The organism is Nigerium sp. (genome assembly GCF_039811905.1).
Lineage (GTDB): Bacteria > Actinomycetota > Actinomycetes > Propionibacteriales > Propionibacteriaceae > Propioniciclava.
The window spans coordinates 114,256-171,238 of the sequence record NZ_JBDHZL010000001.1 but is presented as its reverse complement, the minus strand read 5'-3'; the positions used below and the strand labels follow the sequence as shown (position 1 = coordinate 171,238).

The window sequence follows — 56,983 nt, the reverse complement described above, 5'->3', positions numbered from 1 at the left end:
CGCGTCGAAGCCGCGGCCGTCGTCCACCACGTCGACGAGCAGTTCGCCGGCCGGGTCGTAGGTGAGCGACACGACGACCCGGGACGCCTCCGCGTGCGCCCGCACGTTCGCGAGCGCCCCCTGCACGAGGCGGAGCGCGGCGACCTCGACGGCCGTGGGCGTCCCGGCCGGGTCGCCGCTCACGGCGAGGTCGGCGTCCAGGCCGGTCTGGTCGGCGAGCGTGTCGAGCAGCCGCCGGATCGCGGCGGGCAGCGGGGCACCCTCCAGCTCGGAGGGCGCGAGCGCCCGCACGACTCCGCGCGCCTGCAGCAGGTTCGCGGACGCCGTCTCCTCGATCTGGGCGAGGAGGTCGTCCTCGGACGTCCCGCGGGCGCGGGCGGCCCGCGCGAGGAGCACGATCGACGAGTAGCCCTGCGCCAGCGTGTCATGAATGTCGCGGGCGAGCCGCTGGCGCTCCGCGGCCGCGCCGGCCTCGTGCTGGAGGACGGCCAGTTCGGCCTGGGCGGCCTCGAGCTCGGCGAGCAGGCGCCCGCGCTCGCGGGACTCGGCCAGCACGTCCTGGAAGCCGCGCACCACCCCGATCGCCACGAGGGCTCCGATGACCGGGCCGACGACCGCCCCCTCGGGGCTGGACGCCTCCGGCAGCAGCCGGAGGATCGCCGCCGCCGTCAGCGCGGCCACCGCCGCGATCCCCGCCCACCCCCTGACCAGGTGCACCGTCAGCAGGGCCAGCGGGAAGACGAGCCAGGCGAAGGTCGGCGACCCGGCCAGCAGCACGACCCACAGCGCGGCGAGACCCGCCAGCCAGGCGAGCCCGCGGGGGCGCGACCAGCGGCGTCCGCGGACCGCGCCGAGGACGTACCAGGCGGCCAGCGCGACGGCCGCGGCGGCGGCCCACGGCGTCCAGCGCGCTTGCTCGGTCGCCTGAGCGGCCCCGATCGCCAGCAGGACCACGAACAGGGCATGCTGCGCCGCAGCGAGGGCGATCGCGGACCGGTCGTGCGCCATGATGCGTCCAACCTAGCCGTGCGCGGGTCGGGACGCCTCCATCGAACGATGGAGGGCGGCTCCATCCGGCGGGCGATGGGCGCGGAGGGCCGGTTTCGTAGCGTCGAAGCCATGTTGATTCCTGCCATCGTCCTCATCACCGGAGCCCTCCTCGCCTACACCACCGGGGTGTGGGCCGAGCGCCGCTCCGGCGTCCTCAAGCCCTGGCACGCGGGGTTCTTCGCGCTGGGGCTCGCCCTCGACGTCGCCGGAACCGCCACGATGAGCGCGATCGCCCGCTCGGGGCGGGCGGCCGCGACCGGCGCGGCCGGCGTCCTGACCGGCATCATGCAGGTGACCGGCGCGGCCGCGCTCGTGCTGATGGCCGCCCACCTCGCGTGGGCGCTGGTCGTCCTGATCCGCGGGTCCGAGCGGGCGCGCGGCCGGTTCCACCGGTTCTCGACCACGGTGTGGGCGATCTGGCTCGTCCCCTACTTCACCGGGATGGTGGGTTCGATGGCCTCCTGAGAGACGCCCCGCGTGCTACCTCGACTGGACGCGGTTCACGTCGTAGACGCCGCTCACGCGCTTGACCGCGTTGATGACCCCGGTGAGGTGCCGCGGGTCGGGCGTCTCGAACGTGAGGCGGATCGAGAAGACCCGGTCTTTCGACGCCTGCGCGTTCGCCGAGATGATGCTCATGTGCATGTCGGACAGCACGCGCGTGACGTCGGACAGCAGCCCGGCCCGGTCGATGCCCTCGACCTGGATCGCGACGAGGAACGCCGACTCGCCGTCGGGCGCCCAGGCGACGTTCACGAACCGCTCGGGCATCTTGCGCAGGGCGGCGACGTTGGAGCAGTCGCTGCGGTGCACCGACACGCCGTCCTCGCGCGTCACGAACCCGACGATGTCGTCGCCCGGCACCGGCATGCAGCAGCGGGCCAGCTTGACCCACATGTTCGGGTCGCCGTCGACGACGATGCTGTTGCTGCCGGCGCGCCGGCGCGGCGTGACGCCGAACAGCGACTGCTCGGCCGCGGACGCCTCGGCCACCGCCTCCTCGCCGCCCAGCGTCGTCACAAGCTGCTGGACGACCGCCTGCGCACCGATCGTGCCCTCGCCGATCTGGGCGAGGAGCGTGTTGGCGTCCGGCACGTGGAAGTGCTGGGCGACGCCGGCGAGCGACTCGGGGCTGGTCGTGCGCTGCACCGACAACCCGTGGCGCTGGAGTTGCTTCGCGAGCGCCTCCTTGCCCTGCTCGATCGACTCGTCGCGCCGCTCGCGGGTGAAGTGCTGGCGGATCTTGCTGCGCGCCCGCGGCGTCTTGACGAACCCCAACCAGTCGCGGCTGGGGCCGGCGTTGGGCGACTTCGACGTGATGATGTCGACGACCATGCCCATCGCGAGCGGCGAGTCGAGGGGGACGAGGCGTCCGTTCGCGCGAGCGCCGATGCAGCGGTGCCCGACCTCGGTGTGGATCGCGTAGGCGAAGTCGACCGGCGTCGACCCTTGCGGGAGCGAGATCACGTCGCCCTTCGGGCTGAAGACGAAGACCTCGTTCTTCGCGATCTCGTCGCGGAAGGTGTCGAGGAACTCCCCGGAATCTTCCGTCTCCTTCTGCCACTCGGAGATCGACTGCACCCAGTTGATCTCGTCGCCGGCGCCCTTGCCCTCCTTGTAGCGCCAGTGGGCTGCGACGCCGTACTCGGCCTGCCGGTGCATCTCGTGCGTGCGGATCTGCAGCTCGACCGGCTTCCCGCCGGGCCCGAGCACCGTCGTGTGCAGCGACTGGTAGAGGTTGAACTTGGGCATCGCGATGTAGTCCTTGAACCGCCCCGGCAGCGGACGCCAGCGGGCGTGGACGACGCCGAGGACGTCGTAGCAGTCGCGCTTGTCGTCGACCAGGACGCGCAGCGCCACGAGGTCGTAGATCTCGTAGAAGTCGCGGCCGCGGACCATCATCTTTTGATAGATCGAGTAGTAGTGCTTCGGCCGCCCGTAGACGGTCGCGGTGATGTTCGCCTCGGCGAGGTCGGCCTTGACCTGGTCGATGACGGCGCGCAGGTACTCCTCGCGCATCGGCGCGCGCTGGGCGACGAGCTTCACGATCTCGTTGTAGATCTTCGGCTCGAGCACCGAGAAGGATAGGTCTTCCAGTTCCCACTTGATGGCGTTCATGCCGAGCCGGTGGGCCAGCGGGGCGTAGATCTCCAGCGTGTCTTTCGCGATGCGGCTCTGCTTGTCGGGCCGCAGGAAGTGGATCGTGCGCATGTTGTGCAGCCGGTCGGCGAGCTTGATCACCAGGACGCGGATGTCGCGGCTCATCGCCACGACCATCTTGCGGATCGTCTCGGCCTTCGCCGACTCGCCGTACGTCATCTTGTCGAGCTTCGTGACGCCGTCCACCATCGTGGCGACCTCGTCGCCGAAGTCGGCACGCAATTGCTCCAGCGTGTAGGAGGTGTCTTCGACCGTGTCGTGCAGCAGGGCCGCGCACAGCGTCGGCTCGGTCATGCCCAGGCCCGCCAGAATCGTCGCGACCGCCAGCGGATGCGTGATGTACGGGTCGCCGCTCTTGCGCGTCTGACCGGAGTGGTAGTGCTCGGCGGTGCGATAGGCGCGCTCGATGAGCGCCGTGTCGAGCTTCGCGTGATGGGTGCGCATCGCGTTGAACAGCGGCTCGAGCTGGCTCGGCTGCTGGCTGCGCGGGGAGCCCAGGCGCGCGAGCACCTGCCGCATCCGCATGCGAGGCTGGTCGGTGCCCAGACGGTCGGGGCCGGCCGGCGACGTCGGGGACCCGGGCGTGACAGCGGCGCCCGCGCCGAATCGCTGCGGTGCTTCGGGCACGCCTACCCCCTTGCCTCGTGGTGAACCGAGTCTAGGACGCCCCCGCCCTGGGGGCCACCAATGACCCCGACCTGGGCGTTCCGGCTTCGGCCATCGCCTGCTGAATGTAGGAGATCGAGTCGGCCAGGTGGTCGCGCTCCCAGGCGTCCAGGGCGACGGGGATCCGTCGCTCGATGCCGCGGCGCCCGATGAGGGTGGGCAGCGACAGGGCCACGTCGCCGTCGTGGCCGTACTCGCCGCGCAACGTCGAGCTCACCGGGTAGATGCCCTGCTCGTCGAGCAGCACGGCCCGCGCGAGCTGGACGGCCGCCTGGGCGACGCCGGCGTTCGTCCAGCCCTTGCCGTTCAGCACGTCGAACGCGGCCTTCACGACCTGGCGCCGGACGTGCTCGGGGTCGAGCCGAACACCGTCGCCGAACACGGCCGGCAGTTCGTCCCACGCGAGCCCCGCGACGGACAGCCGGCTCAGCACGGGGAACGCCGTGTGGCCGTGCTCGCCCATCATGTAGCCGCTGACGGCCGTCGGGCTCACCCCGCAGGCCGCCGCCACGAACTGCCGCAGCCGCGCGGAGTCGAGCATCGTCCCGGTGCCGAAGACGCGGCCCGCCGGGTAGCCGAACTCGTTCTCCGCGATGTACACGATCGTGTCGAGCGGGTTGGTGATGAAGATGACGACGGCGTCGGACGTGTTGGCCGCGATCTCCCCCATCACCTGCCGGACGACCGCCGCGTTCACCGTGGTCAGCAGGGTCCGGTCGGGCTCGCCGGTCGGGTCGTCCGGGTCCGGGAGGATGCTCGGGCCGGCCGCGACCACGACGACGTCGGCGTCCGCGTAGTCGGCGGGCGAGCCCGCGTGGATGCGCGTCCCGCCGAGCGTGCCGACCCCGGTGGCCTGCCATTGGTCGAGCGCCTCGCCGCGGGCCACGTTCTCGAGCACGTCGATGACCGCGATCTCCGCGAACAACCCCGCCTTCATGGCGTCCGCGAGCACGTACGAGCCGACGTGGCCCACGCCCGTCACGACCAGCTTGAACGCTTTCATCCCCCACCCCACGTGGTCTGACCATCTGTCCAGGGGCCAATCTAGCCCGGCGGGGCCGTCGAGGGGCGGGGTTCAGCCACCCCAAAGCCGGGCGATGACGCTCTGCCCGGACGCCTGCAGGAACCCGAGCCACCCGACCCCCGCGTTCAGGCTGTGCGGGACGCCCCACGCCATCACGTAGACGCAGGCGGCCACGGCCGTCCACTGCTTCGACTCCCCCGCCCCGCGCACCGACGACGCCACGCAGATCGCGAGCGCCATGACCAGCATGTGCGTCCAGCGGCCGTAGTCGAGGGCGATGACGAACAGGGGCAGCACCGCGATCGTGGTCGCGGCGGCCCAGCCGGCGTTGCGGCGCAGCCAGGGCGTCGTCCAGAGGGCGACGGTCCCGAGCACCAGCAGCGGGACGACCGCGAGCAGCCGCGGCCAGTACGTGGCGACCGACCGCAGGGAGGCGTCCGTGGAGAGGCCGAGCCAGCGGACGGCGCCGTTGCACAGCCCCGGCGCCTCGAAGCCGTGGGCGCGGATCGCCTCACAGGACGCCGCGGCCGCCGCGGCGTCCCCGTGCGCCAGCGCGCTCGCGACGACCCCGACGACCGAGATCGCCAGAAACGCGACCCCGACCCCCGGACGCCCCGGCACGTCCGTCCGGCCGCGCTCGCCGACCAGGACGAGCCACAGCACCGCCGGAAGCAGCACCGCGCTCGCCTCCCACGAGAACACCGCGAGCGCGTAGAAGAGCAGCGCGAGGCCGGTGAGGAGGGCGTCCCGCAGCCGGCGCCCGGGGCCGAGGCGCACCCACCCGAGCAGGCAGAGCGCGACGAAGACGAGGATCTCCTTGCGAAACCCGCCCGCCGGGTCCCACCCGGGGAAACACCAGGCTGCCGGCCCGCAGACGAGCGCGACGGACGCCCACGAGAACTTCTCGCGCACCAGGTACTGCACGCCGAACGCGACGACGACCGCCCAGCACGCCACCTGGAACCAGTACAGCGCCCACAGCCCCGCCTGGCCCGTCGGGGCGACCGCCCAGAACGCCTCCCCGAACAGCCCCCGCCGGACGAACCCACCCGCGTAGCTGATCAGCCAGTCCGCGGTCTGGTGGTCGCCGCCGCCGCGGGCGATGACGGACGCGTAGGCGTCCGCGGCACGCCAGAACGAGAAGCCGAGGACGCCGAGCGCGACGACGACGCGCGTCACTCGGGCGGCAGTTCCGGCCCGGGGCGCGTCGCCTGCCGGACGACGACGACCTCGTCGCCCGCCTTCAACTCGGCGCAGGTCGGGTCGTAGTACTTGCGCAGGGACTTGTTGCGGACGACGGCGATGACGCGGTCGTCCAGGTCGGCCGGGTTGCGGCCCACCTCGTCCTTCTCGACGATGCGCTGGGCGACCTCGAGACCCTCGCCGGCCGACAGCAGATCGTCCATCACCGAGCCCAGCTCGGGGCTGACCGTGGACAGCCCGACGAGGCGTCCGACCGAATCGGACGACGTGACCACCGCGTTCGCGCCGCCCTGCTTCACCAGCGCGACGTTCGCGGCCTCCCGGACGGCGACGACCACGTGCGCCCGCGGGTTCAACTGGCGCACGGTGAGGGTGGCGAGGATCGCCGTGTCGTCGCGGTTCACCGTGATGATGACCTCGCGCGCCTTCGGCACCTCGGCCCGGTTCAGCAGGTCGCGCGACGTGGCGTGCCCTTCGAACGCGGCCAGCCCGTCGCGGTTGGCCGCGGCGACGGCCGCCGAGCCCTGGTCGACGACGACGATCTTCTCCTTGTCAACGCCCTGGCGCAGCAGCGTGCTGACGGCGCTGCGCCCCATCGTCCCGTACCCCAGGACGACCGTGTGGTTGCGCATCCTCTTCCTCCACTTGCTGTCCGACAGGGCCCGGCGCCCCTCGTTGGCCAGCACCTCGAGCGTCGTGCCGACCAACAACACCAGGAACGCCACGCGCAGCGGCGTCACCAGGATCGCGTTGAGCAGGCGCGCGTGATCGGAGACGGGCGTGATGTCGCCGTAGCCGGTCGTCGTCACGGTCACCGTCGCGTAGTAGAACGCGTCGACGAGGCTGACCCCGTCGTGGTTCACGTTGTCGCTGTAGCTGCCGCGATCGAGGTACACGATGAGCGTGTTCACCACGACCAGGCCGAACGCCATGAGCGCGCGCCGGATGAGCTCCCGCAGCGGGGACGGTGCCCGCGCCGGGAGCTTCACCATCGAGCGGTACCCCCACAGGGACCCGCTCTCGCGCCCCTCGCCGCCCATGCTCAGACGGTGACCACGGTGGAGAACGAGTCGACGCCGGCGGTCTCCAGGACCGAGCGGCCGGGCAGGAACCCGAGCTCCATCAGCACCGACACGTGCACCAGCGTGGCCCCGAGCCGCTTGATGAGCGCGGCGGTCGCCGCGATCGTGCCACCGGTGGCCAGGATGTCGTCGATCACCATGACCCGTGCGCCGGGCCACAGGGCGTCCTTCTGCACGGTGAGGGTCGCGTCGCCGTACTCGAGCGCGAACGTCTCGCTGTAGACGTCACCCGGCAGCTTGCCGGGCTTGCGGACGGGCACGAACCCCGCGTTGAGCGCCAGCGCGACGGGTGCCGCGAAGATGAACCCCCGCGCCTCCATGCCGACGACCACGTCGATAGCCTCGGGCGCGGTCGCCGTCAGCTCGTCGACCGCGGTGCGCAGCCCCTCGGGGCGCTCGAGCAGCGGCGTGATGTCTTTGAACGTGACGCCCGGCTTGGGCCAGTCCGGCACGTCCCTGATCAGGTCGACGATCAGCCGCTGATTCTCGGTGAGCTCGCTCACGGCCTTCTCCTTTCACTCCGCGTGGTCCGACGCGGCTGATGCCGCTCGCGAAGCTCTTCGGCCGTGAGGACGCCGAACCCCTCGGTCTCTACCGCTTCCGCCCCGTCGACGGTCGCGATGACCGACCGCCCGGGCCGGGACGCCTCCGCGCCCTCGCCGCTCCCGGCGCGCTCCGCGCGCTCGGCCCGGCGGGCGTCCCGCCGCGCGAGGCGAGCATCGTGCTCGACGAGCTCGGGCTCGTGCTGCTTCATCTGCACGAGCAGCGGGGTCGCGATGAAGATGGAGCTGTAGGCGCCGGCGATCATGCCGACGAACAGGGCCAGGCCGAGATCCTTCAGGGGGCCGGTGCCCAGGATGAACACGCCGGCGAACAGCAGCGCCGCCACGGGGAGGACGCCGATGATCGTCGTGTTGATCGACCGGACCAGCACCTGGTTGACGGCCGCGTTCGCGGCCTGCGCGTACGTCCGGGTCTGGTTGCCGATGTCGCGCGTGTTCTCGCGGACCTTGTCGAACACCACGACCGTGTCGTACAGCGAGTACCCGAGGATCGTCAGCATGCCGATGAGGCTGGCGGGGCTGAACGTGAACTGCAGCAGCGCGTAGACGCCGACCGTGACCCACAGGTCGTGGATCAAGGCGACCAGCCCCGCCACCGACATCTTCCAGTTGCGGAAGTACGCCCAGATCATCAGGCTCACCAGCACGAGGAAGACGCCGAGCCCGATCAGGCCGCGCTCGGTGATCTGCTGGCCCCACGAGGCGCCGATCAGGCTGTTCGTCACCTGATTGCTCGGGACGCCGGCGTGCTCGGCCAGGATGTTGCGGACCTCGGTCTCCTCCTGCGCGGTCAGCGCCCGCGTCTGGACGCGGACCTGGTTGTCGCCGACCGTGTTCGCCCGGACGTTCTCGTTGTCGGGCAGGTTGATCTGCTGGACGACCTCGCGATACTCGTCGACCGTCTGCGCGTTCACCTGCGTCGGGACGGCGAACTCCGTGCCGCCGCGGAACTCGATCGACAGGTTCAGGCCGCGGATCAGGACGCCCAGCAGGCAGATCAGCAGGATCGCCCCGGAGATCGCGTACCAGAGCTTGCGGCGCCCGACGAAGTCGTAGGAGAGGTCGCCGGTGTAGAGCCGGTGGGCGAATCCGCCCTTGTGCTTGGTCGCCACCTCAGGCCTCCTTCGCGACGGGGACGCGGCGGGTGCGGCGCCTGCGCCGCTCGACGCCGAGGTGTTCGGGCTCGAAGCCCGAGAACCGGCGCCCCTCCCCGAAGAACTTCGTGTGGCCCAACAGCGTCACCAGGGGCTTGGTGAAGAAGAACACGATCAACACGTCGATGATCGTCGTCAGGCCCAGCGTGAACGCGAAGCCCTTCACCGCGCCGATCGCGAGGATGAACAGCACGATCGCGCTCAGCATGGAGACGGCGTCCGCGATCAGGATCGTCTTCTTGGACCCGTGCCAGCCGGTCTCGATCGCGCTGCGCAGCGATCTGCCCTCGCGGACCTCGTCGCGTATTCGCTCGAAGAAGATGATGAACGAGTCGGCCGTGACGCCGATCGCCATGATCGCGCCGGCGATGCCGGGCAGGTTGAGCGCGAGGCCCATCGCCTGCCCGAGCAGCACGAGCAGCGCGTAGGTGATCGCCGCCGCGAGCACGAGGCTGGCCACGACCACGACGGCCAGGCCGCGGTAGTAGAGCACCGAGTACGCCACGACCAGCGCGAGGCCGATGAGGCCCGCGATGACGCCCGCCCGCAACTGCTCACCGCCGAGCGTCGGCGACACGTTCGCCGACTCCGACAGCTCGAAGCTCAGCGGCAGAGCGCCGTACTTGAGCACGTTCGCCAGGTCGGTCGCGGACTTCTGCGTGAAGTTGCCCGTGATCTGCGCCTTGCCGCCGGCGATCGCCGTGGTGACCCGCGGGTAGGTGATGACCTCCGAGTCGAGCACGACCGCGAAGGTGTTCTGCGGCTCCTGCTTCTGAGCGAGCAGCCGCGTCGCCTCCTCGAACAGCCGCCCGCCGCGATCGTTGAACTGCAGGTTGACCTGCCACGACACGCCGTTGCTCGGAATACCGGCCTCGGCCCCGGTGAGCAGGTCGCCCGGCACGACGACCGGCCCGAGCAGGAACTTGGCCTGCTTCTCGCGATCGCAGGCGATCAGGGGCTGGTCGGTGACGTCGGGGAACTCTTCCCCGCACTTGTAGGCCGCGAAGTCGGCCTGGTCGCGTTCGGACGGCTTCCAGTTCATCGCCTCGGCGACCGTCGGCTGCTTGGCCGCCGGGGTCGTCGGACGCGGCTGCGGGACCGGGGTCGGCAGGCCGCTCGGCGTCTGGGACGACTGCTGCACCTGCTCGACCGCGTACACCGGCCGGAAGTAGAGCTGGGCGGTCTGCCCCACCATCTCGCGGAGCTGATCGGGCGCCACGTTCGGCACCGCGACGATGATCTGGTTGTCGCCGGACGTCGTGACCTCCGACTCGCCGACGCCCATCGCGTCCACGCGCTGCTGGATGATCGTGCGCGCGAGCTGGAGGCTGTTCGGGTCGACGGCGCCCTGGCCGGTGGTGTTGCGGGCGGTCAGCGTGATCGTCGTGCCGCCGCGCAGGTCGAGGCCGAGCTTCGGCGTCCACGCGTTGTTGACCGCCATGATCACGTAGAGCGCCGCCGCGCAGAGGAGGAAGACCAGCAGCGACCGGAGCGGACGCTGCCGATGCGAGCTGGATGTCGCCACGCGAGCCCTTTCTCAGTTCGCCTTCGGGTCGGTGGTCCCCGGCCGCGGAAGATCGTCGTTCGGCCGGGCGAAGCCCGGGCCGGGCTCCGTGCCCTGGCCGGCGCTCGTCGCGCCGGTGCCGGACGCCTCGGGTGCGGCGGGAGCGTCGCGGGCCGGCGTGTCGAACGCCTGGGCGTCGGACGGCTGCACATCGGAGGGCCGCGCGTCGGACGACTGCCCCTCGACGGCGCCCTCGACCGCGAGGGCCTCGCCGGCGGGAACCTCGGCCGCGTTCTCGTCCTCGTACTCGAAGTCTTCCTCCGCCGAGGCGACCACGCGGGAGATCGCCTGCCGCGCGACCGTCATCTCGACGCCGGGCGAGATCTCGATGATCGCCTGCCGCTGCCCCATGTGGACGAGCGTCGCGTAGACGCCGGCCGTGGTCATGATGCGGGCGCCCGGCTCGAGCCGGTTGACCGTCTCTTGCTGCGCGCGCAGCTTCTTCTGCTGCGGCCGAATGAACAGCAGGTACATGGCGAGGATCGGAACGCCGAAGATCAGGACGGTCGACCAGATGCTGGAGTCACCCATGAGGAAATTTCCCTTGTAATGCGGACAGGACAGGCGAGGCGGCAAGGCCACCGGCCAGCAAGACTACCGTCTACTCGTCCTGGTCACTGAAAAGGTCTGCGCCGCCCGTGTCGCGCGGCACGGCGAGCCCCAGATGCGCCCAGGCGCGGGGGGTCGCGACGCGGCCCCGCGGCGTCCGCATGAGGAAGCCCTGCCTGATGAGGAAGGGTTCCGCGACCTCCTCCACCGTCTCGGTCTCCTCCCCCACGCTCATGGCGAGCGTGGACAGGCCGACCGGGCCGCCGGCGAACCGGACGCACACCGACTCCAGCACCGCGCGGTCGAGCCGGTCGAGGCCCAAGGCGTCCACCTCGTACAGTTCGAGGGCCGCCGCGGCGACCGCCGGCGTGATCGTGCCGGACGCCTTCACGAGCGCGTAATCGCGCACGCGCCGCAGCAGGCGGTTCGCGATGCGCGGCGTCCCGCGGCTGCGGGAGGCGATCACCTCCGCGCTCGCCCGGTCCAAGCCGATCCCCAGCAGGGACGCCGAGCGCAGCACGATGCCGACGAGCGCGTCGGTCGCGTAGAAGTCCAACTGGCCGGTGAACCCGAAGCGGTCGCGCAGCGGCCCGGGCAGCAGCCCGGCGCGCGTCGTGGCCCCCACCAGCACGAACGGGGGGATCTCCAGCGGGATCGCGGTCGCGCCGGGGCCCTTCCCGACGACGACGTCGACCCGGAAATCCTCCATCGCCAGGTAGAGCATCTCCTCGGCGGGGCGGCTCATGCGATGGATCTCGTCGAGGAAGAACACCTCGCCCTCCGACAGCCCGGACAGGATCGCGGCCAGGTCGCCCGCGTGCTGGATCGCCGGGCCCGAACTGATGCGCAGCGGCGAGCCGAGCTCGTGCGCGATGATCATCGCCAGCGTCGTCTTGCCCAGCCCGGGCGGGCCCGACAGCAGGACGTGGTCGGGCACCTGCCCGCGGTGCTGCGCCGCGGCGAGCACGAGGCCGAGCTGCTCGGCCACGCGGGCCTGCCCCCGGAACTCGGCGAGCGTCTCGGGACGCAACGCCGACTCGGCCAGCGTGTCGTCGGCGCTGGCGTGGGGGTCGAGCGGGTCCAGCGGGTCGCGCGCGTCGTCGGGCCGGGTCACTTCGCCAGGCTCCTCAGCGCGGCCTTCATCAGCTCACCGACGCCCCATTCGGGGTTCTCGGACGCCAGCGGCTCGACGCGTTCGCACGCGGCCTCGGCGTCCCGGGACGACCACCCCAGCGACTCCAGCCCGCCGCGCACCTGGTCTCGCCAGTCGGACGCCGCCGTCCGCGGGGCGCCCGGAGCGGCCGGCCCGGCGGCGGGCAGCCCCAGCGCGGCCGCCTTCTCCTTCAGCTCGATGACCATCTTCTTGGCGCCCTTCGGCCCGATGCCCGGCACCTTGGTGAGCGCGACGACGTTCTCGGCGGCGATCGCCGCGGCGAACTCGGCCGGCGGCAGCACCGACACGACCGCCTGCGCGATCTTCGGCCCCACCCCGGACGCCGACTGCACCAGCTCGAACAGGTCGCGCTCGTCGGCGTCCGCGAACGCGTAGAGGGTCAGCGAATCCTGCCGGACGACCAGGCTCGTCGCGACCGTCGCCGGCTCGCCGAGCCGCACGGACGCCGCGACCGCCGGCGTGCACAGGGCCCGGAAGCCGACGCCCCCGACGTCCAGCACCACCCACGTGGCGCCGGCCGCCGTGACGGTGCCGGTCAACTGGGCGATCATGCGCGTCTCCTCTCCGCGGCCCGGGCGCGCGCCCGAGCCTGCCCCTCGGCCAGCTCGCGGCGCACCTGCGCCTGCGCGAGGCGTGCCTGGGCGGGGGCGCGCCACAGGTGGCAGACGGCCAGCGCGACCGCGTCGGCCGCGTCGGCGGGCCGGGGGGCGGCGTCCAGCTTCAGGATGCGCATCACCATGTGCCCGACCTGCGCCTTGTCGGCCCGGCCCGACCCCGTGATGGCCGCCTTTACCTCGCTCGGCGTGTGCTGCGCGACGGGCAGCCCGGCGCGCGTGCCCACGAGCAGCGCCACCCCGGACGCCTGCGCCGTGCCGATGATCGTCGTCACGTCGCGGCGCGCGAACACACGCTCGATCGCCATCGCGTCCGGACGGTACTCGGCCAGGAATTGCACGAGCGCGCGCTCCAGGTCGGCGAGCCGCTGGCCGGTGTCGCAGTCGGACGCCGTGCGCACCACGTCGGCGAACAACAGCCGCGGCGTCCGGCCCGGGTCGCCCTCGACGATGCCCACACCACAGCGGGTCAGGCCCGGGTCGATCCCCAGCACGCGCACGCTCTCACCTCCGAACAGACGTTCGGATCGTAACGTCAGCCCTCCAGGTCGGCCAGGATTTCGTCCGGCACGTCTTCGTTGGAGTAGACGTTCTGGACGTCGTCGACCTCCTCGATGGCGTCCAGCAGGCGGAAGAGCTTCTCCGCCGCGTCCTTGGCGTCGATCGCCTGGTCGTACTGCGGGCGGAACTCGAGCTCGGCCGACTCGTAGTCGTAGCCCGCCGCCTGCACCGCCTTGCGCACCTCGACGAAGCTGTTCGGGTCGGCGATGATCTTGAAGGTCTCGCCCTCGTCGGAGATGTCCTCCGGCTCCGCCTCCAGCGTCGCCTCGAGCAGATCGTCCTCGGAGATCTCGCGATCGCCCTGCTTCTTCGCGACCTCCACGACGCCCTGCCGGTCGTAGATGCGGCTCACCGAGCCGACGTCGGCCATCGTGCCGCCGTTGCGGGTGACCGCCACCTTCACGTCGGACGCCGTGCGGTTGCGGTTGTCGGTGAGGCAGTCGATCAGGATGGCGACGCCCGCCGGGCCGTAGGCCTCGTACGTGATCTCGATGTAGTCGACGGCGTCGGCCCCCGCGCCCGACCCGCGCTTGACGGCGCGGTCGATGTTGTCGTTCGGGACCGAGTTCTTCTTCGCCTTCTGGATCGCGTCGTAGAGGGTCGGGTTGCCCGCCGGGTCACCACCGCCGGTCCGCGCCGCGACCTCGATCTTCTTGATCAGGTTCGCGAACAGCTTGCCGCGCTTGGCGTCGATCGCCGCCTTCTTGTGCTTCGTGGTGGCCCACTTGGAGTGACCGCTCATCCAGCGTTCCCCTTCGTCTCGTGATGTAACCGGCGAAAGTTTACCCTCCGCGAGCCGGAGCGCTCGGACGCGGCGTCCTCCCCGGCGCTGTCGGCGCTGTGGCTTGCTCACACCCCGTGGGCAAACCACAGCGGCCGGCGCGCTGCGTTCGGGGGTGCGGCGGGGGTCGCGGGGACCCGGGCGGGTCGGGTCCGGCGCCAGGTCCGGGTCCGGGTTCGGGTTCGGGCCGAGGCCGGGACGCGCGCCCGGATCGACGAAACCGCGGACACGCCCGTCTCGGTCACCGAAACAGGGACTGGCCCGCTGCTAGCGTCGCGGCCAATCTCATAGTCACCCTATGGGAAATGGCGGAAACCCGCCCTCAGCGCGAAAGGAGCGCGTCATCCTCATGAACAGCCGCATCGGTTCCGTGGAGCGACCCAACATCATCCTGGTGCAGGCGGATCAGCTTGCCGCCCGGGCGCTGGGAGCCTACGGGAACGGCTGTTCGCAGACCCCGACGATGGACGCCCTCGCCGACGACGGGGTCGTCTTCGAGCGGGACTACTGCAACTCGCCGCTCTGCGCCCCGTCGCGGGCGTCCATGCTGACGGGGCAACTGCCGTCGGCGATCGGGGCGTACGACAACGCGTCCGACTTCGGGACGTCCGTGCCGACGTTCGCCCATCACCTCCGCCGCGAGGGCTACCGGACGGCCCTCATCGGCCGCATGCACCTCATCGGCCCCGACCAGCAGCACGGCTTCGACGAGCGCCTCACCACCGACGTCTACCCGGCGACGTTCGACATGGTCCCCGACTGGAGCCTGGACGCCGGCGATCGCCTGCCCTGGTACCACAACGCCGAGAGCGTGCTGAATGCGGGCGTGGCGACGGCGACCGTCCAGCGGGACTTCGACGAGGAGGTGACCTTCCGGTCCCTGCGCTACCTCGCCGACCGCGCGCGCGACCCGTCGGGGCAGCCGTTCTGCATGGTGACCTCGTTCATCCACCCGCACGACCCCTACGAACCGCCCGCCGAGCAGTGGCACCGCTACGACGGGGTCGAGCTCGACGCGCCGAGGGTGCCGACGATTCCGTGGGGCGAGCAGGATCCCCACAGCCGCCGACTCCTCGCCATGTGCGGACTCGACCGGCAGACCCCGACCGACGAGCAGATCGCGCGGGCGCGCCGGGCGTACTACGCGTCCGTCACGTTCGTCGACGACCAGATCGGACGCCTCGTCCGCCGGCTGGACGAGCTCGGGCTGCGCGACAACACGGTCGTCGTGGTCACGTCGGACCACGGCGACATGCTCGGCGAGCGAGGGCTCTGGTACAAGATGTCGCCCTTCGAGGGGTCGGCGCGTGTCCCGCTGATCGTGCACGCCCCCGGACGCCTGCGGCCCGGCCGCGTCGGCCAGGTGGTCTCGCTGGTCGACCTGGCGCCCAGCCTCGTCGACATCGCGGGAGGCGCTCCCCCGGCTGGTGACGGGCGGAGCTGGTGGCCTCTCGCCCGCCAGGAGGCGTCCGAGGCGCCGGGAGAGGCGGTCATCGAGTACCTGGCCGAGGGCGTCAGCGCCCCCCACCTCACGCTCGTACGGGGTGCCCTCAAGCTCACCGTCTGCCCCGGCGACCCCGACCAGCTCTTCAACCTGGCCGACGACCCCGACGAACTGCGCAACCTGGCCGGCGAGCCGGGGTGGGCGTCCGTGCGCGAGGAACTGCGGGCGGCCCTGCTGGCCGGCCGGGACGTCGACGGGCTGCGCGACCGGGTCCGCTCCAGCCAGGATCGGCGCCGGCTCATCGCGGGGGCGCTGTCCGTGGGGCTGCCCACGGCGTGGGATCACGAGCACGCCGAGCTGTCGAGCGCCCGCTACGTGCGGGGCGACTTCTGGGGTGCCCTCGAACGCGGACGCCTCACGCCCGCCGACCTCGGCGCGACCGGGGCGGACGCCGCCTGCTCGGCGACGCCGACGGCGTCCCGGGCGGCGGCGCGGGTCGAGCCGACCGCGGACGGGGAGGTGGTCCCGCTGGCCGCGGGCGGCGTGGGCGAGGCGTCGCCGGCGTCCGCGCAGGGCGGGCGTCCGCGGAGCAGGGTCGCCTGAGCGCGCCCTGCCCCGACCGGCCCGGTCGGCCGTCGTTCCCCTCGCGGCCCGGACGCCTGGTCAGCGGTTCTGCCAGGCGTCCGGCTCGCGGGTGAGGGACTCGACGTGCTCGGGGAGGCGTCCGCTGAGCAGGTCGGCGATGCTGACCTGGTCGAGCACGTCGCGCAGCGCCACCCGGACGGCGACCCACACCTTCGGCAGGTGCTCGGCGACCCCCGCGTAGGCCGTCTCGTGCGGACGCAGGCCCCGCACCTCGGCCAGCGGCCCGTCCACCGCGCGCAGGACGGCCCCGACCGCGATGTCCTCCGGCGGTTTCGCCAGGCGGTAGCCGCCGACGGGCCCCCGTTGGCTCGCCAGCAGCCCGGCCCGCTTCAGCTCGACCAGGATCGCCTCCAGGAACTTGCGGGGCAGGTGCTGCCCTTTCGCGAGCGCGCCCGCGGAGAGCGGCGCGCCGTCGTTGGCGGCCAGCTCCAGCAGGGCACGCACCGCGTACTCCGATTTCGCAGAGATGTTCACAGGGTCATGCTCGCACGACCGCCGAGCTTCTCGCACGGCAGCCCCGCACGGCGCCCCCACGCGGGGGCCGCCGCCGAGCCGGTCACCGGACGGCGTCGAGATACCCGGACGCCGCCGCGAGGATCGCGGCCTCGGCGTCCGCCCTGCTCACGGTCGGGACGCCGTCGCCCGCCTGCGGGCCGTAGCGCCCGAAGAACGCGTGGACGGCGCCCGGGATCACGACGAGGCGCGACCCGGCGGGCAGCCGGCCCACCCCCGCGCGGACGGCCGCGGCGTCCGCCACCTCGTCGCGCTCGGCCAGCAGGCTGAGCGCGGGCCAGTGCGCCCGGACGGTGACGTCCTGGGCCGGGTAGGACGCCATCAGGATCAGCCCGTGCACGCGGTCGGCGTGGCGCGAGGCGTAGTCGGCGGCCATCGCGCCGCCCAGCGAATGCCCGGCCAGGACGACCGGCGTCCCGGGGCCGATGCGCTCGACGAGGGCGTCCGCGCGGCCCTTGCCGAGCACGGCCAGGTCGGCGGGCATCTCCGGGATCCACGTCTCGACGCCGCGCGCCGCGAGCGCCCGCCCCAGCCACTCGTACGCCTGCGGGCGGACCAGCCCGCCGGGGTAGAGGATCAGCGCGACCCGGCGCTCCCCCGTCGGCAGGATGTGCAGCACAGTGCCGCCCACGTTCTCGGTGCGCACCACGACGGACGCCGACGCGGCGTCCGTCACGGCGTCCTGACCGACGACGAGCGGCGGGCGATCGACGATCGGGCGCAGCGTCCCGAGCCCGAACCCGAGGGCCAGCGCCAGCACGGCGATCAGGGCGACCTTCCACCGGCGCACGGGATCAGCCCTCGGCGACCTCGAGGGCCTCCTCGAGGGTGAAGTTGCCGACGTAGAGGGCCGTGCCGATGATCGCGCCGGCCACACCGAGCGGGACGAGGTCGCGCAGCGCCCGCAGGTCGTCGAGCTGGGCGATGCCGCCGGAGGCGATGACGTCGGCGTCCGTGCGGCCGCAGACGGCGGCCAAGAGCTCCAGGTTCGGGCCGGTCAGCATGCCGTCGGACTTCACGTCGGTGACCACGAACGTCCGGCAGCCGGCGGCCGAGAGCCGGTCGATCGCCTCGCCCCAGTCGCCGCCCTCGCGGACCCACCCGCGCGCGGCGAGCTTCGTGCCGCGGACGTCGATGGCGATGCCGATGCGGTCGCCGTGCTCGGCGATGATCCGCTCGCACCACGCGGGGTTCTCGAGCGCGGCGGTCCCGATGTTCACCCGGCGGCAGCCGGTCGCGAGGGCCCGCGCCAGCGACTCGTCGTCGCGGATTCCGCCGGACAGCTCCACATTCAGGGAGAGTTCCCGCGCGATGGGGCCGATCACGTCGGCGTTCGAGCCACGCCCGAACGCGGCGTCCAGGTCGACCAGGTGCAGCCAGGACGCCCCCGCCTCCTGCCAGCGCAACGCGGCGGCGCGCGGGTCGCCGAAGGTCTTCTCCGAGCCGGCCACCCCCTGCACCAGCTGGACGGCTTGGCCGCCCTGCACATCGACGGCGGGCAGCAGTGTCAACGAGTCAGTCACCCGGTGCAGGTTACCCTCCTCGGGCGCAACCCGCGCGGCGGTCGGCCTGCCCGATCAGAGCGTCGCGATCCAGTTGCGGAGCAACGCGGCGCCCGCTCCCCCGGACTTCTCCGGATGGAACTGCGTCGAACTCAGCGCCCCGTACTCGACGGCGGCGACGAACCGGTCCCCGCCGTGCTCGGCCCACGTGACGCGCGCCCCGTCGGGCCACGTCCCCTGCTCGTGGACGCCGTAGCTGTGCACGAAGTAGAAGCGCTCTGTCTCGACTCCGGCGAACAGCCGGGACGCCTCCGGCGGCTGAACCGTGTTCCAGCCCATGTGCGGTAGCCGGTCGGCGCGCAATTGCTCGACGACGCCCGGCAGGACGCCGAGCCCCGGCTCCTCGGCGCCATGCTCGACGCCGCGCGAGAACATCACCTGGTGCCCGACGCAGATGCCGAGCACGGGGCGTCCGGCCGCGAGGCGTCCCTCGACGATGGCCGGCCCGCCGACCGCCCGCAACTGGGCCATGCACGCCGCGAACGCGCCGACGCCCGGAACGACGAGGCCGTCGGCGTCCGCCGCGATCGCCGGGTCGGCCGTGAGCTGCACCGCGCACCCCGCCGCCGCGAGCGCGCGCGTGGCGGAGTGTAGGTTGCCCGACCCGTAGTCGAGCACGGCCACGGTCGGCGCCGCAGCGCTCACAGCGCGCCCTTCGTCGACGGGACGATGCCCGCGATCCGCGGGTCGGGCTCCACCGCGGCCCGCAGGGCCCGCGCCAGCGCCTTGAACTCAGCCTCCACGATGTGGTGCGGGTCACGCCCGCCCAGCAGCGTCAGGTGCAGGCAGATGCCCGCGTTCGTCGCGAACGACTCCATGACGTGGTACGTCATCGAGCCCGCGTACGGGACGCCGGATCCGCCGATGAGCGCGTACACCTGGGCGTCCGGCTCGCCGGAGCACACCACGTACGGACGCCCCGCGAGGTCGACCACGCAGCGCGCGACCGCCTCGTCGAGCGGGACGGTGGCGTCCCCGTAGCGGCGGATGCCCTTCTTGTCGCCGAGCGCCTGTGCGAACGCCTTGCCCAGGACGATCGCCGTGTCCTCCACCACGTGGTGCCCGTCGATGTGGACGTCGCCGACGGCGTCCACCGTCATGTCGATCAGCGAGTGCTTCGCGAGCGCGGTCAGCATGTGGTCGTAGAAGCCGACGCCGGTGCTGATCGTGGACTGCCCCGTGCCGTCCAGGTCGATCTCGACCGTGATCGTCGACTCGGACGTCGCGCGTTCCACGCGCGCGGTGCGGTTGGTCATCGTGCCACCTCGATCTCCGCCAGGGCGGTGTAGAAGGCTTCCATCTCGGCGGGCGTCCCGGCGGACACCCGGAGGAACCCGGCCGGGCCGGTCTCGCGCACGAGGACGCCGCGGCACAGCAGTTGCTGCCAGGCGTCGTGCCGGTCGGCGAAGCGGCCGACCAGGACGAAGTTCGCGTCGCTCGGGATGACCTCGAACCCCATCGTCGGCAACCGGACGAGCATCTCGTCGCGCGCCTCCCGCAGCAGGTCGACCTTCGCGAGCATGTCGTCGGCGTGCGTCAGGGCGACCTCGGCCATGGCCTGCGTCTGCGCCGAGAGGTGGTACGGCAGCCGGACGATGCGGCAGGCGTCCACGATCGCGGGCGTCGCGGCGAAGTACCCGATGCGCCCCCCGGCCAGCGCGAACGCCTTGCTCATCGTGCGGCTGACCACGAGGTTGCCGTAGGAGGGCAGCAGCGTCAGCGCCGTGTTCTCGGGGTGGGCGGCGAACTCCTGGTAGGCCTCGTCGGCGACCACGATCGCGTCCGTCCGCTCCAGGATCTCCACGAACGTCTCCAGCGACGTCGTCGTGCCGGTGGGGTTGTTCGGCGTCGTGATCAGCACGACGTCGGGCCGGTGCTGGTCGATCGCCTCGAGCGCCAGCGAGGCGTCCACCGTGAAGTCGGGACGCCGCGGCACGGTCACGAACTCGGTGTGCGTGTTCCGCGCATACTCGGGGTACATCGAGTACGTGGGCGTGAACGTCAGGACGCGGCGCCCGGGCCCCCCGAACGCGCCCAGCAGGTGGCTCATCACCTCGTTGGAGCCGTTCGCGGCCCAGATCTGGTCGATCGTGAGCCCGTGGCCCAGGTAGCGGGCCAGCGCCCAGCGCAGGTTCGTCGCGTCCCGGTCGGGGTAGCGGTTCACCCGGGTCGTGACCTCCATGATCGCGTCGGCCATGTCGCGACGGATCGCAGACGTCGGCGGGTACGGATTCTCGTTGACGTTGAGGCAGACGGGCACGTCGAGCTGCGGCGCGCCGTACGGCTCCTCCCCCACCAACTCCGGACGCAGCGGCAGTTCCGCCAGGCTGACCTCCGGCCTCATCGGGCGTTCCCCCTTCTGATCGCGATGGCCGCGCCGTGGCCCGGCAGGTCTTCGGCCGCCGCGAACGTTTCGATCGTGTCGGCCAGCTCGGCCAGCCCTTCGGCCGAGTAGTCGATGATGTGGACGGCCTTGGTGAAGCTCTTCACGTTCAGCCCCGAGCTGTGGCGCGCGGCGCCGGCGGTCGGCAGCACGTGGGTCGACCCGGCCGAGTAGTCGCCGAGCGGCACCGGCGAGTACGGGCCGACGAAGATGGCCCCGGCGTTGCGGACGCGCTGGGCCACCGAGTAGGCGTCCCGGGTCTGGATCTCCAGGTGCTCGGCGGCGTAGGCGTCCACCACCGCGAGGCCCTGCGCGATGTCGTCGACCAGGATCACCGCCGACTGCCGCCCGCTCAGCGCCGTGTGGACGCGCTCGGCGTGCTTGGTGAGGGACGCCTGCCGCGTCAGCTCGGCGTCCACCGCGCGCGCGAGTTGCGGGGAGTCGGTGACCAGCACCGAGCCCGCCAGCGGGTCGTGCTCGGCCTGGCTCAGCAGGTCGGCGGCGACGAACGCCGGGTCGGCCGAGTCGTCGGCCAGCACCGCGATCTCGGTCGGGCCGGCCTCGGAGTCGATGCCGATGACGCCGCGCAGCAGCCGCTTCGCCGCGACGACGTAGATGTTGCCGGGGCCGGTCACCATGTCGACCGGCGCGCACAGCCCCTCGACGCCGTGGGCGAACATCGCGATCGCCTGCGCGCCGCCGACCGCGTACACCTCGTCGACGCCCAGCAGGTGGCACATGCCCAGGATGCTCGGGTGCGGCAGCCCGCCGAACTCGGCCTGCGGCGGGGACGCCACGGCCAGCGAGCCGACGCCCGCGACCTGGGCGGGGACCACGTTCATGAGCACCGAGCTGGCCAGCGGCGCGAGCCCGCCCGGCACGTACAGCCCGACGCGGCCCACGGCGATGCACTTCTGCTCCACGACGGCGCCTGGCGCGATCTCCACCCGGACGACGCCGGGCTCCCTCTCCGCCTCCGCGACCGCGCGACGGCGGCGGATCGACTCCTCGAACGCCGCCCGCACCGCCGGGTCGAGCTCGTCGGCGCACCGGGCCAGCTGCTCGGGCGGCACCCGGAAACTCGGCGGCACGACGTGATCGAACCGCTCGGCGAACTCGGCCAGCGCGTCCTCGCCCCGCTCGGCGACCGCGCGGCAGATCGGCGCGACGACCTCGACGGCGTGCTCGACGTCGAACTCGGCGCGCGGTATCACGCGCCGATAGTCGAGCTGTTGGCCACGGACGTCGATCGTTTGAAGCACAAGGGTGATTGTATGGGGTGGTGTTCATCGGGTTCGGGACGGTCGTCAATGTGGTCACGGTCGCGGTCGGCGCGGGCGTCGGGCTCGGGCTGGGCAACCGGATCCCCGTCCGGGCGCGCGACGTCATCACCGACGTGCTCGGCCTGATGACCCTCGTGCTGGGCGGGCTGTCGGCGGTGAGCATCACGTCGGCCGAGTTCGCCCGCGCGGTCGGCGGCGGGGCGTCCACCTTGATCGTGCTGGGGTCGCTGCTCGTCGGCGCGCTCGTCGGCACCGCGCTCCGCCTGGAGGAGCGCCTGGAGGGCGCGGCCGACTGGCTGCGCGTTCGCCTGCCGGGCACCGGCGAGTCGGGCACGTTCGTGGACGCCGTCGTCACGCCGACCCTGCTGTTCTGCGTCGGGCCGCTGACCATCCTGGGCGCGATCTCCGACGGGTTGGGCCGCGGCTCCGGCCAGCTCGTCGTCAAGGCCGTCATGGACGGCTTCGCGGCGATCGCGTTCGCGTCCACCCTCGGGGCGGGCGTGCTGGTGGCGGCGGTCCTGCTCGGGGTCATCCAGGGCGCCCTGACGCTCACGGCCGCCCTGCTCGGCAGCTTTCTGAGCCTCGCGCAGATCGACGCCCTGTCGGCGACGGGCGGCGTCCTGCTGCTGGCGCTCGGGCTGCGGCTGCTGAAGATCCGGGCGATCCCCGTGGCCAACCTGCTGCCCGCGTTGCTGCTCGCGCCCCTGGCCGTCGCCGCGGTGGGGGCGTTCGTCCACTGACCCGCGGTAGCCCGCCCATCCGAGAAGGAGACCATGGCCAAGAAGAAGAAAGACAAGCAGGCCCACTCCGCCGGGACGCCGGCGACGGACGCGCTGACGGCCGCCGGCGTCCCGTTCGAGGTGGGCTTCTACACCCATCACGACGACGAGACGCACTTCGGCGCGGAGGCCGCCGCGCAACTCGGCATCGACCCCGCGCGCCTCTTCAAGACGCTCGTCGTGGACGCCGGCGGCGGGCTCGCGGTCGCGGTCGTCCCGGTTGCGGGCATGCTCGACCTCAAGGCGATGGCCCACGCCCTCGGCGTCAAGAAGGCCGAGATGGCCGACCCGAAGGCCGCCGAGCGCTCGTCGGGCTACGTGGTCGGGGGCATCTCGCCCATCGGCCAGCGGACGCCACTGCCGACGGTCATCGACGCGAGCGCCCAGGATTTCTCGACGATCTACGTCTCGGCCGGCAAGCGCGGCGCTCAGGTCGAGCTGGCCCCCGCCGACCTGGCCGCCGTCACGTCGGGCAGCTTCGCGCCCATCTCCAGGGCGTAGTCGAGCGCCTCGACGCCGCGCCGCAGCGCGACCAGCCGGCGGTCGAGTTCGCCCTCCACGAGCAGCGTGTACGGGCGCACCGGCTCCCCGGCGAGTTCGGCCGCCCAGGCGTGCCTGCCCAGCACCTCGGCGGAGACCACCGTGTCCTGCACCTCACCGAACGCCTCGGTGACGGCCTCCCACGCGGACGCGATCTCGGCGGCGGGCTCGCCGAAGGCGTCCACGAGCGCCTCGGCGCAATAGCGGACGGCCTTCGCCGCCTTCCGCACGTCGTGCCACCCCTCGAGGTGCTCCGGCGCCTCCTCCGCGTGAGCGCGAAGCCCGTCGACGCGTGCGATGGCGTCCGCCAGCAGCCCGGGCAGCAGGACGCCCGCCGCCGCCTCGCCCTCGGGCGAGGCCGGCCGCGCGGCCGTCACGTCGGCCAGCTCGGTCATGAGGGCGTCGTGCCGCTTCGTGTTCATCGCCTCGACGAGCCGCGCGTGCGCCCGGGCGTGCTCTGCGTTGAGCGAGGCGGTCAGTCGGTCGACGACGGGCCCCTCCAGGTCGCCCTCGTCGAGGTCGGCGATCCGCTCGAGCAGGTAGTCGCGCAGCACTTCGGCGTCGCGCGGCGCGCCGAGCGCCTCTCCGTACCACCGGAGCTCGCGCGCGACCCCGCGAGCCGCACCCGCGTCGACGGCCGCGCGGTACACCTTGAGCGCGCTGCGCGTACGTCGCGCCGCGACGCGCGACTTGTGCACCGAGTCGGGCCCGTCGACGCGCACCTCGGGTTCGTAGGCGAAAAGGACGCCCGCCTGCTTCGCCACATAGCCCCAGACCACCTCGGCGGCGGTCGGGCCGCTGGAGACCAGCGGCGCTGCCGGCTCAGTCGGACGGCCGGGGTGTCGATCGGTCGGATGATCGGACTGGTTCGGTCCCTCCATGGTCAGCCATGCTACCGGGGACGGCCGGCGCGGGCCCGCGCCGCTTGTCGACCTCGGGGCCGAGCGACGAGGCGAACAGGGTCGGCGCGACCGCCGCGAACGCCCACACGGCCAGGGCGGACGGGGCGTGCAATTGCAGTGAGATGGGCACGACGTCGCCCGGCCGGGCTGCCGCGAGACGCTGATCGAACGGGCCCGGACCCAGCAGCTGGCCCACACCCCAGCACACGAGGCCGGCGCCCAAGCCAGCGCAGGTCGCGATGATCGCCGCCGGCCACCCGACCCACTTGAACCAACTCCACGCCAAGGCCCCGAGCAGCAGCCCGGCGAACAACCCGATGACCGCGAAGAGCGCGTCGGCGGCCACGATGAGCTGCTGACCGCCCTCGGCCATCACCGCGCTGCTGTCGACTTCGATGTGGTAGGTCGGCAGCGGCGTCCACCGCCACCAGACGAGCGCGCCCAGGCCGCCGACGGCGGCGGCGACGCCGGCGAGCACGCCGATCCAGGTCGCGATCCGGGGAGTCTCCACGGCGACGATGCTAGGCGCTGACACAGGCAGGCCCCAAGAGCGCCTTGAGGTCGGCCATCAGCGACGGCGACTGCTGGACGCGCAGCTTGTCGTCGAGCCGCCACACTTTCGCGCCGGCCGGGCTCGTCAGCCGCATCCGCACCTCTGACATGCCGGGATGGTTGCCGAGGACGTAGCGCAACTGATCGACGACCGCCGGCGTGCACCGCCCGACGGGGAGTTGCAGCGTGAGCGGCCCGCCGGGGCCCTCGGTCGTGTCGGGGAACGACACGTCCTGCCCCGTGATCTCGACCCCCTCGTCCTTCTCCCGGACGCGGCCGCGGATCTTCACGATCGTGTCGGTGGCCAGCGACATCGCGACGGGCGCGTAGGCGTTCGCGAAGACCAGCACCTCGATGGACGCCTCCAGGTCTTCGACCGTCAGGATCGCCCAGATCCGGCCGTCCTTGCTCTGCTTGCGCTGGACCGCCGTGATCATGCCGCAGATGGTGACCGAGCCCTCGCGGGGGCCGTCGTCGCCCATCAACTGCGCGATGCTGAGGTCGCGGTTCGCCAGCAGGATGTGTTCCAGCCCCTGCAGCGGGTGGTCGGACACGTACAGGCCGAGCATTTCGCGCTCGAAGGCGAGCCGCGTCCGCTTGTCCCACTCCTCCAGCTCGGGGATCGGGGACGCGGCCAGCCCGCCGCCCGGATCGTCGCCGTCGGCGAAGAGGTCGGCGAACAAGTCGTCTTGCCCGTTGGCCTGATTGCGCTTGAGGTCGATCACCTCGTCGACCTTGTTCTCGAAGCACTCCATGAGGCTGCGGCGGCCGTGGCCCATCGCGTCGAACGCGCCCGCCTTGATGAGTGACTCGATCACGCGCTTGTTGCAGACGACGGCCGGCACGTGGTCGAGGAACTCGTTGAAGTCGGACGCCTCCCCGTGCTCTTGGCGCCCCGCCACGATGCCCGCGACGACGTTGTTGCCGACGTTGCGGATCGCGCCGAGCCCGAACCGGATGTCCTCCCCGACCGGCGTGAACCGCCCCTCCGACGTGTTCACGTCGGGCGGCAGCACCTTGATGCCCATCCGCCGGCACTCGCCGAGGTAGACGGCCATCTTGTCCTTGTCGTCGTGCACCGACTCCAGCAGGGCCGCCATGTACTCGGCCGGGTAGTTGGCCTTGAGGTAGGCCGTCCAATACGACACGACGCCGTAGGCGGCGGTGTGGGCCTTGTTGAAGGCGTAGTCGGAGAAGGGGACCAGGATGTCCCACAGCGCCTTGACCGCCGCCTCGGAGAACCCGTTGGCCTTCATGCCCTCGCTGAACGGGACGAACTCCGCGTCCAGCACTTCCTTCTTCTTCTTGCCCATCGCGCGGCGCAGCAGGTCGGCCTTGCCGAGGGAGTACCCGGCGACCTTCTGCGCGATCTGCTGCACCTGCTCCTGGTAGACGATCAGGCCATAGGTCGTGTCGAGGATCTCCTTGAGCGGCTCCTCCAGCTCGGGGTGGATCGGCTCGATCTTCTGCCGACCGTTCTTGCGCAGCGCGTAGTTGGTGTGCGAGTCGGCGCCCATCGGGCCGGGCCGGTAGAGCGCGAGGGCGGCCGAGATGTCCTCGAAGTGGTCGGGCTGCATGAGGCGCAGCAGCCCGCGCATGCCCCCGCCGTCGAGCTGGAAGATGCCGAGCGTCTCGCCGCTGGCCAGCAGCTCGTAGGACGCCTTGTCGGTCATGTCGCGCCGGAGCTCGTCGAGGTCGAGGTCGAAGTCGCGGTTGATCTTCACGTTCTTGACCGCGTCGTCGAGGATCGTCAGGTTGCGCAGCCCCAGAAAGTCCATCTTGACCAGGCCGAGGCTCTCGCAGCTCGGGTAGTCGAACTGGGTGATGATCTGCCCGTCCTGCTCCCGCTTCATGATCGGGATGACGTCCATCAGCGGCGCGCTCGACATGATGACGCCCGCGGCGTGGACGCCCCACTGCCGCTTCAGCCCCTCGATGCCGCGCCCCGTGTCGACGACCTCGCGCACCTCGGGGTCGTTCTCGTACAGCTCGCGGAACTCCGCCCCCTCGCCGTAGCGCGGGTGCTGCGGGTCGAACACCTTGTCGATCGGCACATCCTTGCCCATGGCGGGCGGGGTGTACGCCTTGGTGATCTTCTCGCCCAGGGCGAACGGCTTGCCGAGGACGCGGCCGGCGTCCTTGATCGCCTGCTTCGCCTTGATCGTGCCGTAGGTGACGATCTGGCAGACCCGGTCGTCGCCGTACTTCTCGGTGACGTACTTGATGACCTCGCCGCGGCGACGCTCGTCGAAGTCCACGTCGAAGTCGGGCATCGACGGGCGCTCGGGGTTCAGGAACCGCTCGAAGATCAGGCCGTGCGGGATCGGGTCGAGGTCGGTGATCTTCATGGCGTAGGCGCACATGGAGCCGGCACCCGAGCCACGGCCCGGGCCGACGCGGATGCCGTTGCTCTTCGCCCAGTTGATGAAGTCGGCCACCACGAGGAAGTACCCGGCGTACCCCTTGCCGATGATGACCTCTTCCTCGTACTCCGCCTGCTTGACGGCGTAGTCGGGGACGCCCTCGGGGAAGCGCTCCTTCAGCCCGCTCGTGACCTCTTTCACGAACCAGGACTGCTCGGTCTCCCCCTCCGGCACGTCGAAGCGCGGCATGTAGGTGCCGGTGCCCTCGTCGAAGTGGGTGCTGCAGCGCTCGGCGATCGCGAGGGTGTTGTCGCAGGCCTCCGGCAGGTTCGAGAAGAGCTGCCGCATCTCGGCCGGCGACTTCAGGTAGTAGCCGTTGCCGTCGAACTTGAAGCGGTTCGGCGTGTCCTTGTTCGCGCCGGCGGAGACGCACAGCAGCGTGTCGTGCGCCTCGGCGTCCTCTGCGTGCACGTAGTGCAGGTCGTTCGTCGCGACGAGGGGGAGGCTCAGCTCCTTGGCCAGGCGCAGCAGGTCTTGCCGGACGCGGGTCTCGATGGAAAGGCCGTGATCCATCAGCTCGACATAGAAATTGCCGGCGCCGAAGATGTCGCGGAACTCGGCGGCGGACGCCAGCGCGTCTTGGTATTGCCCCAGCCGCAGGTAGGTCTGCACCTCGCCCGACGGGCAGCCGGTCGTCGCGATGAGGCCGGGCGCGTACTCGGCCAGCAGCTCCCGGTCGGCGCGCGGCTTGTAGAAGAAGCCCTCGATGGACGACCGCGACGACAGCCGGAACAGGTTGTGCATGCCCGCGTTGTCGGACGCCCACATCGTCATGTGCGTGTAGGCGCCCTTCGCCGCCACGTCGTCGCCCGTGCCGTCGCCGAACTGCACCCGCTTGCGCTCGCTGCGGTGGGTCTTCGGCGTCAGGTACGCCTCGAGCCCGACGATCGGCTTCACGGGCGAGCCCTTCGCGGTCTTGTACCACTCGTACGCGCCGTAGACGTTGCCGTGATCGGTCACCGCGAGCGCGGGCATGCCCATCTGCTCGCAGCCCTTCACCAGATCGCCCAGTCGCGCAGCGCCGTCGAGCATCGAGTACTCGGAGTGGCAGTGCAGGTGCACGAACTCATCAGCCATGAAGCTGGCTCACCTCCCAGGAGGAACACCTTAACCGCTCCGTCCGACAAACCGCGGCGGCGACTCACCCGCCGGCCGGTGCACGGATGACTGGGGCCGTGCACCAGGGCGTGACTACAGCGCGTTCACTCCTTGTTCGCAACAGCCAGCTGGGTCGCACTCCGGGCTCTCAGGCCCACCCTCGACTCACCTGCTTCGGTCAGCGGCCTGCTTCCGATCGCTCAGGATACCCGCAGGAATGCGACAATCTCCACACAAAAACTCCGGCACTCCCCACCCCCCGCAAAACTCACGTTGACCTTTGTCACGGGAGCATTGCCACAAGCGAAGGCGGCCCTCTGAGCCAATCTCGACACAAAAATCACACAAAGAACGGTTGACGCTCAGGGCGCACACCCGCAACGGGCATCGGTTTCGCACTACTTCGCGAACCTCGCAAAGATGCAAAAATTTCGTCCTTCAGATCTAGACGCAGCTTTGCATGGGGAGTACGATCCAGCCACCAGGAGTTAACGAGGGGGCTAGGACGCCCCCAACTTGACTTTCCACCCCGAAACTCTCTGGAGATTCTCATGCTCTATCGCACACTTGCAGTCACGTCGGCAATCGCCCTCTTCCTCCTAACCCCCCCTCAGATTCCCGCATACTCTGCCACACCTTTGAAACCCACCACGACTTCGCAACTACCTAACCGGTCGGTGGAAACCGAACGAATCGCGGACCCGATTTGCGAGAAGGCAATAAAAATCGAAGAAGCCAAGGGGGACACGAAAGCGGACGCGTCACGCTGTGCCGCGCTCTCCACCGTCACCGTCTCGGAGCCAGTACGTATCACCCCCGAGATCGCCGCGGCTCACGGTAACCCTCTCTTGCCCACGGGCGAACGACTTGCCGACGCCGCAGCCGCACGCCGCGTCTACTACCAGACCTGGGCTCAGGATATGAGGGGCATCTATTACATCAACTGGTACGAGAAGCACGAGGGGCTGTACTACTTCGACGGCGCCTATGCCTGGGTGGCTCCTCGCTACGGATGGGACGCGCATGGATACCATCAGTGCGACCTCGGCTACGGGCTCGGATATGATGTCCAGGTCACCAACTGCGGCACACGCGGACAAAGGACATCAACGGTCGTCGTGACAGACACATTTCGCGTTCACGTGATCTACCGAGGAATCCCAATCTTCAATACTTACACGATGAGCAAGAATCTCGGACGGAATGGGATTTGACATGAAAACCGCTAGCGCCGCACCGGTCCGATCGCATTCAAGAGTGCTGAAATCGGTTGTCATCATGTGCTCGTCGGTGCTTCTCCCGGCTGCGCCGATCATCGCGGCCGTGGCCTTATCAGCGACGTGGTGGCGGGGCGATAAAAAGGCCGTCATCTCGCTGTTGCTGACTGCGCTCGCCCTGACCCTCTTTCAATTGGGAGTGCTCTCGGGGCCGGCCGGGGCCTTCGTCAGTAATTGGCAGTCGGCGCCTCACCCGACGCCGGCTCCGTGACATGATCCGGTCGAGCTCGTGAGTTGAACGATCTGTTCGCGTCCGGGCTACTCGATCTCCCGCTCCAGCGGACCGCCCTCGCGTTGGCCGCGGACGAGGTCGCGCAGGGAGTGCCAGCTCTCGATCTTGGTCCGCTGGCGCTCCAGGGACGCCCCGAGGTCGCGCTCGGCCGCGTCGATCGCGAGCCAGTCGTCGAACGTGGACGGCGCGCGCCCGCGGCTGGCCATGAGGTCGGCGAGCTCGACGTGCGCGCGGGGCGGCGCGGCGTCCAGGTCCTCCAGGAGGAGGGCGACCGTCTGGGCGGCGTCGCTCTTGTTCGTGCCGATGACGCCGATCGGCCCGCGCTTGATCCAGCCGACGACGTACTCCCCGGGCTGGACGCGGCCCGCCGCGTCCACCACACGGCCGTCGGCGTTCGGGATGATGCCGGCCGCCTCGTCGAACGGGACGCCCGGCAGCGCCTTGCCGCGGTAGCCGATCGCCTTGCAGACGAGCTCGACGTCGATCTCCCGAAGCTCGCCGGTGCCCACGACCGACGTCCCCTCGGACGCCTCCGTGCGCTCGAGCACGACCCGTCGCACCCGCTGCTCACCGACGAGTTCGATGGGCCGGTGCCAGAACAGCAGGTGGAGGGTCGCGCGCGGCCGCTCGACCACCCGCTCGGACGCCTCCCGCAGAGCCTGGATGTTGCCCGCCGTGCGCCGGTCGAGGGAGGCCTCGTCGATGCCGACGAAGACCGCCGGGTTCAGGTCGACCGCCACGTCGTCGAGCGTCAGCAGCTCCCGCAGCTCGGGCGTCGTGAACGACGCGTGCTGCGGCCCGCGGCGTCCCACGACCCACACGTGCCGCACCCGGGACGCCGCGAGCTCGTCCAGCACGAGCTGCGGCATGTCCGTCGACGAGAGCTGCTCGGGGGCGGCCAGCAGGACGCGGGCCACGTCGACGGCCACGTTCCCGACGCCGAAGCACATCGCGGTGGTCACCCCGCCCAGGTGCTGGGTGTGGGCGTCCGGATGGCCCGAATACCACGCGACGAACTCGCGCGCCGAGACCGAACCCTGCAGGTCCTCCCCCGGCACCGCGAGGCGCCGATCCTCGGACGCCCCCGCCGCGTAGACGACCGCGTCGTAGGCGTCCAGCAGCTCGCGCCGGGTGACGTCCGTGCCCAACTCGACCATGCCGAAGAACCGGACGCGGTCGTCGTCGAACACCGCCGCCAGCCGGTCCGCGACCGCCTTGATGCTGACGTGATCGGGCGCCACGCCGTAACGCAGCAGCCCGAACGGGGTGGGGAGACGGTCGAGAACGTCCACCCGGACGTCGTCGCCGCCGCGGAGCAGCGCCTGAGCCGCGAACAGCCCGGACGGCCCCGAGCCGACGATCGCGACGCGACGGGTCATCGCGACCTCGCGGGAGGGAGGGAGGCCGGCGACACGTCAGACCATCATCTGGCGTTCCGTCGGATCGATCGGCTTCGGCAGACCGGAGCTCCCCTGGAGGAAGGCGTCCACGCCGTTCGCGGCGCTGCGTCCCTCGGCGATCGCCCAGACGATCAGCGACTGGCCGCGGCCCGCGTCGCCACAGGCGAACACGCCGGGCACCGACGTCTCGTACTCCCCGTTGCGCGCGATGTTGCCGCGCGGGTCGAGGTCGAGGCCCAACTCCTCCACGATGCCCGTCTTCTGCGGCCCGACGAAGCCCATCGCCAGCAGGACCAGCTCGGCGGGAATCTCCCGGTCGCTGCCCTCCACCGGCACGAACTTGCCCTCGGAGAACTCCACGTCGGTGAGGTGCAGCGCCCGCAGCTTGCCGTCGTCGTCGCCCAGGAACTGGGTCGTGGACGCCTTGAACACCCGCTTGATGTCGCCCTCCTCGTGGGAGGTGCTGACGCGGAAGATCATCGGGTACGTCGGCCAGGGCTGCATGTTCGGCCGGTCGGAGCTGGGCGTCGGCATGATCTCGAGCTGCGTCACCGACGTCGCGCCCTGACGCAGCGACGTGCCGATGCAGTCGGAGCCGGTGTCGCCGCCGCCGATCACGACGACGTTCTTCCCCTCCGCCGTGATCTGGTCGGGCACCTCCTGACCGAGCGCGGCCCGGTTGGCCTGCGGCAGGAACTCCATGGCCTGATGGACGCCGTCCAGCTCGCGGCCCGGAATCGGCAAGTCGCGCGGGATCGTCGACCCGATCGCCAGGATCACGGCGTCGAACCGCTCACGCAGCTCTTCGCCCGAGATGTCCACGCCGACCGTGACGCCGGTCTTGAAGACCGTGCCCTCCTGACGCATCTGCTTGATGCGGCGGTCGAGGACGGCCTTCTCCATCTTGAACTCGGGGATGCCGTAGCGCATCAGCCCGCCGGGGGCGTCCGCGCGCTCGTACACGACGACCGTGTGGCCGGCGCGGGTGAGCTGCTGCGCGGCGGCGAGCCCGGCCGGGCCCGAGCCGACGACCGCGACCGTCTTGCCGGTGTGCCACTCGGGCACGATCGGCACGATGCGGCGATCGTCCCAGGCGCGGTCGATGATCGCGACCTCGACGTTCTTGATCGTCACCGGGTCGCGGTTGATGCCGACGACGCACGCGGTCTCACACGGCGCCGGGCAGAGGCGTCCGGTGAACTCCGGGAAGTTGTTCGTCGCGAGCAGGCGATCGGTCGCGGCGCGCCACTTGTCCCGGTAGATCAGGTCGTTCCACTCGGGGATCAGGTTGCCCAGCGGGCAACCCTGATGGCAGAAGGGGATGCCGCAGTCCATGCAGCGGGACGCCTGCTTGCTGATGATCGGCAGCACGGCCCGCCCGGGCGTGCCCGGGTAGACCTCGTGCCAGTCGTGCACCCGCTCGGTGACCGGACGCCGCTCGGCGACCTGCCGCGGCACGGTCATGAAGCCTCGGGGATCAGCCATGTGCAGCCTCCATCATCTTTGTCACGATCTCTTCCTCGGGGAGGCCGGCGGCCTCGGCGTCGTCCCGCGCGCTGAGCACGCGGGCGTAGTCGCGCGGCAAGACCTTGGTGAACCGGTCCGCCAGGGCGTCGGGGCCGGCGTCCAGCAGGGCCTGCGCGACGGTCGACCCGGTCTCCGTCACGTGCTGCCGCAGCAGCGCGGTGACGCGGTCCACGTCGATGTCGGTGAGCTCGACCGGGTCCACCATCCCGGTGTTGAGGCGCTCCGGGTCGAGGTCGAGCACCCAGGCGATGCCCCCGGACATGCCGGCCGCGACGTTCCGGCCGGTCTTGCCGAGGATCAGGGCCTCGCCGCCGGTCATGTACTCGCAGGCGTGGTCGCCCACACCCTCGACGACGGCCGTCGCGCCGGAGTTGCGGACGCAGAACCGCTCGCCCACGATGCCCCGGATGAACAGCTGGCCGCTGGTCGCGCCGTACCCGATCACGTTGCCGGCGATGATGTGCTCCTCGGCCGCGAACGGGGCGCTCGGGTCGGGATGGACGACGAGGCGTCCGCCCGAGAGGCCCTTGCCGAAGTAGTCGTTCGTGTCGCCGACCAGCCGCAGCGTGACGCCGCGGGGCAGGAACGCCCCGAAGCTCTGCCCGCCCGTGCCGGAGAGGGTGAACTCGATCGTGTCGTCGTCGTAGCCCTCCCCGTCGGTGGCCAGGGTGACCTTGTTGCCGAGCATTGTGCCGACGGTCCGGTCGACGTTGCGGACGCCGAGGCTCTCGGTGACCTTCTCGCCGCGCTCGAGGGCGGGCGCCGCGAGCCTGATCAGCTCGTTGTCGAGCTTCTCGTCGAGCCCGTGATCCTGCCCGGCGACGCAGTGGAGCGGCGCGTCCTCGGGGATGTCGACGCGGTGCAGCACCGGCGTCAGATCCAGACCGGACGCCTTCCAGTAGTAGTCGATCGCGTCGCGCGTCTTCAGCGCCTCGACGTGGCCGACCGCCTCCTCGATGCTGCGGAAACCGAGCCGCGCCAGGTGCTCGCGCACCTCTTCGGCGATGAACTCGAAGAAGTTCACGACGAAGTCGGCGTGGCCGGAGTACTTCTCGCGCAACTCCGGGTTCTGCGTCGCGACGCCCACCGGGCAGGTGTCGAGGTGGCAGACCCGCATCATGATGCAGCCGGAGACGACCAGGGCGGTCGTCGCGAAACCGAACTCCTCGGCGCCGAGCAGGGCGGCGATCACCACGTCGCGGCCCGTCTTGAGTTGGCCGTCGCACTGGACGACGATCCGGTCGCGCAGGCCGTTCATGAGGAGCGTCTGCTGGGTCTCGGCGAGGCCGAGCTCCCAGGGGCCGCCGGCGTGCTTGATCGACGTGAGGGGGGCCGCGCCCGTGCCGCCGTCGTGGCCGGAGATCAGGACGACGTCCGCCTTCGCCTTCGACACGCCCGCCGCGACCGTGCCGACGCCGATCTCGGCGACGAGCTTCACGTGCACCCGGGCCGCCGGGTTCGCGCACTTCAGGTCGTGGATGAGCTGCTTGAGATCCTCGATGGAATAGATGTCGTGGTGCGGCGGCGGGCTGATCAGGCCGACGCCCGGCGTCGAGTGCCGGGTGTGGGCGATCCACGGGTAGACCTTCTGGCCGGGCAACTGCCCGCCCTCGCCAGGCTTCGCACCCTGGGCCATCTTGATCTGGATGTCGTCGGCGTGCGTCAGGTAGTCGCTCGTCACGCCGAACCGGCCGGACGCCACCTGCTTGATCGCCGAGCGCCGGCTCGGGTCGTACAGCCGGTCGCGATCCTCGCCGCCCTCACCCGTGTTCGACTTGCCGCCGAGGCGGTTCATCGCGATCGCGAGGGTCTCGTGCGCCTCGCGGCTGATCGAACCGTACGACATGGCGCCCGTGGAGAACCGCTTCACGATCGCGCTGACCGGCTCGACCTCCTCCAGCGGCACCGGCGTCCGCCCTTCGTCGAACTCGAGCAGGCCGCGCAGCGTCATGAGCCGCTTGCTCTGGTCGTCGACCAGGTCGGTGTACTTCTTGAAGATGTCGTAGCGCTTGCTCCGTGTGGAGTGCTGCAGCCGGAACACCGTCTCGGGGTTGAACAGGTGCGGCGGCCCCTCGCGGCGCCACTTGTACTCGCCGCCGGTCCACAGCGTGCGGTGCGGGGGGTTGCCGCGGCCCACCGGGTAGGCGTAGTCGTGCCGGGCCTGCACCTCCTCGGCGATCTCGTCCAGCCCGATGCCCTCGACGCGGCTCGTCGTGCCGGTGAAGTACTTGTCGATCACGTCGGAGCGCAGGCCGAGGGCCTCGAAGATCTGCGCGCCGCAGTACGACGCCAGCGTCGAGACGCCCATCTTGCTCATGACCTTCAACACGCCCTTGCCGAGCGCCTTGCGAACGTTCGCGATGGCGTCCTCCGGCTCGACGTCGATGAACAGCTCCTGTCGGGCCAGGTCTTCGGCGGACTCGAAGGCCAGGTACGGGTTGACCGCCGAGGCGCCGTACCCGACGAGCAGCGAGACGTGGTGCACCTCGCGGACGTCGCCCGCCTCCACGATCAGGCCCACCTGCGTGCGCGTCTTCTCGCGCACCAGGTGGTGGTGGACGGCGGCGGTCAGCAGCAGCGACGGGATCGGCGCGTAGTCGATGTTGCTGTGCCGGTCGGACAGGATGATGATGCGCGCGCCCCGCTCGATGGCCTCGCTGACCTCGGCGCAGATCTCGTCGATGCGCCGCTCCAACTCCTCTCCGCCGCCGAGCAGCCGGTACAGGCCGCGCACGACGTGGCTGTCGTAGTGGGGCATCGTGCCGTCGCGGTTGATGCGCACGAGCTTGGCGAGCTCGTCGGAATCGAGCACGGGGAACGGGATCACGATCTGGTGGCACGAATCCGGCCCCGACTGCAGCAGGTTGCCCTCGGGCCCGACCGTGGAGGCCAGTGACGTCACCATCTCCTCGCGGATGGCGTCGAGCGGCGGGTTCGTCACCTGCGCGAAGAGCTGCGCGAAGTAGTCGAACAGCAGCCGCGGGCGTTCGGTGATCGCCGCCAGCGGCGCGTCGTTGCCCATCGACCCGATGGGCTCGGCGCCGGTCTGCGCCATGGGCGCGATGAGGACCTTCAGCTCCTCCTGCGTGAAGCCGAAGACCTGCTGCCGGCGCGTCACGGACGCCGTGCTGTGGACGACGTGCTGCCGCTCGGGCAGGTCGTCCAGGTTCAGGTGACCCTTCTCGACCCACTCGCCGTACGGCTGCTCGGCCGCCAGGTACGCCTTGATCTCGTCGTCGTTCACCAGGCGATGGCGCTCGACGTCGACCAGCAGCATGCGGCCGGGCTGGAGGCGTCCCTTCTCGACGACCTTCGCGGGATCGATGTCGAGGACGCCGGCCTCGGACGCGAACACGACCAGCCCGTCGTCCGTCACCCAGAAGCGCCCCGGACGCAGGCCGTTGCGGTCGAGCGTCGCGCCAATGAGCGAACCGTCGGTGAAGCACACGGCCGCCGGGCCGTCCCACGGCTCCATGAGCGAGCTGTGGTAGCGGTAGAAATCACGGCGGGCCGGATCCATGTTCGGGTTGTTCTCCCACGCCTCCGGGATCATCATCAGCACGGCGTGCGGCAGGGAGCGGCCGGCCAGGTGCAGCAGCTCCAGCACCTCGTCGAAGGACGCCGAGTCGGAGACGTCGGGCGTACAGATCGGGAAGCAGCGCTTGAGGTCGCCCGGGATCAGGTCGGTCTCGAGCAGGGCCTCGCGCGCCCGCATCCAGTTGCGGTTGCCGCGCACGGTGTTGATCTCGCCGTTGTGCGCGAGCATCCGGTACGGGTGGGCGAGCTCCCAGCTCGGGAACGTGTTCGTCGAGAAGCGCGAGTGCACGAGCACCATCGCCGACTCGGTGCGCTCGTCGAGCAGGTCGGGGAAGACCTCCGGCAACTGCTGCGTCGTGAGCATGCCCTTGTAGACGAGCGTGCGCGACGACAGGGACGCGAAGTAGACCCCCGCCTCCGCCTGCGCCCGCTTGCGCAGCGGGTAGACCAGCCGGTCGAGATCGATGCCGGCGGACACCTCGGGCTGGCCGCTCACGAAGAGCTGCTCGAAGCTCGGCATGACCTCGACCGAGATCGGGCTCAGCGTGTCGGAGGTCGTCGGCACCCGGCGCCAGCCGAGCACCCGCAGGCCCTCCTCGATCGCGATGTACTCGATGGTGCGCTTCGCGGTGGCGCGGTCGATCGCGTCCTGCGGCAGGAAGGCCAGGCCCACGGCGAAGTGGCCGGGGTCGGGGAGGATGAAGTCGACGCTGTCGCGCAGCAGCTTGTCGGGCACCTGGAGCAGCATGCCGGCGCCGTCGCCCGCGGCCGCGTCGGCCCCCGTCGCGCCGCGGTGGTCGAGGTTCAGCAGAGCGGTGATGCCCTGCTCGACGATCTCGTGCGTGGCCACACCGCTCAACTGAGCCACAAACGCGACGCCGCAGGCGTCGTGCTCGTACTCGGGGCGGTACAGACCCTCCGCCGGACGGGCGGGCAGAGACATCGCAACCATCTGATCTCCTTCTTCTGGCGCAACTGCGGCGACGCGATCATACAGACGGGGGTGGCCCAGTCGGCGCTGTATCGGCGATCGACAAAGCGTGTGACGACGAGGTAAAAGGGCCGGTTTGTTCAGGAGGCGACCCGGCCGCGGGCCGCGGCGTCCTGCTCGCGGTGCCCGTCACTGTAGACGGACGCCTCCGCGCGGGGGAAGGCCCGGCGCAGAGCCGCGAACGCGATCAGGCCGCCCACGCACACGACCAGGGCGGTCACCTGGTTCGTGCGCAGCGGGCCGAGGTAGTAGGAGAAGTCCGTGCGCATCCCCTCGATGACGACGCGGATCGCCCCGTAGCAGGCCACGTAGAGGGCGAAGACCTGGCCGTGGCCGAGGTCGAGGCGCCGCGCGAGCCAGACCAGCAGCAGCGCGGCCAGCAGGTTCAGGAGCAGCTCGTAGGCGAACGTCGGGTGAAACGTCGCGTACTGCTCGAAGCCCGGCGGCCGGTGAGCCGGGTCGATCTCGAGCCCCCACGGCAGGGTCGTCGGGTAGCCGAACAGCTCCTGGTTGAACCAGTTCCCGAGGCGTCCGATGGCCTGGCCGACGGCCAGGCCGGGGGCGATGGCGTCCCCGAACGACAGCAGCCGGACGCCGCACCGGCGCGCCCCGATGTACGCGCCCAGCGCCCCGCCGAGCAGCGACCCGAAGATCGCGATGCCGCCCTCCCAGATCGCGAACGGGTTCATGTGGCCCGGGCCGAAGTAGTCTCCCCAGTGCGTCAGGACGTGATACGTGCGCGCCCCCACGATGCCGAACGGGACCGCCCACATGACGATCGTTCCGAAGTCGTCCTCGCTGCCGCCGCGGTCCTGGAAGCGCCGCGAGCCGATCAGGTAGGCGGTGAAGATCGCCGTCAGCATCGTGAGCGCGTAGACGTGGATCGTCACCGGGCCCAGGTGGAACGCGTTGAACGGCGGGGACGGGATGAACAGCGGCGGCAGGGTCGGCAACGGGACGACCAAGGGGGCGGGCGCGGTCACCGTCAGGACTCCCGGGAGCGGCGGACGCCCGCCGCTAGGTCGGCCACGACCTCGCGCAGGGCGCTCAGGTCGTCGGGACGGCCGGCGTCCTCGGCGGCGAGCAGCGTCCGGACGAACGCGGACCCGACGATCACACCGTCCGCGAACGCCCCGACCTCGGCGGCCTGGTCGCCGTTCGAGACGCCCAGCCCGACGCCGACGAGCACGTCGGGGGCCAGGTCGCGCAGGCGGGCGACCAGCTCGGGGGCCGCGCTCGACGTGGACTGCCGCGCGCCCGTGACGCCCATGACGGCCGTCGCGTACACCCACCCGCGGCACGCGCGCGCGGTCGAGACGATGCGCTCGTCGGACGACGACGGGGCGACCAGGAAGATCCGGTCGAGCCCGTGGGCGTCGGAGGCGGCCATCCAGTCGTCGGCCTCGTTCGGGGTGAGATCGGGGGTGATGAGCCCGCAGCCGCCGGCGTTCGCGAAGTCGCGGGCGAAGGCGTCCACGCCGTAGTGGTCGACGAGATTCCAGTAGGTCATGGCGACGGCGGGCGTCCCGGTGGCGGCGATGGCCTCGATCGCGCCGAAGACGTCCCGCGTCCGGACGCCGCGCTCCAGCGCGCTCGTGCCGGCGCGCTGGATGACGGGGCCGTCCATCATCGGGTCGGAGTACGGCAGCCCGATCTCGACCAGGTCGACGCCCGGGGAGTCGCCGTCGCCGCACAGCGCGGCGAGCGCCCGGTACGACGTCGGGACGTCGGGGTAGCCGACCGGCAGGTAGCCGACGAGGGCCGCCCGGCCCTCCTCGCGGGCCCGCAGGTACGCCTGGCCGGACTTGCCGGCGCTGGTCAGGACGCCGCTCACTTCGCGCCCCCCACCGTGTCGTTGGGACGGCCGTCGAGGCCGAACCACTCCAGGGCCGTCGCCACGTCTTTGTCGCCGCGTCCGGACAGGCAGACGCAGATGATCGGACGCAGCTCCGGCTGCTCCTCGGCGAGGCGCCGGCCGAGCCGCATCGCCCCCGCGAGGCCGTGCGCCGACTCGATCGCCGGCATGATGCCCTCCAGGCGCGTGAGGCGCTCGAAGGCCTCCATCGCCTCGGCGTCGGTGACCGGCTCGTAGGTCGCGCGTCCGGTCGCCGCGAGGTAGGAGTGCTCGGGGCCGACGCCGGGGTAGTCGAGCCCGGCGGAGATGGAGTGGCTCTCGACGGTCTGCCCGTCCTCGTCCTGCAGGACGTAGGTGCGCATGCCGTGCAGGACGCCGATCGACCCGCCCGTGATCGAGCTCGCGTGGTGGCCGGTCTCGATGCCCTCGCCGCCGGCCTCGAACCCGTAGAGCTTCACCGCGGGGTCGTCGATGAAGTCGGCGAACATGCCCATGGCGTTGGACCCGCCGCCCACGCAGGCCGCGACCGCGTAGGGAAGCTCGCCGTAGGCGTCCAGGATCTGCCGGCGCGCCTCGGTGGAGACGACGCGCTGGAACTCCTTGACGACCTTCGGGAACGGGTGCGGCCCCGCGACCGTGCCGATCAGGTAGTGCGTGTCGTCGACGCTCGCGACCCAGTCGCGCATGGCCTCGTTCATCGCGTCCTTGAGCGTCTTGGAGCCGGCCTCGACGGCGACGACCTCGGCGCCCAGCAACTGCATGCGGGCCACGTTGAGCGCCTGGCGGTCGGTGTCGACCTTGCCCATGTAGACGCGGCACTCCAGGCCGAGCAGCGCGGCGGCCGTCGCGGTCGCGACGCCGTGCTGGCCCGCGCCGGTCTCGGCGATCACCCGCTTCTTGCCCATGCGCTTGGTCAGCAGGGCCTGGCCGAGGACGTTGTTGATCTTGTGGCTGCCGGTGTGGTTCAGGTCCTCCCGCTTGAGCAGGATGAGCGCGTTGCCGGCCTCCTCGCTCAGGCGCCGGGCCTCCGTGATGGGAGACGGACGCCCCGCGTAGTCGCGCAGCAACCGGTTCAGTTCGGCGACGAAATCGGGGTCGGCCAGCGCCGCGGTGAACTCGCTCTCCAGTTGGCCGAGGGCCGCGTACAGGGCCTCGGGGACGAACCTGCCCCCGAAGACGTCGTAGTGGCCCGAGGAATCGGGCAGTGTCACGTTGTCTCTCCTCTATAGCTGACTGGCCCGCAGCGCGCCCTTGGCGACGCTGCCGACCGTCGTGAAGTCGGCGACCGCCTGGCGGGGGTTGCCGCCGGTGACCAGCGCCTCGCCGACCAGCACCACGTCGGCGCCCGCCTCCGCCACACGCGCGACGTCGGCGGTGGACAGGATGCCGGACTCGGCGACCCTCACCCGATCGTCCGGAATCAAATCAACCAGCTTCTCGAACTGGGCGAGGTCGACGTCCAGAGTCTGGAGGTTGCGGTTGTTGACGCCGAGCAGCGCGGCCCCCGTGTCGACGGCCCGCCGGGTCTCGTCGGGCGTGTGGACCTCGACCAGGGCGGTCAGGCCCAAGTCGCCGGCGAGGGCGAGCAGGCGGTTCAGCTCGAGGTCGCTCAGGGCGGCGACGATGAGCAGGCAGAGGTCGGCGCCTGCGGCGCGCGCCTCGTAGAGCTGGTAGTCGGTGACGATGAAGTCCTTGCGGAGCACCGGGGTCTCGACGGCCGCGCGGACGGCCACCAGGTCGTCCAGACTGCCGTGGAAGCGCCGCTGCTCGGTGAGCACCGAGATCGCCCCCGCTCCCCCGGCCTCGTACTCGCGCGCCAGGTCGGCGGGCTCGGGGATGTCGGCCAGGTGACCCTTGCTGGGGCTGGCCCGCTTCACCTCCGCGATCACCGCGAGCTCGGGCGCGCGGAAGCGCGGCAGCGGGTCGCGGGTGGGCGGAAGGCCTGCGACGGCGTCCACGAGGTCGTCCAGCGGACGCCGCGCCTCGCGCTCGGCGAGGTCGTCGCGGACGCCCAGGATGATGTCGTCGAGGACGCCCACGCTCACTCCCAGACCTGGCCGAGCCCGGCCCGCGCCATCAGGCCGCCGACCAGCGCCCCGCCGACCGCGACCACGAGCCCGATGACGATCAGGGGCACGTTGAGGTCCAGGAAGAACCCGACCGCCGCGATCACGAAGCCCACCAGGGCGATCATGCTGCCCGCCCAGGACGCCGGCGAGCGGCCGTGGTGGTACTTCGGGGTCTGGCCGGGGGCGAGTGCGGCGTGCGCGCCGTGGCGCTGGGTCTGATCGCTGGGCTGCTGCGTCATCGCTCGTCCTTCTTCTCCTCGACTTCGTCGGCGGTGGGATCGACGCCGACGTCCATAGCTTTCCAGGAAGTCAGCGAATCATCCAGCGGCGCGCTCGCGCCCGTGGACGCCGCCGACCCGGCCCGCCGCGGCCGCCACGCCAGCCACGCGGCGGCCAAGGCCCCCAGCGCGGCCGCCCCGGCGTAGGCCCACGACCAGCCCGTCGGCACCGGCGCGCCGGCTCCGAACGTCGCGCCCTCCGGCGCCCGCCCGGACGCCTGCGCCCCCACGACGGCCGCCCACGCGTAGATCGCGGCGAGCACCACGCCGAGGACGCGGCGTCCGTTCCCCCGGACGGCCAGCGTCGCCAGGACGCCCGCGAGCGCGACCAGCGCGAGCGCCTGCGCCTGACCGCCGGTGGCCTCGGTGCCGGTGACGTGCGTCGCGACGGTGCCCTCGGCCGAGAACCACGACTGGGACGCCGCGACGAGCGTCGCCGCGCCCGTCACCCACAAGGCGAGCACGGGGCCGGGCCGCACGTCAGGCATCCCCCTCGCGCGCGTCGCCGAGCCGCACCAGCCCGGACGCCGTCGCGACGGCCCGCAGCGCTGCCGCCGCCTTGTTGCGGGACTCCAGATCCTCCGACGCCGGGACCGAATCGGCGACGATGCCGCCGCCGGCCTGGACGAACGCCCGCCCCTCCTTCAGCACGGCCGTGCGGATCGCGATCGCCACGTCGGAGTTGCCCGCGAAGTCGAAGTAGCCGACGACGCCGCCGTAGAGCCCGCGGCGGCTCACCTCGAGCCGGTCGATGATCTCCATCGCGCGCACCTTCGGGGCGCCCGAGAGCGTGCCGGCCGGGAAGCAGGCGACGGTGGCGTCCAGCGCGGTGTGCTCGGGACGCAACTCGCCCACGACCGTCGACTCCAGGTGCTGGATGTGGCTGTACTTGCGGACCTTCATGAACTCGATGACCGACACCGTTCCCGGGACGCAGACGCGGCCCAGGTCGTTGCGCCCCAGGTCGACGAGCATGAGGTGCTCGGCGCGCTCCTTGGGGTCGGCCTCGAGGCGGGCCTGCAGGGCGGCGTCCTCCTCCAGGGTCGCCCCGCGGGGCTGGCTGCCGGCGATCGGGTGCGTCGTGACGCGCCGGTCGGTCACCGTGACGAGCGCCTCGGGGCTGGACCCGACGATGTCGAGGCCCTCGAGCCGCAGCAGGTAGAGGTAGGGGCTCGGGTTCGTGCCGCGGAGGACGCGGTAGACGTCGAGGGCGTCCGCGGGGCACGGCGTCTCGAAGCGCTGGCTCACCACGATCTGGAAGGCCTCGCCGGCCTTGATCTCCTCCACGGCCGCGCGCACGGACGCCTCGAACTCGGGTTGCGTCCGCTGCCGGACGACCTCGCCGGACGCCTCCGCCGACCGGGTCGCCACCAGGGGCTCCGCGGGCTCGGTGAGCCGGTCGGCCATCGCCTGGACGCGGGCGCAGGCGTCCGCGTAGGCCTCCTCCACCCGCTCGTCGGAGTCGTCGAAGTTGATCGCGTTGGCGATGAGCCAGACCTCGCCGGTGTGCAGGTCGAGGACGGCCATGTCGGTGACGAGCATCATCACCAGTTCGGGGATGCCGAGGTCGTCGGGGTTGTCGTCGGGGACGCGCTCCAGCCGCCGGACGACATCGTAGCCCAGGTACCCCACCAGCCCCGATGTGAGCGCCGGCAGCCCCTCGACGCGCGGCGTGTGAAGCGCGGCGAGCGTCTCGCGCATGACCTCGAGCGGGTCGCCCCCGGTCGGCAGGCCTTCGATCTCGCGGCCCGCCCACGTCCAGACCGCCTGCCCGTCGCGCTCGACGAGCGTGGCGGCGGCGTTGACCCCGAGGAACGAGTACCGGGAGAACACCCCGCCCTCGGCCGACTCGAAGAGGAACGTGTTCTTCCGGTCGCCGCACAGGTGGTGATAGAGGCCCACCGCGGTGAAGTCGTCGGCGAGGAGGCGCGTGTACACCGAGACGACGCGGCGCCCGCGCTCGGACGCCGCCGCCTTGAACCCCGCGAGGTCGGGCGTGATGGTCAGAGTCATCGGGCCTCCTTCGGCTCAGGGGTGCGCTGATCGGGGGCAGCAGGTGCGGGGGACGCGGGGGCCGCAAATGCGGGGCCCGCGGCGTCCGCCGTGGCCGTGTCGTCGGCCAGGACGAGGTCGGCGTCGAAGCAGGTGCGGTCGCCGGTGTGGCAGGCCCCGCCGGTCTGGTCGACCGTCACGAGGACGGTGTCGCCGTCGCAGTCGAGGCGCACCTCCCGCACGCGCTGCGTGTGCCCCGACGTCAGCCCCTTCACCCACAACTCCCGTCGGCTGCGCGACCAGTAGGTGCCCTGACGCGTCGCGAGCGTGTGGGCCAGGGCCTCGGCGTTCATCCACGCCATCATCAGCACCTCGCGGGACGTCGCGTCCTGCACCACGGCCGGCACGAGCCCGGCCTCGTTGAACGTCACTCGCGCGGCGAGGTCGTCGGGAAGGTCGGTGGGCATGTTCGCCATTCTTCCACGGCGCTCCGTCCACGCTTGTTGCCGGGCGTCCGCTGGGATGGGCCGGCGCCCGCGGCGTCCGGCGTGCTGAGCGCGGCGAGCGGTCGCGCTAGGGTCGGACCCATGTACGCCAAGCACGAGCGCGACGCCTGCTGCGACGCCCTGTCCGAAGCCGGCCCCGACGCCCCGACGCTGTGTGAGGGGTGGACGGCGTCCGACCTGGCCGCCCACCTGTACGTGCGCGAGTACGAGACGTGGGCCGCGTCCGGCATGGCGATCCCGCCGCTGGCCGGCCTGCTGGACGGCCGGATGCGCGCCGCCCAGGAGCGGCTCGGCTTCGACGGGCTGGTGAGCGCGGTCCGCAACGGGCCGCCGCCGCTGTCGCCCTTCTCGCTGCCCGGCATGGACGAGAAGGGCAACCTGACGGAGTACTTCGTGCACACCGAAGACGTCCGCAGGCCCGCGGGCCTGGCGCCGCGCGAGCTCCCCGACGGCATGGAGGACGCCTTGTGGGCCCGCCTTTCGTCGATGGGACGCCTCCTGTTGCGCCGGTCGCCCGACGGGGTCGTGCTGGAGCGCGAGGGCACCGGGGAGTCGCTGCACGCCTCCCCCGGAGCCCAGATCGTGACCGTGATCGGGAAGCCGTCCGAGTTGCTGCTCTTCGCCTTCGGTCGCCGGGACGCCGCGGTCGTCCGGTTCATCGGCGAGCCCGGCGCGATCATGCGCCTGAAGCGGGCGTAGGTCTCGGACGCGGCGGCCCTTGGTCGGCGCACCCCCGATCGACGCTTCCCCGGTCGGCGCACCCCACTTCGACATCGAAAACCGACCTCGCGCGTGCCACAACACGCGCAAGGTCGGTTTTCGACGTCGAGGTGAGGTGAATGTCTGCAAGGTGGGCAGATCGTCGTCGAGGTGCCGTCACCGCACGATCCGCCCCGGGCCGGCGTCCAGCACGGCGCGGACGCGGCGCAGCAGCATGGAGGGGGCGTCCAGCTCGGCGTCGGTCCAACGCACGACGAGGTAACCGGCGTCCCGCAGCCGGTCCTCCCTGACCTTCTCGCGAACCACCGCGTCCGCGACGGTCTCGTCGGGATGCCGGAGGCGTCCGTACTTCGCCAGGCCGTCGAACTCCCCCAGGACGCCCCGGTCCTCCCACGCGAAATCCGCGCGCCCGACGAACGTCCCGTTCCACGCCACCCCATATTGGAGGGCCGTCGGTGGGAGACCCGCCTGAGCGAAGAGCACGCGGCTGCGGGACTCGCCGACCGACTCCGAGCGACCGTCCGAGAACTCGACGGCTGCCCGCGCCCGGCTGTTTCCCGGCCAGCGCGCGCCCGCCACGACGTGATCGCGGAGGACGTCCTTCCGGACGCCCGACCGAAGGGCCGCGTCGACGACCCCGACGGCCCAGGGGAACGCCAACTCCCGGGCGAGGTCGACCGCGGTCCGAGCGGGCGAGGTCACCCGCAGCCCGTCGACCTCGACGATCTCGTCGGCGCTGACCGGGCAACCGCGGACGCGCAGGGCCTTGGTCTGGTACCCGCGGCTCGCGCCGGGCCGGGTGACGCAGACGCGCTTCAGCGTCGACCGGGGCACGGGCAGGGCGTGCAGGACGGCAGCGGACGCGTGGCTCACGACCGCCCGACCATCCAGGAGCGGGACCGTGCCCCGGACGCTCATCAGGTGCTCGGCCTCGGGGTCGAGGTGCCCGCCCGGCCGATAGACCCCGTGGCGGACGCGGATCAGTTCCCCCGCGCGGACCAGCCGTCGTTGCTCGCTCTCGTCGACGCCCACCTCGCGCAGGCGGGCTGTGGTGAACAGGTCGTGGTGCATGACCCCACTCCAGCAAACGGGACGCCGTCGCCGGGGCCGCAGGACGGATCTGTGGATACCAATTCCCTCGTCCACAGGGCGCGCATCGGTGTTCGGCAGGGACGCCGCCCTCACCTCGACGACGAAAACCGACCTCGCGCGTGTTGTGGCACGCGCGAGGTCGGTTTTTGTCTGCTAGGTGGAGAGAAGGTCGTCGACGTGCGGCGAGCGTCGTCGAGGTCGCGACCCCACGCTCACCGCTTCACGCGGGCGTTGCCTTTCCACAGGGCCCAGACCTGCTCCTCATCGGCAGGGGCTCCGTAGTCGTAGAGCGACGTCGCCGCCAGCGCGCCGGTCGCCCAGCCGAACTGGGCGCACTGCTCGACCGACCAGCCCTTCAGGATGCCGTACAGGACGCCGCCCACCGACCCGTCGCCGCCGCCGATGCGGTCGATGACGTCGATGTCGCGCAGCGGGGCGAGGTAGAACTCGCCGTCGTTCCACAGCAGGATGCCCCACTTGTGCTGGTTGGCCGACACGACCTCGCGCAGCGACGTCCCGATGTAGTGGGCGCCCGGGTACGCCTCCTTGATGCGGCCGATCATGGCCTTGAAGTCCTCGATCTTGTCGTCGATCGACTTGCCGCCGGCCTCGGGGCCCTCGATGCCAAGGCAGAGCTGGAAGTCCTCCTCGTTGCCGTACAGGATGTCGCAGTTCTCGGCGATCTCGTGGAACGCCTTGCTCAGCTCGTCCTCGCGGCCCTCCCAGAAGGACGCCCGGTAGTTCAGGTCCATCGCGACGCGCGTCCCGTGCTTCTTCGCGGCCTTGGCCAGCTCGACGCAGAACGCGGACGTCTTCGGGCTCAACGCTGCGATCAGGCCCGACAGGTGCAGGATCTTCACGCCCTCTTCGCCGAACAGCCGGTCGAGGTCGAACTGGTCGGCGCTCAGCTCGCGGCCGACCTCGCCGGCGCGGTCGTTCCAGACGCGCGGCCCGCGTCCGCCGTAGCCCGAGTCGGCGATGTTGAACTGGTGCCGGTACCCCCAGGCGTCCCCCTGCTCGATGTCGGGGCCTTCGTAGTCCATGAAGCGCGAACGCAGGTTCGACTTGATCATCAGCGAGATCGGCGAGTCCTTCACGAAGGCGGTGAGCACCTTCGTCGGCTCGCCCAAGTACGCGACGACGCTCGCCACGTTGCTCTCGGCGCTGGTGACCTGCAGGAAGAAGCGGTCGGACGTATGCACCGGCTGGCGGTCCTGCGGCGTGATCCGGACGCCCATCGACGTCGGGATGACGAGGGAGTACTGCGCGTCGGAGCGGAGTTCCATGGTGTGCCTTTCGTGACTCTGCGGTGAGTGTGCGTTTCATCCTCGCACGGGTTTCGCCCAGTCAGATCGGGTTGCCGGGAGTTCCCGCCGGACGCCCGGTCGCCCGGGTCACCAGCGGGACGCCGTCCGGTCGCTCACCCGATCCGCTCGGCCAGCAGCTCCCGGACGCGGCCGGCGTCCGCCTTGCCCTTCATCGACCGCATGACCGACCCCATCAGCGCGCCGATGGCCTGCGTCTTGCCCGAGCGGACCTTCGCGACGGCGTCCGGGTTCGCCGCGATCGCGGCGTCCACGGCCTCGAGCAGGGCTCCGTCGTCGGAGACGATCGCCAGCCCGCGGGCGTCCACGACCTCCGGCGGCGAGCCCTCGCCGGCGAGCACGCCGTCGATGACCTGCCTCGCCAGCCCGTCGTTGATGGTCTTCGCCTCGACGAGCCCCTGCAGCTCGGCGACCTGGGCGGGCGTCATGCCGACGGCGTCCAGCTCGACGCCGGCCTCGTTCGCGCGCCGCGCGAGCTCGCCGAGCCACCACTTGCGCGCGGCCTGCGGGGACGCCCCGGCCGCGACGGTCGCCTCGATCGTGCCCACGGCGTCCGCCGCGACGACGTCGCGCATCTCCAACTCGGAGAAGCCCCACTCGCGCTCGAGCCGGGCCCGCCGTGCGGCGGGCGGCTCGGGCAGCGTCGCGCGCAGCTGCTCGACCCACTCGGGGCTCGGCGCCACCGGGACGAGGTCGGGCTCGGGGAAGTACCGATAGTCCTCCGCCTGCTCCTTGCTGCGCCCAGGGGAGGTGTGCCCCTCCTCGTGCCAGTGGCGGGTCTCCTGGGTGACGCGACCGCCGGCGCCCAGCACCGCGGCCTGCCGCCGGATCTCGAACGTCAGCGCGCCCTCCACCGACCGCAGCGAGTTCACGTTCTTCGTCTCCGTGCGCGTGCCGAGTTCGGACGACCCCTTCGGCATCAGCGACACGTTGGCGTCGCAGCGCATGTTCCCGCGCTCCATGCGCGCCTCCGACACGCCGAGGGCGCGCATCAGATCGCGCAGCAGCGACATGTAGGCCCGGGCCACCTGCGGGGTCTTCTCCCCCAGCCCCAGCACGGGCTTGGTCACGATCTCCATCAGCGGGACGCCCGCCCGGTTGTAGTCGAGCAGCGAGTGGTCCGCGCCCTGGATGCGCCCGGTCGCGCCCCCCACGTGCGTGAGCTTGCCGGCGTCCTCCTCCATGTGGACGCGCTCGATCTCGATCGTGTGGGTCTCGCCGTCGACCTCGACGTCCACGTGCCCGTCGAAGCACAGCGGCTCGTCGTACTGGCTGATCTGGTAGTCCTTCGGCATATCGGGGTAGAAGTAGTTCTTGCGCGCGAACCGGCACCAGCGCGCGATCGAGCAGTTCAGGGCCAGCCCGATCCTGATCGCCGACTCCACCGCCTTGCCGTTCACCACCGGCAGCGAGCCGGGCAGCCCGAGGCACACCGGGCACACGTGCGTGTTCGGCTCGCCGCCGAACGCCGTGGTGCAGCCGCACCACATCTTGGACGCTGTGTTCAGCTCGACGTGCACCTCCAGCCCGAGCGCGGTGTCGTAGGCCGCCATCGCGTCGTCGTAGTCCATCAGGTCGTCCATGTCAGGCCTCCTTCGCCACGTCGAGGTAGGCCCCCGCGGGGCCGTCGGCGAGCGCGTCGCACAGGACGCAGCCCCCCGCGCCGGCGAGCGCGCGCTCGAGCGCCGCCCCCACCCGGTAGAGCCGGTCGTCGGCCAACGGCGGGGCCATGACCTGGAAGCCGACGGGCAAGCCGTCCGACAGGCCGCACGGGAACGACGCCGACGCGTTGCCGGCCAGGTTCGACGGGATCGTGCACAGGTCGGCCGCGTACATCGCGAGCGGGTCGGCGACGCGCTCGCCCAGCGGGAACGCCACGGTCGGCGTCGAGGGCGAGACGAGGACGTCCACCTGCTCGAACGCGGCGTCGAAGTCGCGCGCGATCAGCGTGCGGACCTGCTGCGCCGACCCGTAGTAGGCGTCGTAGTAGCCCGAACTGAGCGCGTACGTGCCGATGATGATGCGGCGCTTCACCTCGTCGCCGAAGCCGGCGCCGCGGCTGAGGTTCATGACCTCCTCGGCGCTGCGCGTGCCGTCGTCGCCCACGCGCAGGCCGTAGCGCATCGCGTCGTAGCGGGCCAGGTTGCTGCTCACCTCGCTGGGCATGATCAGGTAGTACGCACCCAGCGCGTAGGTGAAGTTCGGGCAGGAGACCTCCACGACCTCGGCCCCGGCGGCGCGCAGGGCGTCCAGCGCCTCGGCGAACCGCTCTTCGACGCCCGGCTCGTAGCCCTCGCCGCCCAGCTCTTTCACCACGCCCACGCGCAGCCCCGCGACGTCTCCCGAGCGGGCCGCCTCGCTCACAGGCGGCACCGGCGCGTCGATGGACGTCGAGTCGGCCGGATCGTGGCCGGCGATGACCTCGTGCAGGAGGGCGGCGTCCTCGACCGTGCGCGCGCAGGGGCCCGGCTGATCCAGCGAGGACGCCATCGCGATCACGCCGAACCGCGACGTCCCGCCGTAGGTCGGCTTCACGCCGACCGTGCCCGTGACGGACGCCGGCAGGCGGATCGACCCGCCCGTGTCCGTCCCGATCGCGAGCGGCGCGAGGTAGGCGGCCAGCGCGGCCGCCGAGCCGCCCCCCGACCCGCCGGGGATGCGCTCGACGTCCCACGGGTTGTGCGTGGGGCCGAACGCGGAGTTCTCCGTCGAGGAGCCCATGGCGAACTCGTCGAGGTTCGTCTTGCCCAGGATGACGAGGCCCGCGTCCTTCAGCCGCCGCGTCACCGTGGCGTCGTAGGGCGGCTCCCAGCCGGCCAGGATCGCCGACGCCGCCGTCGTCGGGACGCCGCGCTGGCAGAACAGATCCTTCAGCGCCACCGGGACGCCCGCCAGCGGGCCCAGCTTCTCCCCCGCGTCCAGCCGCGCATCGACGGCGGCAGCCTGCTCGAGCGCACCGGCGGCGTCCACGTGCAGGAAGGCGTTGATCGCGCCGTCGTGGGCGGCGATGCGGTCGAGGAACGCCTGCGTGACCTCGACCGAGGTCAGCTCGCGAGCGGCGATCCGCCGGCCCAGTTCGGCCGCGGTCGCCCGGACGATCGCGGCGCTCATGCTCCCTCCCCCAAGATCCGCGGGACGCGGAAGCGGTCGTCCTCGACCGCGGGCGCGGCGGCCAGCACCTCGGCGGCGGTGAGCCCCGGACGCACCTCGTCGTCCCGGAACACGTTCGTCAGCGGCAGCGCGTGCGACATCGGCGGCACATCCTCGGACGCGACCTCCGCGACGTCGGCCACGGCGTCCAGGATCACCTCCAACTGCGGCGCGAGCCGCGCCAGCTCCTCCTCGGTCAGCTCGATGCGCGCGAGCGCCGCGAGCCGCGCGACATCGGTCGGGCTCAAAGCCACGGTGATGCTCCTGTCTTCGGGTGGTCAGGTTCGGCTGTCCGGAGCCGCGGCCCCTCGGGCCGCAGGCCCGACTATCCTAGAGCCCCGCGCGCGGGGCGTCCGTTCTGCACTCCGGACGCCTTAACCCATGCGTAACTCGTATGCGCCAGACTCGGGGCGTGTTCTTGATGCGCGTTGCCCTGCCCGACCGACCCGGCTCACTCGGTGCTGTCGCGAGTGCGCTGGGCACCGTCCGCGCCGACATCGCCGCCGTCGAGATCGTGGAGAAGCACGAGGGGTTCGCGGTCGACGACTTCATGCTGCACCTGCCGAACGGCGTCCTGCCCGACTCGCTCGTCGCCGCCTGCACGGCCATCGAAGGCGTCGACGTCGTGTGGCTCTCCTACTACCCCGAGAACTGGGGCCTCCAGGCTGACGTCGACGTGCTGAACGAGATGGCCGAGCACCCCGCCGCCGCCGAGACGATCCTCACCGACGCCGCTCCCGAGGTCTTCCACGCCACCTGGGCGCTGCTCGTCGACCGCGACACCGGCCGGCTCGCCCACAAGACGCCCCTCGCGCCCGACCTGCTGCCCGAGCAGGCGCACCTGTTCGGCGCGCTGGACGCCGCCCACGCCGACGACCTCGTCGCCGGGTGGCTACCCGACTGGGGCGCCACGATCGTCGCGGTCGCCCCGTGCCGCGCGCCGTCCACGCACACGATCGTCCTGGGACGCGCCGGCGGCCCCGCGTTCCTCAAGTCGGAGATCGCGCGCCTGCGCCACCTCGCCGCCCTGGCGGAGCAGCGCTGACGCCCACGACCGCGATCACACCTCACCCTCGACGCCGACTCCGTCCGCCCACGGCGAAGTCCCTCGTCACCCCGCTGATCCTCGGCATACCGTTGCTCCGGAATCTTTGCGGGGGCACCCGTCATCGACCGATCCAGGAGAACTAGTGAAGCTCGCAGACCAGATCATCGCCCAACTCATGGATGCGGGGGTCAAGCGCATCTACGGCATCGTCGGGGACAGCCTGAACCCGATCGTGGACGCCGTCCGCCGCACCGGCGGTGCCGCGAAGGGCGGCATCGACTGGGTGCACGTCCGCCACGAGGAGGCGGCCGCGTTCGCGGCGTCCGCTGAGGCGCAGCTCACCGGCGAACTCGCCGTGTGCGCCGGCTCGTGCGGCCCGGGCAACCTGCACCTCATCAACGGCCTCTACGACGCCAACCGCTCGCACGCCCCGGTGCTCGCCATCGCGTCCCACATCCCGAGCCCGCAGATCGGCATGAGCTTCTTCCAGGAGACGCACCCCGACCGGCTGTTCGTGGAGTGCTCGGTGTACAACGAGCTCGTCTCGACGCCGCAGCAGAGCCCGCGCGTCTTCGACTCGGCGATCCGGCACGCGACCACGCTCAAGGGCGTCTCGGTCGTCACGCTGCCGGGCGACGTCGCCGACGAGGAGGCGAACGTCCCGACGCCGAGGTTCGTCAAGACGGCCGAGCCCGCGGTCGTCCCGCCGCCCGAGGTCGTCCAGCAGTTCGCGGACCTCGTGAACTCCGCGGGGAAGGTCGCGATCTTCGCCGGCGCCGGCGTCAAGGGCGCGCACGACGAGGTCATCGAGCTGGCCCGCATCCTGTCCGCCCCCGTCGGCCACTCGCTGCGCGGCAAGGAGTACATCCAGCACAACAACCCGTTCGACGTCGGCATGACCGGCCTGCTCGGGTACGGCGCGGCGGCCGAGGGCATGCAGGACGCCGACCTCCTCATCATGCTGGGCACCGACTTCCCGTACAACCAGTTCCTGCCGGGCGTCACGACCGTCCAGGTGGACCGCGCCGGCGAGGTGCTGGGGCGCCGCACGGGCGTCGATCTGCCGATCCACGGCGACGTTCTGGAGACCGTCCGCGCGCTGATCCCCCTGGTCAAGCCCAAGAAGGACGCCTTCCTCAAGGCCCAGCTCAAGCGGCACGAGAAGCTGATGACCAAATCGGTCGGCGCGTACACGCGCAAGGTCGAGAAGATGAAGCCGATCCACCCGGAGTACGCAGCGTCGATCCTCGACGACCTGGCCGCGCGCGACGCGATCCTCACCGCCGACACCGGCATGTGCAACGTCTGGACGGCGCGCTACCTGCGTCCGATGGGCACGCGGCGGCTGATCGGGTCCTTCCTGCACGGCTCGATGGCGAACGCACTGCCGCAGGCGATCGGCGCGCAGGCGGCGTTCCCGCAGCGGCAAGTGATCTCCGTGAGCGGGGACGGCGGCCTGTCGATGATGCTCGGCGAACTGGTCACGGTCGCGATGTACCAGTTGCCGGTGAAGATCGTCGTCTTCAACAACTCCAGCCTCGGCATGGTGAAGCTCGAGATGCTGGTCGATGGCCTGCCCGACTACGCCGTCGACGTCCCGGCCACGAACTACGCGGCCGTAGCCGAGGGGCTGGGCATCAAGGCGGTGCGGATCACCGACCCGCGGAAGCTGGCGTCCGGCTACAAGGAGGCCTTCGACCACCGCGGCCCGGCGCTGGTCGACATCGTGACCGACCCCAAGGCGCTCTCGCTGCCGCCCGAGGTCACGAGCCAGCAGGTGTTCGGGTTCGCGACGGCCATGAGCAAGATCGTGCTGAACCGCGGCGCCGGGGAAGCGGTCGCGATGGCGAAGTCGAACATCCGCAACATCCCGCGGTAGGCGTCCGGCAGCGCCGCGACACAGCGGCCGGTGGGGCCCTTCGGCCCGGCCGGCCGCTGCGCTGTCTTGGGGGGCCGCTGTGCGGCGCCCCGGAGAACGTGCCCCTCGGCGGGCCGTTTCGTCGGCGGCGATCAGCCGCGCAGTTGCAGGTAGGCGAAGAAGCCGAACGCGGTGATGGCCAGCACGGCCGCGACGAACACGAGCGTCGCCAGCCAGCGCTGGCGGCGCTTCTGCCCCGTCGTCGGCACCTCGGGCGGGCCCCACTCGCCGACCCGCGGACGCACGCGCGGCGACGTGGCCGCGTTCAGGTCGAGGTCGCTGTGCAGGCCGTCCATGCCGCTCACCCTACCTCGGGCCCGTCGCCGCCCCCGGACGCCGGCACCGCCGCCGCGCCGCGCTCGAGCAGGTCGGCGAACGCCTCCGCGGACAGGATGGGGACGCCCAGCGACTCGGCCTTGACGTACTTCGAGCCCGTCGTCTCCCCCGCCACGAGCACGGACGTCTTCTTGCTCACCGACCCGGACGCCTTCCCGCCCCGCGCCTCGATCGCCTCGTTCGCCGAGTCGCGCGTGTAGCCGGGCACCGCGCCCGTAACCACCACGGTCAGCCCGGCCAGCGTCTGCGGCTCCCCGGACGCCTCCGGCTCGGCGTCGGCCAGCACGCAGCCGGCCTCGCGCCACTTGCGGACGATCTCGCGGTGCCAGTCGACCGTGAACCAGTCGGTGATGGACGCGGCAAGGATCGGCCCGATGCCCTCCACGGCCGACAGCTCCTCCAGGCTCGCCGCCTGGAGCGCGTCGACGCTGCGGAACGCCGCCGCGACGTCGGGCGCGACGCCCTTGCCGACGTGCCGGATCGACAGCGCGACCAGGAACTTCGCCCACGGCCGCGTCTTCGCCTGCTCGAGGTTGTCGAGCAGCTTCGCGCCGTTCGCCTTCAGGTTGCCCGCCTTGGTTCTGAAGAAATCGGCCCGCAGCAGGTCGTCGGCGGTCAGGGCGAACAGGTCGCCCTCGTCGGCGAGCAGCCCGGCGCTCAGCAGCGCGTCGGCCGCCTGCCACCCCAGCGTCTCGATGTCGAGCGCCTGCCGCGACGCGACGTGGAACAGCCGCTCCCGCAGTTGGGCGGGGCACGAGCGCTGGTTCGGGCAGCGCAGATCCTTCTCGCCCTCCTTCTCGTAGGCGAGTTCGGTGCCGCAGGCCGGGCAGTGGGTGGGCATGACGAACGGGTGCGCGTAGGCCGGACGCAACGCCGCGACCGGCCCCAGGATCTCGGGGATGACGTCGCCCGCCTTCCGCAGGATCACCGTGTCGCCGATCAGGACGCCCTTCCGCTCGACCTCGAACGCGTTGTGCAGCGTCGCCTGCTCGACGGTCGAACCGGCGACGACGACCGGCTCCATCACCGCGTACGGCGTGACGCGGCCCGTCCGGCCCACGTTCACCCGGATGTCGAGCAGCGTGGTCGTCACCTCCTCGGGCGGGTACTTGTACGCGATCGCCCAGCGCGGCGCCCGCGAGGTGAAGCCCAGCTCGAGCTGCCGCGCCCGGTCGTTGACCTTCAGGACGACCCCGTCCATCTCGTGCTCGAGGTCGTGGCGGTGCTCGCCGTAGTGGTCGATGTAGGCGAACGCCTCGTCGAGGCTGTGCACGATGCGGGTGTGGCTGCTCACCGGCAGCCCCCACCTCGCCAGCAGGTCGTAGCTGTCGGACTGCCGCGCGATCTCCACGCCCGTCACCTCGCCGAGGCCGTGGCACAAGAACCCGAGACGCCGGGACGCCGTCACCCGCGAATCCTTCTGTCGCAGCGACCCGGCCGCGGAGTTGCGCGGGTTCGCGAACGGCGTCTTGCCGGCTTCGACCAAGCGCGCGTTGAGCGCGGCGAAGTCGTCGGGACGCATGAACACCTCGCCGCGCACCTCGACGACGTCGGGAGCCTCGGCCGGCAGGCGGTTCGGGATCGACCCGATCGTGCGGACGTTGCCCGTCACGTCCTCCCCCACCCGGCCGTCGCCGCGCGTGGCCGCGCTGACCAGGCGTCGGTCGACGTAGACCAGGTCGAGCGCGAGCCCGTCGATCTTCACCTCGCACAGCAGTTCGGGCAGCTCGGGACCCAGCCGCGCCGCCCACTTGCGGACGTCGTCGGTCGAGAACGCGTTGTCGAGGCTCATCATCGGCTGCCGGTGCACCACGGGCGCGAACGTCGCGGACGCCGACCCGCCCACCTGCTGGGTCGGCGAGTCGGGCGACACGAGCTGCGGATGCGCGGCCTCCAGCGCCTGGAGCTCGGCCATGAGCGCGTCGAACTCCCCGTCGCTGATGGTCGGCGCGTCGTCGATGTAGTAGCGGGCGCGATGCGCCCGGATCTCTTCGGCCAACTCCTGGTGCCGGGTGCGGTCGGTCTCCAAACTCACGCGGGAAAACCTACCGGCTCCCACCGACGAAACCGGACGCCCCCGCGGGCGGGTCAGCGAGGTGCGGCCCCCGGACGCCCGGGACAACAGGACGCCGCGGGCGACTCGCGCCCGCGGCGTCCGATGAACGAAGCGCCTGCTCAGAAGCCGGTGTACACCTCGACGAAGTGCTCGGCGGCCGGCGGCTCGGCGAGGAAGGGGCTGACCAGCTCGCGCCACCGGATGAACCGGTCGCCGCTGCGGAAGATCTCGGTGTGGTGCTCGATGGTCTCCCACTGCACGATCAGGCGGTAGTGACCCGGCTTGTCGACCGACTTCTCCAGGTGGAACGACCGGCAGCCCTCGGCCCCCTGGAACACCGTGGTGGCCTGCGCGACCGCGGAGATGAACGGGGCGTCCTGCCCCTCGGCCACGTGCAGCTCCACCTGCTCGCGGACGAGCTTCATCGGCTCCTCACCCAGGGAGCCCTGCTCGACGTCGATGCGCTCCCGGACGCCGTCGGACACCTTGGTGCGCGTGGCGTCCAGCGAGCCGTAGGTCCAAAAGATCGCGGCCGGCTCGGAGTCGGACGCGTTCGTGAAGTGGTGCGGAACGTTCGCCGGCACGAAGGCCACGTCGCCCACGCTCAGCTCGTGCTCGACGCCGTCGATGTCGACGATCGCGGCTCCCTGCGCCAGCAGCACCGATTCGGGGACGTTGTGCGTGTGGTGCGCGATCGAGGCCCCCGGGCCGAACTCGGTGCGCCCGTTGATGAACGCCGTCGCGCCGCGACCCACGGTGACCAGCGGGGTCGTCCGGGCGCCGCGGCCGCGGTCGATGCCGGGCAGGTCGGCGGGACGCAGGACGTGGGACTGTTGGGAGATCTCGGGCATCGGTTCCTCGCAGGTCGCGGCTGGGTGATGCGCTCAGCCTATGCCCGCCCGGAGCCTCCCGCGGCCCGTTCGCCGGGCCCGCGCGATCGTCGCCGACCCTCGTCGCACCCGGGTGCGACTAGGAGCGCAGCGCGTCCTGCACGTCGGCCGCAGCCGTCCGCAGCGAGGCGAGGACGCGCGGCACCTCCGGCACGCTCAGCCCGGCCAGCCCGCAGGCGGGCGTCAGCCACAGCCGGTCGGCCAGGGTCTCGCCCAGCTCCAGCGGGCGCAGGTGCGCCAGCGTCCGCGAGACGATCGCGTCGGACGCCTCCGGCCCGCTCGTCACGCCCCAGTACAGGTCGACGCCGCGCTCGACCGCCTCGGCGATCGGGTCGAGCCGCCCGACGAGGGCGGCGTCCAGGCTGAGGCCGGCGAAGCCGGCCCCGTCGCGTCCGGTGCGGGTGAGCAGCCCCACCGGGACGTCGGGCGCGCAGCAGTGGACCAGCGCGTCGGGCGTCAGCGCGGCGAACTCGGCGAGCCGCTCCGCGGCCTCGGACGCCTCGACGGCCCGGTGC

51 protein-coding genes and 1 pseudogene (2 of these 52 running past the window's edge) are annotated in these 56,983 nt (G+C 71.4%); 9 read left to right on the top strand and 43 right to left on the bottom strand.

Features of this window, described 5'->3' with window-relative positions:
* Window positions 1-1,008: the 5' portion of a sensor histidine kinase gene (locus WMJ97_RS00735; protein WP_347347031.1), read on the bottom strand. It extends 156 nt beyond the left edge of the window; 1,008 of the gene's 1,164 nt are visible here — the first part of the coding sequence; it begins with the start codon at window positions 1,006-1,008; its stop codon lies beyond the left edge, outside the window.
* A 111-nt stretch (window positions 1,009-1,119) separates the two neighbouring features.
* On the opposite strand from WMJ97_RS00735, the gene WMJ97_RS00730 reads away from it, so the two are divergent.
* The gene (locus WMJ97_RS00730) at window positions 1,120-1,515 is read left to right on the top strand and encodes an HsmA family protein (protein ID WP_347347030.1); all 396 of its coding nucleotides are present in this window, start codon (window positions 1,120-1,122) and stop codon (window positions 1,513-1,515) included.
* Window positions 1,516-1,530: 15 nt separating this feature from the next.
* Here WMJ97_RS00730 and WMJ97_RS00725 read toward each other — a convergent pair whose 3' ends face one another.
* The 12 genes from WMJ97_RS00725 to WMJ97_RS00670 all read right to left on the bottom strand — a co-directional run bounded on the left by WMJ97_RS00725 (window position 1,531) and on the right by WMJ97_RS00670 (window position 14,106).
* Entirely contained in the window at window positions 1,531-3,837 is a 2,307-nt protein-coding gene (locus tag WMJ97_RS00725; protein WP_347347029.1) for a bifunctional (p)ppGpp synthetase/guanosine-3',5'-bis(diphosphate) 3'-pyrophosphohydrolase, read from the bottom strand.
* Between the two features lie 31 nt (window positions 3,838-3,868).
* Entirely contained in the window at window positions 3,869-4,879 is a 1,011-nt protein-coding gene (locus WMJ97_RS00720; protein ID WP_347347028.1) for an L-lactate dehydrogenase, read from the bottom strand.
* Window positions 4,880-4,951: 72 nt separating this feature from the next.
* A complete protein-coding gene (locus WMJ97_RS00715) occupies window positions 4,952-6,079 on the bottom strand; it encodes a hypothetical protein (protein ID WP_347347027.1) in 1,128 nt (375 codons plus the stop codon).
* Window positions 6,076-7,143 carry a potassium channel family protein gene (locus WMJ97_RS00710; RefSeq protein WP_347347026.1) on the bottom strand — a complete coding sequence of 356 codons (1,068 nt, stop codon included), beginning with the start codon at window positions 7,141-7,143 and terminating at the stop codon, window positions 6,076-6,078. The genes WMJ97_RS00715 and WMJ97_RS00710 overlap by 4 nt, the downstream gene beginning before the upstream one ends.
* Window positions 7,144-7,145: 2 nt before the next feature.
* The gene (locus WMJ97_RS00705) at window positions 7,146-7,688 is read right to left on the bottom strand and encodes an adenine phosphoribosyltransferase (RefSeq protein ID WP_347347025.1); all 543 of its coding nucleotides are present in this window, start codon (window positions 7,686-7,688) and stop codon (window positions 7,146-7,148) included.
* Window positions 7,685-8,860 (bottom strand): protein translocase subunit SecF, encoded by a 1,176-nt coding sequence (gene secF, locus WMJ97_RS00700; RefSeq protein ID WP_347347024.1) that lies wholly within the window; start codon window positions 8,858-8,860, stop codon window positions 7,685-7,687. The genes WMJ97_RS00705 and secF overlap by 4 nt, the downstream gene beginning before the upstream one ends.
* 1 nt (window position 8,861) lies before the next feature.
* On the bottom strand, window positions 8,862-10,427 hold the full coding sequence (gene secD / locus WMJ97_RS00695) for a protein translocase subunit SecD (RefSeq protein ID WP_347347023.1): 1,566 nt from the start codon (window positions 10,425-10,427) through the stop codon (window positions 8,862-8,864).
* Between the two features lie 12 nt (window positions 10,428-10,439).
* Entirely contained in the window at window positions 10,440-10,997 is a 558-nt protein-coding gene (gene yajC / locus WMJ97_RS00690; RefSeq protein ID WP_347347022.1) for a preprotein translocase subunit YajC, read from the bottom strand.
* 70 nt (window positions 10,998-11,067) lie between these two features.
* Window positions 11,068-12,099 (bottom strand): Holliday junction branch migration DNA helicase RuvB, encoded by a 1,032-nt coding sequence (gene ruvB, locus WMJ97_RS00685; protein ID WP_347347044.1) that lies wholly within the window; start codon window positions 12,097-12,099, stop codon window positions 11,068-11,070.
* Window positions 12,100-12,125: 26 nt separating this feature from the next.
* Window positions 12,126-12,740: a Holliday junction branch migration protein RuvA gene (gene ruvA / locus WMJ97_RS00680; RefSeq protein WP_347347021.1), complete on the bottom strand. Its 615-nt coding sequence runs from the start codon at window positions 12,738-12,740 to the stop codon at window positions 12,126-12,128.
* Complete coding sequence (ruvC, locus tag WMJ97_RS00675) at window positions 12,737-13,294, bottom strand: crossover junction endodeoxyribonuclease RuvC (protein WP_347347043.1); 558 nt, start codon at window positions 13,292-13,294, stop codon at window positions 12,737-12,739. The genes ruvA and ruvC overlap by 4 nt, the downstream gene beginning before the upstream one ends.
* A gap of 44 nt (window positions 13,295-13,338) precedes the next feature.
* On the bottom strand, window positions 13,339-14,106 hold the full coding sequence (locus WMJ97_RS00670) for a YebC/PmpR family DNA-binding transcriptional regulator (protein WP_347347020.1): 768 nt from the start codon (window positions 14,104-14,106) through the stop codon (window positions 13,339-13,341).
* Window positions 14,107-14,494: 388 nt separating this feature from the next.
* Between WMJ97_RS00670 and betC the strand changes: the two genes are divergently transcribed.
* Window positions 14,495-16,192, top strand: coding sequence for a choline-sulfatase (betC, locus tag WMJ97_RS00665; protein ID WP_347347019.1), 1,698 nt, complete (start codon window positions 14,495-14,497; stop codon window positions 16,190-16,192).
* Between the two features lie 60 nt (window positions 16,193-16,252).
* Here betC and WMJ97_RS00660 read toward each other — a convergent pair whose 3' ends face one another.
* The 7 genes from WMJ97_RS00660 to hisD all read right to left on the bottom strand — a co-directional run bounded on the left by WMJ97_RS00660 (window position 16,253) and on the right by hisD (window position 21,954).
* Window positions 16,253-16,708, bottom strand: coding sequence for an Rrf2 family transcriptional regulator (locus WMJ97_RS00660; RefSeq protein WP_347347018.1), 456 nt, complete (start codon window positions 16,706-16,708; stop codon window positions 16,253-16,255).
* 82 nt (window positions 16,709-16,790) lie between these two features.
* On the bottom strand, window positions 16,791-17,537 hold the full coding sequence (locus WMJ97_RS00655) for an alpha/beta fold hydrolase (RefSeq protein WP_347347017.1): 747 nt from the start codon (window positions 17,535-17,537) through the stop codon (window positions 16,791-16,793).
* Window positions 17,538-17,541: 4 nt separating this feature from the next.
* The gene (priA, locus tag WMJ97_RS00650) at window positions 17,542-18,270 is read right to left on the bottom strand and encodes a bifunctional 1-(5-phosphoribosyl)-5-((5-phosphoribosylamino)methylideneamino)imidazole-4-carboxamide isomerase/phosphoribosylanthranilate isomerase PriA (RefSeq protein ID WP_347347016.1); all 729 of its coding nucleotides are present in this window, start codon (window positions 18,268-18,270) and stop codon (window positions 17,542-17,544) included.
* A 54-nt stretch (window positions 18,271-18,324) separates the two neighbouring features.
* Entirely contained in the window at window positions 18,325-18,954 is a 630-nt protein-coding gene (gene hisH, locus WMJ97_RS00645; RefSeq protein ID WP_347347015.1) for an imidazole glycerol phosphate synthase subunit HisH, read from the bottom strand.
* A complete protein-coding gene (gene hisB / locus WMJ97_RS00640; RefSeq protein ID WP_347347014.1) occupies window positions 18,951-19,565 on the bottom strand; it encodes an imidazoleglycerol-phosphate dehydratase HisB in 615 nt (204 codons plus the stop codon). The genes hisH and hisB overlap by 4 nt, the downstream gene beginning before the upstream one ends.
* Window positions 19,562-20,653, bottom strand: a complete 1,092-nt coding sequence (locus WMJ97_RS00635; protein ID WP_347347013.1) for a histidinol-phosphate transaminase — start codon at window positions 20,651-20,653, stop codon at window positions 19,562-19,564. Before WMJ97_RS00635 ends, hisB begins: the two co-directional genes overlap by 4 nt.
* Complete coding sequence (hisD, locus tag WMJ97_RS00630) at window positions 20,650-21,954, bottom strand: histidinol dehydrogenase (protein WP_347347012.1); 1,305 nt, start codon at window positions 21,952-21,954, stop codon at window positions 20,650-20,652. Before hisD ends, WMJ97_RS00635 begins: the two co-directional genes overlap by 4 nt.
* 17 nt (window positions 21,955-21,971) lie before the next feature.
* Between hisD and WMJ97_RS00625 the strand changes: the two genes are divergently transcribed.
* Window positions 21,972-22,715, top strand: coding sequence for a DUF554 family protein (locus tag WMJ97_RS00625; RefSeq protein WP_347347011.1), 744 nt, complete (start codon window positions 21,972-21,974; stop codon window positions 22,713-22,715).
* A gap of 33 nt (window positions 22,716-22,748) precedes the next feature.
* Window positions 22,749-23,255, top strand: a complete 507-nt coding sequence (gene ybaK, locus WMJ97_RS00620; protein ID WP_347347010.1) for a Cys-tRNA(Pro) deacylase — start codon at window positions 22,749-22,751, stop codon at window positions 23,253-23,255.
* On the opposite strand, the gene WMJ97_RS00615 is transcribed toward ybaK, so the two are convergent.
* The 3 genes from WMJ97_RS00615 to dnaE are packed head-to-tail and all read right to left on the bottom strand — an operon-like array spanning window position 23,183 to window position 28,248.
* Window positions 23,183-24,175, bottom strand: coding sequence for a CHAD domain-containing protein (locus WMJ97_RS00615; RefSeq protein ID WP_347347009.1), 993 nt, complete (start codon window positions 24,173-24,175; stop codon window positions 23,183-23,185). The two genes, ybaK and WMJ97_RS00615, sit on opposite strands and share 73 nt — an antisense overlap.
* The gene (locus WMJ97_RS00610; RefSeq protein WP_347347008.1) at window positions 24,117-24,707 is read right to left on the bottom strand and encodes a hypothetical protein; all 591 of its coding nucleotides are present in this window, start codon (window positions 24,705-24,707) and stop codon (window positions 24,117-24,119) included. The genes WMJ97_RS00615 and WMJ97_RS00610 overlap by 59 nt, the downstream gene beginning before the upstream one ends.
* A 10-nt stretch (window positions 24,708-24,717) precedes the next feature.
* On the bottom strand, window positions 24,718-28,248 hold the full coding sequence (dnaE, locus tag WMJ97_RS00605) for a DNA polymerase III subunit alpha (protein ID WP_347347007.1): 3,531 nt from the start codon (window positions 28,246-28,248) through the stop codon (window positions 24,718-24,720).
* Window positions 28,249-28,946: 698 nt separating this feature from the next.
* On the opposite strand from dnaE, the gene WMJ97_RS00600 reads away from it, so the two are divergent.
* Together WMJ97_RS00600 and WMJ97_RS00595 are read left to right on the top strand one after the other, a co-directional pair.
* Window positions 28,947-29,483 carry a hypothetical protein gene (locus WMJ97_RS00600; protein ID WP_347347006.1) on the top strand — a complete coding sequence of 179 codons (537 nt, stop codon included), beginning with the start codon at window positions 28,947-28,949 and terminating at the stop codon, window positions 29,481-29,483.
* Window positions 29,484-29,526: 43 nt separating this feature from the next.
* Window positions 29,527-29,757 (top strand): hypothetical protein, encoded by a 231-nt coding sequence (locus tag WMJ97_RS00595; protein WP_347347005.1) that lies wholly within the window; start codon window positions 29,527-29,529, stop codon window positions 29,755-29,757.
* Window positions 29,758-29,804: 47 nt separating this feature from the next.
* Here WMJ97_RS00595 and WMJ97_RS00590 read toward each other — a convergent pair whose 3' ends face one another.
* From WMJ97_RS00590 to hisI, 11 genes and pseudogenes are all read right to left on the bottom strand, one after another.
* The gene (locus tag WMJ97_RS00590) at window positions 29,805-31,157 is read right to left on the bottom strand and encodes an NAD(P)-binding protein (protein ID WP_347347004.1); all 1,353 of its coding nucleotides are present in this window, start codon (window positions 31,155-31,157) and stop codon (window positions 29,805-29,807) included.
* Between the two features lie 36 nt (window positions 31,158-31,193).
* The gene (locus tag WMJ97_RS00585; RefSeq protein ID WP_347347003.1) at window positions 31,194-32,663 is read right to left on the bottom strand and encodes a glutamate synthase subunit beta; all 1,470 of its coding nucleotides are present in this window, start codon (window positions 32,661-32,663) and stop codon (window positions 31,194-31,196) included.
* Window positions 32,656-37,185 carry a glutamate synthase large subunit gene (gltB, locus tag WMJ97_RS00580; protein ID WP_347347042.1) on the bottom strand — a complete coding sequence of 1,510 codons (4,530 nt, stop codon included), beginning with the start codon at window positions 37,183-37,185 and terminating at the stop codon, window positions 32,656-32,658. The genes WMJ97_RS00585 and gltB overlap by 8 nt, the downstream gene beginning before the upstream one ends.
* A gap of 128 nt (window positions 37,186-37,313) precedes the next feature.
* Window positions 37,314-38,216, bottom strand: coding sequence for a prolipoprotein diacylglyceryl transferase (gene lgt, locus WMJ97_RS00575; protein WP_347347002.1), 903 nt, complete (start codon window positions 38,214-38,216; stop codon window positions 37,314-37,316).
* Window positions 38,217-38,218: 2 nt separating this feature from the next.
* A complete protein-coding gene (gene trpA, locus WMJ97_RS00570; protein ID WP_347347001.1) occupies window positions 38,219-39,067 on the bottom strand; it encodes a tryptophan synthase subunit alpha in 849 nt (282 codons plus the stop codon).
* The gene (gene trpB, locus WMJ97_RS00565) at window positions 39,064-40,299 is read right to left on the bottom strand and encodes a tryptophan synthase subunit beta (RefSeq protein ID WP_347347000.1); all 1,236 of its coding nucleotides are present in this window, start codon (window positions 40,297-40,299) and stop codon (window positions 39,064-39,066) included. Before trpB ends, trpA begins: the two co-directional genes overlap by 4 nt.
* A 12-nt stretch (window positions 40,300-40,311) precedes the next feature.
* The gene (gene trpC / locus WMJ97_RS00560) at window positions 40,312-41,127 is read right to left on the bottom strand and encodes an indole-3-glycerol phosphate synthase TrpC (protein WP_347346999.1); all 816 of its coding nucleotides are present in this window, start codon (window positions 41,125-41,127) and stop codon (window positions 40,312-40,314) included.
* A gap of 2 nt (window positions 41,128-41,129) precedes the next feature.
* The gene (locus tag WMJ97_RS00555; protein ID WP_347346998.1) at window positions 41,130-41,396 is read right to left on the bottom strand and encodes an HGxxPAAW family protein; all 267 of its coding nucleotides are present in this window, start codon (window positions 41,394-41,396) and stop codon (window positions 41,130-41,132) included.
* A complete protein-coding gene (locus tag WMJ97_RS00550; RefSeq protein ID WP_347346997.1) occupies window positions 41,393-41,923 on the bottom strand; it encodes a Trp biosynthesis-associated membrane protein in 531 nt (176 codons plus the stop codon). The genes WMJ97_RS00555 and WMJ97_RS00550 overlap by 4 nt, the downstream gene beginning before the upstream one ends.
* Window positions 41,916-43,448: an anthranilate synthase component I gene (locus tag WMJ97_RS00545; protein WP_347346996.1), complete on the bottom strand. Its 1,533-nt coding sequence runs from the start codon at window positions 43,446-43,448 to the stop codon at window positions 41,916-41,918. The genes WMJ97_RS00550 and WMJ97_RS00545 overlap by 8 nt, the downstream gene beginning before the upstream one ends.
* 89 nt (window positions 43,449-43,537) lie before the next feature.
* Window positions 43,538-43,903 (bottom strand): annotated as a pseudogene (gene hisI, locus WMJ97_RS00540) (phosphoribosyl-AMP cyclohydrolase); the annotation flags it as partial.
* Between the two features lie 111 nt (window positions 43,904-44,014).
* Between hisI and WMJ97_RS00535 the strand changes: the two are divergent.
* Window positions 44,015-44,632, top strand: a complete 618-nt coding sequence (locus WMJ97_RS00535; protein ID WP_347346995.1) for a TIGR03085 family metal-binding protein — start codon at window positions 44,015-44,017, stop codon at window positions 44,630-44,632.
* 177 nt (window positions 44,633-44,809) lie between these two features.
* Here WMJ97_RS00535 and WMJ97_RS00530 read toward each other — a convergent pair whose 3' ends face one another.
* The 5 genes from WMJ97_RS00530 to gatC all read right to left on the bottom strand — a co-directional run bounded on the left by WMJ97_RS00530 (window position 44,810) and on the right by gatC (window position 50,474).
* Window positions 44,810-45,724 (bottom strand): type IV toxin-antitoxin system AbiEi family antitoxin domain-containing protein, encoded by a 915-nt coding sequence (locus WMJ97_RS00530; RefSeq protein WP_347346994.1) that lies wholly within the window; start codon window positions 45,722-45,724, stop codon window positions 44,810-44,812.
* 233 nt (window positions 45,725-45,957) lie between these two features.
* A complete protein-coding gene (locus WMJ97_RS00525; protein WP_347346993.1) occupies window positions 45,958-47,031 on the bottom strand; it encodes a sugar kinase in 1,074 nt (357 codons plus the stop codon).
* Window positions 47,032-47,165: 134 nt separating this feature from the next.
* The gene (gatB, locus tag WMJ97_RS00520; protein WP_347346992.1) at window positions 47,166-48,653 is read right to left on the bottom strand and encodes an Asp-tRNA(Asn)/Glu-tRNA(Gln) amidotransferase subunit GatB; all 1,488 of its coding nucleotides are present in this window, start codon (window positions 48,651-48,653) and stop codon (window positions 47,166-47,168) included.
* A gap of 1 nt (window position 48,654) precedes the next feature.
* Window positions 48,655-50,181, bottom strand: a complete 1,527-nt coding sequence (gene gatA, locus WMJ97_RS00515; RefSeq protein WP_347346991.1) for an Asp-tRNA(Asn)/Glu-tRNA(Gln) amidotransferase subunit GatA — start codon at window positions 50,179-50,181, stop codon at window positions 48,655-48,657.
* Window positions 50,178-50,474: an Asp-tRNA(Asn)/Glu-tRNA(Gln) amidotransferase subunit GatC gene (gatC, locus tag WMJ97_RS00510; RefSeq protein ID WP_347346990.1), complete on the bottom strand. Its 297-nt coding sequence runs from the start codon at window positions 50,472-50,474 to the stop codon at window positions 50,178-50,180. The genes gatA and gatC overlap by 4 nt, the downstream gene beginning before the upstream one ends.
* Window positions 50,475-50,641: 167 nt before the next feature.
* Between gatC and WMJ97_RS00505 the strand changes: the two genes are divergently transcribed.
* A complete protein-coding gene (locus tag WMJ97_RS00505; RefSeq protein ID WP_347347041.1) occupies window positions 50,642-51,265 on the top strand; it encodes an amino acid-binding protein in 624 nt (207 codons plus the stop codon).
* Between the two features lie 145 nt (window positions 51,266-51,410).
* Window positions 51,411-53,147 carry a pyruvate dehydrogenase gene (locus WMJ97_RS00500; protein WP_347346989.1) on the top strand — a complete coding sequence of 579 codons (1,737 nt, stop codon included), beginning with the start codon at window positions 51,411-51,413 and terminating at the stop codon, window positions 53,145-53,147.
* A gap of 131 nt (window positions 53,148-53,278) precedes the next feature.
* Here WMJ97_RS00500 and WMJ97_RS00495 read toward each other — a convergent pair whose 3' ends face one another.
* The 4 genes from WMJ97_RS00495 to WMJ97_RS00480 form a co-directional block, all read right to left on the bottom strand.
* Entirely contained in the window at window positions 53,279-53,482 is a 204-nt protein-coding gene (locus tag WMJ97_RS00495) for a hypothetical protein (protein WP_347346988.1), read from the bottom strand.
* Between the two features lie 5 nt (window positions 53,483-53,487).
* Entirely contained in the window at window positions 53,488-55,557 is a 2,070-nt protein-coding gene (gene ligA, locus WMJ97_RS00490; RefSeq protein WP_347346987.1) for an NAD-dependent DNA ligase LigA, read from the bottom strand.
* A gap of 140 nt (window positions 55,558-55,697) precedes the next feature.
* Window positions 55,698-56,429 (bottom strand): cupin domain-containing protein, encoded by a 732-nt coding sequence (locus WMJ97_RS00485; protein WP_347346986.1) that lies wholly within the window; start codon window positions 56,427-56,429, stop codon window positions 55,698-55,700.
* Between the two features lie 118 nt (window positions 56,430-56,547).
* Window positions 56,548-56,983, bottom strand: the 3' end of a protein-coding gene (locus WMJ97_RS00480; RefSeq protein ID WP_347346985.1) for a hypothetical protein. Its footprint extends 539 nt past the window's final position; only the last 436 of its 975 coding nucleotides appear in the window; the start codon falls outside the window, past its right edge — the gene reads right to left on this strand; it ends in the stop codon at window positions 56,548-56,550.

Excerpts from the sequence above, each read along its gene's own strand:
- WMJ97_RS00505 (WP_347347041.1), top strand. The coding sequence starts at position 50,642 with ATGCGCGTTGCCCTGCCCGACCGACCCGGCTCACTCGGTGCTGTCGCG.
- WMJ97_RS00590 (WP_347347004.1), bottom strand. The coding sequence starts at position 31,157 with ATGACCCGTCGCGTCGCGATCGTCGGCTCGGGGCCGTCCGGGCTGTTC.
- gltB (WP_347347042.1), bottom strand. The coding sequence starts at position 37,185 with ATGTCTCTGCCCGCCCGTCCGGCGGAGGGTCTGTACCGCCCCGAGTAC.
- WMJ97_RS00585 (WP_347347003.1), bottom strand. The coding sequence starts at position 32,663 with ATGGCTGATCCCCGAGGCTTCATGACCGTGCCGCGGCAGGTCGCCGAG.
- WMJ97_RS00670 (WP_347347020.1), bottom strand. The coding sequence starts at position 14,106 with ATGAGCGGTCACTCCAAGTGGGCCACCACGAAGCACAAGAAGGCGGCG.
- WMJ97_RS00525 (WP_347346993.1), bottom strand. The coding sequence starts at position 47,031 with ATGGAACTCCGCTCCGACGCGCAGTACTCCCTCGTCATCCCGACGTCG.
- dnaE (WP_347347007.1), bottom strand. The coding sequence starts at position 28,248 with ATGGCTGATGAGTTCGTGCACCTGCACTGCCACTCCGAGTACTCGATG.
- WMJ97_RS00710 (WP_347347026.1), bottom strand. The coding sequence starts at position 7,143 with ATGGGCGGCGAGGGGCGCGAGAGCGGGTCCCTGTGGGGGTACCGCTCG.
- gatA (WP_347346991.1), bottom strand. The coding sequence starts at position 50,181 with ATGAGCGCCGCGATCGTCCGGGCGACCGCGGCCGAACTGGGCCGGCGG.
- WMJ97_RS00555 (WP_347346998.1), bottom strand. The coding sequence starts at position 41,396 with ATGACGCAGCAGCCCAGCGATCAGACCCAGCGCCACGGCGCGCACGCC.
- WMJ97_RS00720 (WP_347347028.1), bottom strand. The coding sequence starts at position 4,879 with ATGAAAGCGTTCAAGCTGGTCGTGACGGGCGTGGGCCACGTCGGCTCG.
- WMJ97_RS00635 (WP_347347013.1), bottom strand. The coding sequence starts at position 20,653 with ATGAGGCCGGAGGTCAGCCTGGCGGAACTGCCGCTGCGTCCGGAGTTG.
- ruvA (WP_347347021.1), bottom strand. The coding sequence starts at position 12,740 with ATGATCGCCCAGTTGACCGGCACCGTCACGGCGGCCGGCGCCACGTGG.
- yajC (WP_347347022.1), bottom strand. The coding sequence starts at position 10,997 with ATGGGTGACTCCAGCATCTGGTCGACCGTCCTGATCTTCGGCGTTCCG.
- WMJ97_RS00730 (WP_347347030.1), top strand. The coding sequence starts at position 1,120 with ATGTTGATTCCTGCCATCGTCCTCATCACCGGAGCCCTCCTCGCCTAC.
- betC (WP_347347019.1), top strand. The coding sequence starts at position 14,495 with ATGAACAGCCGCATCGGTTCCGTGGAGCGACCCAACATCATCCTGGTG.
- WMJ97_RS00545 (WP_347346996.1), bottom strand. The coding sequence starts at position 43,448 with ATGACTCTGACCATCACGCCCGACCTCGCGGGGTTCAAGGCGGCGGCG.
- WMJ97_RS00615 (WP_347347009.1), bottom strand. The coding sequence starts at position 24,175 with ATGGAGGGACCGAACCAGTCCGATCATCCGACCGATCGACACCCCGGC.
- hisB (WP_347347014.1), bottom strand. The coding sequence starts at position 19,565 with ATGACCAACCGCACCGCGCGCGTGGAACGCGCGACGTCCGAGTCGACG.
- gatB (WP_347346992.1), bottom strand. The coding sequence starts at position 48,653 with ATGGACGACCTGATGGACTACGACGACGCGATGGCGGCCTACGACACC.
- WMJ97_RS00485 (WP_347346986.1), bottom strand. The coding sequence starts at position 56,429 with ATGCCCGAGATCTCCCAACAGTCCCACGTCCTGCGTCCCGCCGACCTG.
- WMJ97_RS00530 (WP_347346994.1), bottom strand. The coding sequence starts at position 45,724 with ATGCACCACGACCTGTTCACCACAGCCCGCCTGCGCGAGGTGGGCGTC.
- ybaK (WP_347347010.1), top strand. The coding sequence starts at position 22,749 with ATGGCCAAGAAGAAGAAAGACAAGCAGGCCCACTCCGCCGGGACGCCG.
- WMJ97_RS00535 (WP_347346995.1), top strand. The coding sequence starts at position 44,015 with ATGTACGCCAAGCACGAGCGCGACGCCTGCTGCGACGCCCTGTCCGAA.
- WMJ97_RS00495 (WP_347346988.1), bottom strand. The coding sequence starts at position 53,482 with ATGGACGGCCTGCACAGCGACCTCGACCTGAACGCGGCCACGTCGCCG.
- WMJ97_RS00550 (WP_347346997.1), bottom strand. The coding sequence starts at position 41,923 with ATGCCTGACGTGCGGCCCGGCCCCGTGCTCGCCTTGTGGGTGACGGGC.